Genomic DNA, 46032 nt, shown 5'->3' with positions numbered 1-46032 from the left:
CGCCGCGGGCAGTGCCGCCATCAGCTTGCCGGTGGTGCCCAGCGCTGCCGCCGGCAGGCAAAGCGCAGCCAGCAGCAGGCCCGCCAGCATTCCGGCGGGGCACGGGCGATTGAACCGCTTGGCGCTTGTCAATAGTGTGGGGCTTGCAAGCCTGTACAAACGCAGGTGCATGGCAAAAATGGCGCTTTAGCGCTTGGTGACGGTGGCGTTGGCCGCCGCCGCGATGTTGTTGCTGGTCGTGTCGTAAACATACCAGCTTTCACTGGCCGAGCCCACCTGGAAATTGCCGCTGTTCACCGGCGCAGCGGCGCCCACGGTCCAATCGACCTGCTTGTAAGCGTCGAAATTGAAAGTAAAGGTGTTGTTGCTGCCGTTGATGCCCAGCGCCAGCGCATCGCCGGCCTGCTGGGTGGCGATGTTGTAGGTGTTGGCGTTGCCGGTGTTGGTGATGCCCACCGTGCTGCCTGCTGCCGCATTCACGGCATAGCTGTTGTGGGTTCCCGTATTCGTGATGGTTAGCGTGCTCAAGGCCCCCAGGGTCATCGGGGTGCCAACGGTGCCGTAGGCGTTGCTGGCACCGCTGTTGGTGATGTTCAATAAACTGCCACTTCCTGCCGTGCCGTTCTGCACGAGGTAAGCGCTCAAGTCGCTGCCATCCGTCGATTGCAGGGTACCGACATCGGCTACCGACTGCGTCCAGTGGACTGTGGCACGGCTGCCGCTGTCGATCAGCAAGGTGGCGCGGCCGCCATCGCCTTGCTGTTTGAGTGTGATGTTCTGCGTGGTGCCCGCTGTGGTCGTGCCCAGGGCGATTTTTGCCCAGACATCGCTGACCGCTGCCTGCGCGGCCGTTTCCTGCTTCAGGATGACGGTGCTGCTCGCGGCGGAACCCACCACGCTGGCATTGATTTCGGAGGCACCGTGGCTTGCACCATAGGAACCGACCTGCACCACAGTCAGCGAGAGGTTTTCGGTGCCCGTTCCCGACAGCGAGACCGGGTTGGCGAGCGTTCCGAGCCGGGCTGGCCCCGTCTGCTCAATATCAATCGTTGCCGTGCCGCCCACATTCACCACAGGCCCCGACAGCACCGACTGCGCGTGCGCGCTCGATGCCACGGCCACCAGGGCCAAGGCGGCAAGGACAACAACTTGGGAAGAGGGGGTGGGTTTCATGACGCAAAGGCAGACAACCCGGATCAGGCGCACAAGACACCTGCCCCGGGTTTAGGCGGGGAGATTACTTCTGGGCCAGCGTGAAGGTTGAACCAGAGGCAGCGGCGAAGCTGATGCCGGTGGCTGAGTTACTGGTGGCGCCCGACTGGCTGACGTTGATAACGCCCGATGGTGTGGCGTTGGTCATCTCGAGTGTCATTGCACCAGCGCCCGATTGGGCCACAGTCCAGTTGGCAAGCGATCCGGTGTTGACCAGTGTCGCTGTTTTGATGCCAGCGTCCGATTGGGTGATGGCCCACGTGCCAGAACCGCCCGTGCCTGTGATGGTTGCCTGATGGGCGCCACCCGTCTGGAGGATGGACATGCCACCCGCAGTGACCGTGCCGCCTGTGACGCTGATGGAGGAGCCGCCCGTTGCGCTGAAGTAGCCATTGCCGTTAAAGGTCACGTCATTCACAGCGACCGTCGATCCGGTGTCTGCATAAGCCGCGAGCGTCAAGCCACCTCCTTCAACGGTAACCCCGTTTGTGCCACCCATGTTGATCAGACCACCTGCACCGTAAAGTGCCAATGTGTTGCTACCCTCCCCCAGCAGTTGCACGCTGACTTTGCTGTTTATATCTGCGGTAGCAAGATCTACTTGAACTTTGTTAGTGTTACCGATAGCCATCAGATTGAAGCCAGCGGTGCTGCCCAAATTGATACCGGCAAGGGTGGACCCGGCAACACCGTTGGCCGTGGTGCGGGCGTAAGTTGCTGCGTTGTTACCACCGACGGTGTCAGTTGCAGTTGGGTTAGACGTCGTCGTCAAGGCACCGAAATCAATACCACCGAAGTTGGCCGTGACATCGCCGCCCATATCAACAGCGGTCAGCCGCAAGGTGTTGGCATCACCACTCTGTCCAATGTTGAAGGTTTTGGATGTTGTTTGACCGCTGACGGTCACATTGGCAGTGTTTGAGCTGCCTTTTTGAACGACTTGCATCACGCCTTGAAATTCGGCAGAGCCCAAAGTCAAGGCCGCAACGTTGGCATTGCCTTGTTGGGAAACGAGAATTTCTGAGGCATCAGACTTGGTGCCGCTGGAGCCAAGCGTAATAGTCGCGGTGTTCCCCGTGCTAACACCATCAACCCCGATATCGATTGACCCCGACACACCATTACCAGTAGTGCCGCCAGGACCTGTGACGTCACCACCCTGGAAGACGCGAATTTTGGTCGCGGCATTGGCTGTGTAGGCAGCCAGAGCAAGTGTGTTGGCACCAGATGTTGCTGCTACACCGACCTGCTGAATCGTCAAATTGAGTGCTCCAGTTCCGGTATCGACAACAACCGCCCCACCACCAACTTCACCATTTGAGCTCACCACGTTGCCGATGCCCACCTGGTTGATATTGACGGTTGCCGCTCCGGACGTAATTGCCGGACCCTCCAACGTATTGCCTGCAGCAGCAAACGCCCCACCCGCTGCGGCCATAGAGACAGCCAAAACGATGGCTGACCTGCGAAATTGAATCTTGCTCATGACATACCCTTCAGTTAAAAAACACATAAAGACCTGAACGACAGCGTGTGTTTTTAGTGCCGCGTCAGGCCACCCTCTAAAAGATTCAAATCCAACGGGCGTTAAATTACTTGGTACTCACGCCGGGCCTGGGCGCCGCCTGAGTCGCCAGCATCGACACTTTGTATTCCTGGAGCAGCATGTGGCCCTGAACCGGATCGGCAAACTCCCACAGCCCGGTTTCGGCGCCTTCCATGACCAGCGCATACACCGCCTTCTGGATCGCCTGGCGCACGGCGAACTGCATCGGCTCGTTCTGGCTGACGCCGCCTTCGAGCTCCAGAATGCGGTTCTCGCTGGTGTAGCGGTACACATTGCCCTGCAGCCGGGTCGAGGCGACCGACTTGCGAATCGTCACGCTGCGCATTACCTGCCCGGTCTGCACCGACACCAGGCGCAGGTTAACCGTCACCTCGTCAATGCGCGCATCGGCATTGCCGCCGATGCCCAGGAAGCGCGCGCCAAAGCCCGAGGTGCTGGTGTTGGCGTCGTAGCTGATGATGCCGCCTTCAAGCATGGCGCCGGCAAACAGCAGCGGCGCCATGGGCGTTTCGTCCTTGTACTCGGCGCGGGTGGCGCGAATCAGCTGGCGTTCTTGCAGCAGGTTGGGCAAGCCTTCGCGTTCGGCGACGCGAAACCATTTGCCCTTGGCCACGCGCATCAAGGCATCGACCAGCAGGGCGCCGCCGCCCTGGGTGACGGCGGTGGACAGGTCGGCGATGGTGTCGCTGGGCTTGCGCTGGCCGGTCAGGTCCTTGAAACCATAAACCGCCACCACGAACTCGCTGCGCGGCGGCGGCAGTGATTCCAGGTCCTGGCTGATCGGGGTGACCGCCAGGGTGGGCGGCGTGACCAGCAACGGCTGACCCGCACAGCCCGCCAGGCCAGATGAAACCAGTGCGGCCAGCGCAAGGCGCTGAACCGCTGTGCGGCCCGTTGACCAGCAAGCGGCCGATGCCCAATGGGGTGCGAGCTTCATGGCGTTTATCACGGTACGAAGGTGTTGAGGGGATAGGTGACGGTTTTGGTCTCACCGGTTTTTGTGTCGGTCATGCCCACGATCACGGTGGTGCCTTCGCGCTGGTAGTCGATCTTCAGACTGCCCAGGCTCACGGTGCCGGCCTTGTCGGCTTGGCCCGACGCCGAGAACAGCTGGTTGCTGATGTATTGCGACAGGCCGGCGCTGATGCGCGCGTCCAGGTTGCTGGTGAAGGCGCTGATGGCGCTCTGCCCGGTCACATTCGACAAGGCTTTAAGGTCTTTTTGCGCGGTGGCCGACGCCATCAGGTCAGCGCCGTTGAACGGGCTGCCGCCGAAGTGCGGGTTGGTGGGCGTGTATTTCAGCGCCTGGGCCTGCGCCGTGCCAGCCGAAAGCAACACGCACGCTGTCAGGGCCATGAAAAACAGGCACCGGCCATGGGGCTTGGGGTGAAGGTGTCGCGCAATCGACTGATGTGGCATGGTGATACGGATCCGTGGGTTGAGTTAGAGGCAAACCGAATGCAACATTTCAATTTCGATGATTCTTTCACCTGAATTGAGGTGAAGTTTTGTTTGACGGACGGATTCCTTTGGCGTAAGGAATTTTGTGTACAGTTCGACACCTGAACGGGTGCGGTTGTGCCTGGTGCCGCGTCTTGGACCATGGAACGTTGGCAATATAGGGAATGGAACCTTAACGTCGTGGCTTCTGACGTCGACCCCACCATTCGAGGAAAAATTCTGGTGTCCACCCAGCTAATTGCCTTGGCGGACCGACGCCTTGGGCGACGGCCGGCATGTCTTGCACAAAGGATAAGTTTGCTGTCGGGCTTGTAATACTTTCTTAATAGGATGACTTTGGTGTTTCCGTGCTGACTGACTGTGCGAGCCACTTCACCAGGCGATGAGAGCAGGCGACTGCACAGGAAACGCTTGGGCTTCAGGCAGGTAGTGTTTTTTAGTATCAAATAAGCCGTTTGCGCATGTTGTGTCAATTCAAACTGCTATGAATTAAATAGCAAAAAGTTGCCGGGCATTTCGGGCACTGCCGCCACGGCATGGCCAATGTCCAGCTTGTCGGTTGGGCTGGCATGACCGTTGCGTCGTCATGGATTCCGTCAAATCAAGATAACTGACTTTTAAGTAAAAATTGCTTATGAATGCTTCTGATGTCCAGGGTCGACGGATCATGGTGGTGGATGACAACGCAGACGACCGGCGGCTGCAGACCGACTACCTGCGAGGCCAGGGCTATCGCCTGTACGCGGCCGTCGACGGGCTGGACGGGGTGGAAAAAGCCCGCATCGTGCTGCCCGACCTGATCCTGATGGATGTCCACATGCCGGCCTGCGACGGGATTGCCGCCTGCCGGCTGCTCAAGGCTGATCCGCTCACTGCGGCGATCCCGCTGATATTTCTGACTTCCGCCGCCCGGCCCGATGAAAGGGTGCTGGGCCTGCTGGCGGGGGCGGTGGACTACATCACCAAGCCGTTTGATTTTGACGAGGTGCGACTGCGCGTCAGCATCCATCTGCAGGCTTGGCGGCAGCCTGAAGCGCCGCAGCCCCAAGCGCCTGCCGTTGCCGGACAGGTGTCGAATCTCGACGCCATGGTGTTTCGCGCCGCACTGCGGATCTTGCATGAAGACCTGGCGCAGCCACCCGACCTGAAGAGCCTGGCGCGCGCCGTGGGCACCAACGCCCGGCGCCTCAATGAGGCCTTTCACCAGTGCGTGGGCGCGACGGTGTTTGACTATCTGCGAGAAGTCCGCATGGAACAGGCCAGGAAACTGTTGCGCGAGACCACCCTGTCCATTCAGGTGGTCGCCAGTGACCTGGGCTATGAAAACCCGGCTAATTTTGCGACTGCGTTCAAGGAGCGATTCGGGCTTTCCCCGCGCCAGTACCGCCAAGCGCCGTCCGACCCTTTTGCCAAGGCATGGCTGGATGTACCGGTAGCCTCATGAGATGCAGGTTCCGGCGCCTGCATTGTCGCCATGCAGTCCCAGGAGAGCCGTCGACCGGGCAAAACTTGAATAAGCTGCTTTCCATTTTCCGGATGGCTGCTGCTGCGCTTTTGCTGTGTGCAAGATCATTGTTTCAGCGCAGGCGGCTGGTGCTGCATTTCGGTGTGGCGCGCCCGCTGAAGGCGCGAGCCCCTGTGGGAATGACCGCACAGCATGCCCTGCTGCAGGCCACGCAGGCCCGGCAGTTGCACTTGGAAAAAGAGCTGGAATTGCGCAACCAGGCGCTGCTCCAGGCCACCATCGCTGCCGCAGAGGCGACGCGCGCCCGGCTTGAGTTGCTGACACGAATGGGCCACGACTTGCGCGCGCCCTTGACGGCGATCATGGGCTATGCCGATCTGGTCGCGCACCGCGAGGGCCGGTGTTTCACGCCGGCGTCAGGCGTTGAGCGCAGCGCCAGAAAAATGCTGGCACTGATCGACGGGTTCATGGACTGTGCACGCGGCAGCGTCCTGACCGAGCCGCTCAAGCCACAACCGGTTTACCTGCATGCTTTCTTGGCAAATGTCGCGGCACGCGCCGCGACCGCAGCGAAGAAGAACGGCAACCGTTTCGATTGCCGGGTGGCCACAGCATTGCCGGATGTCGTGGTGGTTGATGCCAGGCGACTGCGGCAAGTGCTGGCGCATCTGCTGGCGAACGCCGCCAGGTTCACCTCGGGTGGCCAGATTGAATTGTTGGCGGACCTTTTGCCGTCCACAAACGCATCCGGTGACCGGCTGCTGCCTGTCGTCTTCACCGTGCGGGACACCGGGCCGGGCATGCCGCAGGATCAGGCCGACACACTGTTCGATCCGTGGCAGCGGCTGGCAGCCGTCCCGAATCCTGCGAACCCGGGACATGGGCTGGGGTTGGTGGTCACCTACCAGTGGGTTTTGCGCATGGACGGACACATTGAGGTCTTGACCGCGCCAGGCCAAGGCACGACGGTGCGCGTCATCGTTCCTCTCAAGCCGTCCAGCGAGCAGGCCATGCCGGTGGCGCACCTGACAAGCGGCGAGGATGCAGACCAGCCCCTGCAGGGGGCGGGACGTTTACTATGGATCGTGGACGACAGCGCGGCAATTCGGAGCCTGCTGGGCAATCGCCTTGAATTCCAGGGTTTTACCTTGCTTTGCCTGCCTTGCGGCCAGGATGCAGTAAGCCGGATGGCGCAGCCTGCCGAGCAGGTGCCCGATCTCATCCTGACCGACCTGAAAATGCCAGGTGTTGATGGCTGGGCCGTGCTGGCCTGTGCCCGTGCCACGTGGCCCGATGTCCCCGTGGTGCTGATGACCTCCGCGCCGGAACTGGTGCCGGGCGATGGGCATGGCTTTTCAGCGGTTCTGGTCAAGCCCTTGAGCATGGCCTTGCTGCAGCGCACACTGGCCCGCTTGCTGGACAGGGTCCCCAGGCCCACAGTGGGCGCCAAGGCATGACCCCCACAGACAAGACACATGCTCCGGCCGGTTTTGGCCTGGTCTGGCTCAACTGCCTTGCCGCGCATGCCGGGGAACCGGGCAGGGAATCGGTGGGCGCGCAGGGCAAACTGCTGTGGCTTATTGAACCGGCGCCGTTCGGTGGGTGGCCTACCCTTCTTTTGGTCATGATGGCTGTTTTTTGTTGCACGCTGCCTTTTCTCTACCGGCGAATTTCTCGCCTGTTCTTTCGGGTGCCAGCTTTCGCAAGAAAGCAAGCCGACTTGCTGGTGCAGGCCCGGCAAGAGGTCGGGCAACTGGAGGCGCTGCTCGAACTTCGTGCCGATGCGCTGCAAACCGCCTGGCTTTCTGCTTACGAAGCTCACCGCGACCGGGTCGACCTGCTGGGTTGCATCAACAGCCAGTTGCAAGAGCAGGCAGATGAAATCCGCGCGGATGCCAGGGCCATGGTTCGCGCTGCCGCAGGCGTTGGGGCGCATGAAAACATCATTTTGCGCAGCGCAAACCGGCTGCACGGCCTCGCCGAGGCACTGCTCGCGTATTCCCTGGAAGGCACGCAGGCGCACGAACTGACCCCTGGCGCGACAAGTCTCGGTGCTTGGCTAAAAGGGTTGGCGGCCGAGGCCGAGGCCATGGCAAAAATCAACGGCAACTGCCTGGACTTCAGCTTGGAAACTCCGCTTGCGCCGGGGATTCACATTGACCGTTCACGGGTGCGGCAGGTGTTGCTCGAACTGTTTCACAACTCGGCGAAATTCACACGAAACGGACGGATAACTTTCAAAATCGAACTCCTTCGACGTTCGGATGGGGCGCTGGCGCTGGTATTCACGGTCCAGGACACGGGCCAGGGCATGGGTTCGAGCGACCTGCAAAAGATTTTCGAGCCCTTTGCCCGCTTCAGCCACACCGACGACGGCCATGCAGCGGGTCTGGTCATGGCGCTTCACTGGGCCCGGCTGATGGACGGTGAACTGGCTGCTGCCAGCGAAGCAGGCCAGGGCACGACCCTGAAGTTCACGGTTCCGGCAAAATATCCCGCAGTCGGGCCGGACGCTCATTGCGAGCCGCAGGAACCCGTCGCCAAACTGGACATGGAAAGTATGTCAGCAACGACAGTTTCTCCAGACGCCAAAACGTTGGCACATCTCGCGGGCCTGGTCAGCATAGGCGCTATCTCGGACCTGATGGACTGGGCTCATGGCCCGGAAGCCAGAACTGCCGCCTGGAGCCGCTTTGCCTGCGTCGTGGCTGAACTGGCGGAGCATGGAAATCTGCAGGGGCTGTCAGCCCTGCTGGCTGACGCAGAGCGGGTTGAACGCCCGGTGTTCATCGACCCTGGAGCGACATCTGTGGCCCCTGTCGGTGTCAGCACTTTCAGCGCTTGATGCCATTTCCCGTTTCACCAGGGGCAGGTCCCGCCTGGCACCGCAGGCGTGGACGACGTTCCTCAGAGCGGGGTGGTTTAGCCCTCATCCTGAGGCATATTTTCCAAGATCCATGTTTTCAGGGTGTTGGGACTGACAGGTTTGATGAAGTAGGCGTCAGCGCCCAGTGTCACACCCCTTTCAAGATCAGAAAACTGGCCACGACCGGTCATCATCACCACAAGAATATGCTTCATTTGCGGGTCGGATTTGATGGCGGCCAGTACCGCCAGGCCGTCGAGCCGGGGCAGCCTGCCATCTAGAATCAGCACGTCCGGCTGCTCCTGCAGCACTATCTTCAGGGCCGTGATGCCATCGGCGGCCTCGCGTACCAGGTAGTCGTACTTGAAGGCTTCCAGCAACAGCCGGCGTGTCATCGTGTCGTCATCGACAATCAATAGCTTTTTCATTTTTGTAACGGGAAAAATATTGAAAAAATTGAAAACCATACCCTGCCTTGCTTGACAGCCGCTGTGAGGCTGGCAACGCAACGGGCGCCAGTGGCCCGGTGCCGCCTGCAGGGTGAAAAACTTGCGGATGCCCCTGTCTGCATTCAGGACAGCGCCTTCAGCGGCAGGGCGTTGGCCATCTGCTGGAAGGACACCGGCTTGATCAGAACCTGGTCAAAACCGGCGGCCATGACGGGCAGCAGCGCGTCTTCCATGCAATGCGCGGTGTAGCCCACGATCCGGATGGCGTCTTGAGGAAACAGTGACCGGATCTGGCGCACCAGTTCATCGCCCGGCAGTCCCGGCATCCGAACGTCCAGCAGCATGGCGAGCGGGCGTGCCTGTTTCAGGCAGCGCAGCACGTCGTCGCTGTTGGCAAATTCCCGGACTTCCCAGCCCAGCCGCTCCAGGTAGGCGCGCGCCAGGATACGGTTGATCTCTTCATCGTCAACAACCCAGACCTCGGGGTGAAGCTGCCTCATGCGGTTTTCCTTTTTGCAGGGATTTGGTAAGGAATAAAAATTTCGACGGTGGTGCCCTGGCCGAACTCTGACACCAGGCTGATCGTGCCGCCCATCAGGCCCAGCAGTTCCCGGCACAGGGCCAGGCCCAGGCCGCTGCCATTGTTGCTGCTGTCATCCATGGGGGCTTCAATGGTGCTGAAGCGCTCGAAAACGTGGGGAATGTCGCTGGCCTTGATGCCGATGCCGGTGTCCATGACCGAGACCAGCACGCCGGCGTCACCTGCGGATTTCAGCACCACGAAGATGGCGCCCGATCGGGTGAACTTGATGGCGTTGTGAATCACGTTGTTCAACACTTGGACCAGCTTGGTGCGGTCCGACTCGACGGTGCCCGGCACGGCGTAATCCACCGACAGTGACAGGTCGAGCTGCTTCTGGTCGGCATTGACCTTGTGGATGGACACCAGGGTTTCGAGCAGATGCGGCAGGTCAATGCTTTCCGGCATCAAGCTCATCTTGCCCGACTCGATCTTGGCCAGGTCCAGGATGGTGTTGACCAGCGCATGCAGATGCGTGCCGCTTTTGTGGATCAGGCCGGCGTACTGGCTGATCTTGGGTTCGGTGCCGGTGTCGCGGATCAGCTCGGAAAAGCCCAGGATGGAATTGAGCGGCGTGCGCAGTTCGTGCGACACCGAGGCCAGGAAGTTGGACTTGATGATGTTGCTTTCCCGGTCCTTGGCGCGGCTTTGCTGCATCAGGTCGTAAGAGCGTTTTTGCTCCGTCGCCAGCCGGGCGATGGTGGCGGCGACCATGCCCAGCACCAGCACCAGCACCAGCGTCAGACTCCAGATCAGCCGCCAGCGCATGTCAAAATTGCGCAGCTGCTCCTGGATTCCCGTGGCCACCCCCACCACCAGCGGGTAGCCATCGACCCGGTGGTAGGCAATGCGGCGATAGACCCCGTCAATCAGGCTGTTTTGTGTATAAAGCCCTGACGACAGGGTGGCGATCTCCTTCCAATGCAGCGAAGTGCGGAAATTTTGGCCTGCGCTGAAACCTTGGCTGTCCAGCCGGAACCGGGCGATTCCGTCTTCCGCCCCTACGATGGTCAGTGTGCCCTGGTTCTCAAATGCCTTCAGGTCGGTGAAATAGGTTTTGAGCAGTTCCGGGTCAATGCTGCCGATGATTGCGCCATTGAACCGGCCTTCAGGCGTCAGGATGGGCCGCACCAGTTGCAGCGAAGGCTTTCCCGACAGCCGGCCTATCACCGGCTGGCTGATGTACAGCTGGTCTTGCGGATTGTTCTTCACAGCCAGGAAATGCGGCCGGTCGGCAATGCTGACAGCCGTCTTGGGGACGCCCAGCGAACTGTCCACGACCAGGCCGTCGGCATCGGCCACGGCCACTTGCAGCAGAAGGCCGTTAAGCACTTTCATACTGAGATTGATATTCGGTTGGGCGGGCAGCTTCAGGCCCTTGACATGGTTCTCGCGCAAATCGGCGAGTTCCTGGTCAACCAAGGAGATAGTGAGTGCCACGAATTTGGCATAACCCTTGGCATTCAGGGTGATGGTGTTGTCCATCGAGTCGGTCACCTGTGACAAATCGGCCTGGCGTGCCATGAGTGCACCTGCCGTCACCGCGAAAATGCTCAGGCCGCAAGTGATCCAGGCCAGGCGCGTGATCCCGGCGGCACGGATCCGGCGCCAGCCTGATGCAGGTTTCCGGTTGCCACTGGCGGCGTTGGCAGGGAGTTCAAGAAGCAATGAAGGCATGTGTGGCGTCTCGGCTAGGGGTCAATGTCGGGAACAGATCCGGAGGAAATTTCGGCAGACGGTGTGGAAACTGTCTATTTCAGGATGCGGTGTTGTGCGCTTGGCGGGTTTCAAGCGCCGATATCAGCTTTTGCAGCGTCGCCACCCGGGACAGTGGCTTGGTCAGGCTGTCGGTCATGCCGGCCTCCAGACAGCGGGCCACGTCCTCGCTGAAGGCATGGCCGCTGATGCCGATGACAGGAAGGGTGGCCAGGTAGTGCTGGCGCTCCTGCGTGTCCTGCGCCCGGGGCTGGCGAATGTGTCGGGTGGCTGTCAATCCGTCCATCACCGGCATGGAAACGTCCATGAACACGGCGTCAAAATGGCTTTGCATTGACAACTCATCGAGCGCTTTCTGGCCATTGGCGCGGCAAACCACCGTCGCACCGGCCTGTTCCAGCCAGACCTTCAGCAGGATCTGGTTGGTCAGGTCGTCTTCCACCACCAGAATGCGGGAGCCTGCCAGGGGCTCCAATCGGGCTGGAGGGACTGTATCCACTGCGTCCACCATTGAGTGGCTGGGCTGCAGATCGACCCAGAATTCAAAGACCGAGCCCTTGCCGGACTGGCTGGCCATGGAGATTTCGCCGCCCATCAGCTCGACCAGTTTTTTGCTGATGAACAGGCCCAGACCCGATCCGCCATGGTGGCGGCTGACCGATGCGCTGGCCTGATGAAACGAGTCGAAAAGCCGCGCCTGCTGTTCGGGGGCAATGCCCATGCCGGTGTCTGTCACTGAAATCGTCAGGCGGCACAGGTCCTGGTCTGTGAGCAGCATGCGGGAAGTCGCCGCAATTTTGACGCTGCCGTGCCGGGTGAACTTGAGCGCATTGCTCACCAGGTTGTTGAGCACTTGCGACAGGCGATGCGGATCGCCGACATAGCAACCATGCGCCAAGGTTTCCTCAATCTCCAGGGCAACGCCCTTGGCGTTGGCCACCGGCGCAAAGGCCTGCACCACGGCGTCCAAGGTCTCACGCAGGTCGAAAGGCACGGATTCGGTTTCCACCATGCCCGCCTCGATTTTTGAAAAGTCCAGTACATCGTCTATCAGTGCACGCAGGGCGCGCGAGCTTTTTTTCAGGATGGACAGGTAGATGCGCTGCTCGGTATCAAGGGTTGAGGAAGCCAGCAGGTCGATCATGCCCAACACGCTGTTCAGGGGCGTCCTGATTTCGTGGCTCATGTCGGCCAGGAAACGGCTTTTGTTGTCATTGGCCTGCTTGAACTCAAGCGTCTGCTCCTGGGCCAGACGCAGTTCCAGGTCTTCAATCAAGGCCAGGCGCAGTGACAGGCAGGTGAGTCGCTCACCCTGCCAGGCAATGTGACCCGCCAATGCCTTGGCCTTTTTGACTTGCAGATTTTTGTTGAGAACCCACAGGGCAATTTCCTGCGTCGCCGGATCCGGGGCTGTGACGTTGCCCTGCAGGCTCAAAAGCGTGGAAAGTTTCTGCTGTTCGCCGGACGGGAATAACCGGGCAAGGGGGCTGCCCAGCAGGGAGTTGACAGGCCATCCAAGCAGTCGGGTGGCGGCTTGGCTGGCATGCACAATATCGCCATTGGCATTGGCCACCACGGTCACGCCTGGCAGCACATCGAGCACATCCCGCAGGTAGCCGGCCGGGCCATCGCGGTCTGTGGCGGGTGCGGCCGCAGGAGCTGAAGGCTTTGGAAAAAACAACTTGAACAACAGCTTCATGACGCGAGTTGGAAATTTTTTAAGAAAGGCTTTTGTGAATTAAATATTTGTCAATGTAGAATTCGCAAAATTCGTTTTATTGTATGTTGAATAAAAGAATTACTTACATAATTTAACTAATATTTAGAGGTTTTGTGATTTTGAGATGTTTTGCACTTTCTTCTTTTTGGCAAATACAGGGACAACTGGCCGGTGGATACAGTTGGTGTTGTTTGTTTTCAAGAAAGTTGCTCTAAAGTGAGTGAAGACTTTGTAGGCATTGGCGAGGCGTCAAGAATTCTGGGATTGTCCAGAACCTCGCTGCAAAAGCTGGTGGATTCCGGCAAAATTGCAGCGGTCAAAACCGAAGGCGGCCACCGCCGGCTGACACGTGCCGCAGTCGATGCAGCGAATCGGAAAATCGGCCCCCATGCATTGCTGAGACTGGTGCAAGGGCCTGACGCTGAAGCCAGTCCGCTGTTGGCAGATGGTCGGCCGCATGCGCTGACGGCGATGGTGGTCGAGGACGATGCCGTGACGGCAGCGCTCGTTGCCAGCCTCTTTGAAGACGGCTACCCCGGTGTGAACCTCGTGCTGGCCGCCGATGGCCTGGAGGCTGTGTTGATGCTGGAGCGCAACCGCCCCCAGATCCTGATCACCGACCTGAACATGCAGCCATTTGATGGCTTCAGGCTGCTGCGGCTGGTGGCTGGGCGGCCCGAATACCATTCCATCGCGCTGGTGGTCATCTCGAGCATGAGCGATCAGGAGATTGAGCGGCGCGGCGGACTGTCGCCGCAGGTTCTGTTTTTGCGCAAGCCGATCGAGCTGCAGCGGCTGCGGGGCTTTGTCGATGCGCATGTCCAAATTTTTTTTCGCCAACGCATAGCGTGCCCTGATGCGCAATAAGGCATGAGCCCCGCCTGCCGGGCAAGTTCATGAAAGCCGAAATCGACTTGTTGAAATTTGAGCAGTCCTCGGGCCACCTGAAGTACTTGCAGCTGGTGGGTGCTGAATTTCTTCGGCAGTTGCCCCAGTGGCGCACGGATTTTGCTGCCGCCCTGGCCCAAAACAATCTGAGCCATCAGCTCGACCTGCTGCACAAGATCAAGGGATCGTGCTATGCCGTGGCTGCGTACAACACCATCGAGGTGATCACTCAGTCCGAAGCGGCGCATGCGCTGGACAAGCCGCAGGGGTATTCCCGCCTGCTTCATCGGCTGGAATGGGTCGAGGCCGAACTGCACGCCATCGTCGCCAACGCGCCGGCGAAAAAGTAAACGGTGCGGGCCGGCCGGAGCCTGTGTACCAGCCGTTTCAGCGGCTGGTGCGGGCCAGATACTGCTTGCGCCAGAACACCGACACGACGACCACGACCAGCAGCAGCATCAGGCCGAACGTCCACCAGAAACCGGCCGAGCTGTGGATGGCGGGCAAAAACTCGAAGTTCATGCCGAAAAATCCGGTGATCAGGTTGAGCGGCAAAAACACCGCCGTCAGCGCCGTGAGGGTGCGCATGATGTCGTTGGTGCGGTTGCTCTGCGCCGAAAAATGCATCTGCACCGCCGTTTCGGCGCTTTGCTCCATGCGCCGCACATGGTGGACGACGCGCTCGATATGCTCCAGCACGTCGCGCGAACGCACCTTGAGCAGTTCGCGCTCGCGCTTGCCCGCCGGCGTGTCGGCATCGGGCCAGGTTTCAATCGAATCGATCCAGTCCTGCAGGGCGGCGCGCTGGTCTTCACAAATCTCGTCGAGCAGATGCAGCGCCAGCCGGGCATCGAGCACCGAGTTCCAGTTGGTAAAGCGTGTGCCGGGCTTGAGCAGCTCGGATTGCCAGTGGTCCATCTGGCGCGTCAGTTCGCGGCGCAGTGCCAGGTAGCCATCGACCATCTGGTTGACGACGCGCAGCATCAGGTCGGCCGGGCTGGCCGGCAGCCTGACGCCGTTGGCGCGTGCTTCGGGCGAGGTGGCATTGAGCAGCTTGAGTGCATACGCGTCGCGCACCGTGCAGCTGGCCGGATGCACCGTCAGCAGCACCCGGTCGAACACGGCAAAGCCCACCGGGCTGGTGTCGATGCGCTTGAGCACCGGCGGCCCGCTGCGCTTGGTGGGCTGGTGCAGCGGCTCGCCGGGCTGGCTCAGGTCGGTTTCCGTCAGGCCGGCTGCCAGCCGCCGAAACACCAGCATGTCGTACTGCGAGGTGTAGTCGTAGTGCGATGGCAGCTGGTTGTTCAGCAGGTCGGAGACGTGCAGATCAACCAGCTGGGTGCCGCACAACTGCTGCAGCGTCGCCTGGATGGGCGCGAGCATCACCTCGAACTCGCGCCGGGCACAGGCAATCCAGACAAAGCCCTGCGCCGGCAGTTCGGTCGGCAGGGCATCGCTTTCGGTGACGCCGTGCTGGCCGGAGAGGATGGTGAACACGCGCATGAAGGCTCAAGTCTCTGGGTTAAGCATCAAATTGGCTGCCTGCGCAGGGTGGACGGGCACAGGCAGCTATTTTTTTGATAGTGTAGGGCGGTGAGTCCGGTGAACCTGCTTCAGCCCTGGCGCAGCTTGCGGGCCGCGTCGATGGCGAAGTAGGTCAGCACGCCATCGGCGCCGGCGCGCTTGAAGGCCAGCAGGCTTTCCATCATGACCGCGTCGCCATCGAGCCAGCCGTTCAGCGCGGCGGCCTTGAGCATGGCGTATTCGCCACTGACCTGGTAGGCGAAGGTTGGCACCTGGAATTCGTCCTTGACGCGGCGCACCACGTCCAGGTAGGGCATGCCGGGCTTGACCATCACCATGTCGGCGCCCTCGGCAATGTCCATGGCGACTTCGCGCAGCGCTTCGTTGGAGTTGCCCGGGTCCATCTGGTAGACCTTCTTGTCGGCCTTGCCCAGGTTGCCGGACGAGCCGACCGCATCGCGGAAAGGGCCGTAAAAGGCGCTGGCGTACTTGGCGCTGTAGGCCATGATGCGCGTGTGGACCAGGTCCTGGCTTTCCAGCGCGGCGCGGATGGCGCCGATGCGGCCGTCCATCATGTCGCTGGGCGCGACGATGTCCACGCCGGCTTCGGCCTGCGTCAGCGCCTGCTGCACCAGCACTTCGAGCGTCTCGTCGTTCATGATGTAGCCGTTGGCGTCGGGCAGGCCGTCCTGGCCGTGGGTGGTGAACGGATCCAGCGCCACGTCGGTCATGATGCCGAGTTCGGGGAAGCGCCGCTTGAGTTCGCGCACCACATGCGGCACCAGGCCTTCGGGGTTGGTGGCTTCGTCGCCGTTTTCGGATTTGAGCGACGCGTCGATCACGGGGAACAGCGCCATCACCGGAATACCCAGCTTCACGCATTCCTCGGCCACCGGCAGCAGCAGATCCAGGCTGAGGCGCTCGACGCCGGGCATGGAGCCCACCGGCTCGCGCCGGTGCTGGCCGGCAAGCACGAACACCGGGTAGATCAGGTCATGCGGCGTGAGGGCGTTTTCACGCACCAGGTTGCGCGTGAAGCTGTCACGGCGCAGGCGACGGGGGCGACCCATCGGGAAAGAAGCGAAGTTTGAAGCGTGAAAGGTCATGGGCAAATTGTGCCAAAGCTTTGTGTCCGGACCCGAATGTTTTGCTTGGTTCCCTTGTGCACCATGAATGTGCCAGTCTTTACAAGCCCTTACGGCCGTTCGTCTCAGCGCTGCATGGCGATTTGCAGCTTCGGGGAATAGAATGAAAATGTGTGGTTACCAGCGATGGCAATTGCATCCCGCTTTTCCTCCCTGAGCGGGGCCTTTGCGTGTGACAGCAAAGAGGCGTTTCAATCCCGGCAGGCCATCAGGTCGCCGGGATTTTTTTTGACCATTGATTTCGCCGTGACGCACTCGCAAGGCTGCGTGGTGCGTCGCCTGGCCCGGGGCGACACCATTTTTCGCTATGGTGAACCGTGCGAGGAATTGCATGCGGTGATCCGCGGTTTTCCCTGCGCATGCTGGCCGGTATTTCGCGGCGCATGCATGGGCTGGTCAAGGACATCGGGGCCGATGCGCTGCACAGCGGCCTGCAGCGCGTCATCGGCAGCCTGCTGCGCGAAAATGAAGTCCAGGGCTGTGATACCGGAGAGGTGTTCACCGTGTCGCTGCCTGTCAGCAAGGCGACCCTGGCCTCGCGCGTGTCGCTCACGCCGGAGTATTTTTCCAGGGTGCTGCACGAGCTGGAAGCGCATCAGCTGATCAGCATCGACAGGCGTGAAATCCACATCATCGACGCGGCGCGCCTGAAGCATTACGGCGTGCGCTGAAGGCCGCGCCGCGATCAGCTCCAGCGTCGCTCAGTGCGAGGTGCCTTCGGAGCGGCTGATCTTGTTCCAGACGTTGTACTTGCCGATGGGCTTGCTCATGGGCAGGCGCTTGACTTCCTTCAATGTCAAGGCGTCATAGACGATGAGGGCTCCCTCGTTTTCCATCAGGCTGGCCAGTGCATAGCGTCCGTCACGCGTGAACTCGATGTGCGACAGCGTATGGCCTGGCTCGCGCACCTGGGCCACCGGCTCGAGCGTGCGCTTGTCGATGATGGTCAGCGTGTCCCTGGCCTGCGGGCTCATCATGGAGTCCACCCAGGCGTAGGGCGAGTTTTCGTGGCTGCGCATGAAGAAGCCGGGTCCGGGCGTGGCAATGGTCTTGACCACCTGCCAGGTCTTCATGTCGACCACGGTCACGGCACCGTCCTTCAGGTTGGGCGAGGCCAGCACCGTCGTGCCGTTCCAGGCAAAGGTGATGCCCGAGCCCAGGTGCGGCATGCCGGGCAGCGGGAAACTGGCGATGCGCCGCCGCACATCGAGGTTGACGACCTGCGCCTCCGGCACACGGCCCTCGCGGGGCCGGGGCGTGCCGATGGCGTGGCGGTAGCTCTGGTCGAAGAAAAAGTCATCCAGCGGCTCTTCCAGCGGGGTGCGACGCACGCCCAGAAAACCGGGCGTTGCAATGGCCTCGCCCATTTTGTAGTCATGCACCAGGCCATCGAAGATTGGCTTGGCCTGGGGGTCGTAGGAGATTTCCCAGAGTTCGGCAATGTCCTTGAGCGCCACGACAAAGCTCTGGCGCGGCGCGGCGTCATAGACCGCCGAAACGCGCGAACTGCTCTTGCCGTCCAGTGTGCTCGCAGGGTAGGTGCGCCTGAGGTTCAGGTCGGCATCGAACAACACCACCGTGTGCGGCAGGAAATTTGCGGCCATGACCCAGCGGCCGTCGCCCGAGACCGCCACGTTGCGCATGTTCAGGCCGGCGCGCACCTCGGCCACCACGGTCAGGTTCCACAGGTCGTATTTGGTGATCCAGCCGTCGCGCGAGCCAAAAAACACAAAGCGCCCGTCGGGCGTGAACTTCGGGCCGCCATGCAGGGCAAAGCGCGAGGTGAAGCGGTGGATGGGCTCGAAGCGGTCGCCATCGACCAGCGACACATGGTGGTCGCCGCCCTCCACCACGACAAACAGGTTCATCGGGTCGGCGCGCCAGGCCGGTTTGGCTGGCAGGTCGCGGGTGCCGGGGGTTTCGGTGCGTGATGCCTTGCTATCGGCTTCGCTCCACGCCGGCGCCGGGCTGACCGGTGTATAGATCCACTGCGCCAGCGCTGCGATGGCCTCGGGCGGGAGCTTGTCGCCAAAGCCCGGCATCTGCGTGGCCACCCGGCCCTGTGCGATGACTTTTTGCGCCTCGGGCTTGCGCAGGCGCTCCAGGCTTTCGGGCAACAGCGCCGGACCCATGCCGCCAATGCGCTGCGCGCCGTGGCAGGCAACGCAATGCTCGCCATAAAGCGCGGCCGGGTTGATTTCCTGCGCCAGCGCCAGGCCGGCGCCCAGCGTCAAGAGACCGAGTACCAGCGCCGCGCGGGATGCACGCCATGCCGGCGACAAAAGGGTGATCCGTGCGTGCATGGTCAGTGGGCGCGGTGCGCGAAGGGGGTGACGGCAACGCGTTCGCCGACTGTCGTGACGCCGATCTCGGCATCGTCCAGGTAGCAGCCCGGGTCTTCGGCCCAGGCGCTGCCGGTGACCTGCTGCGCGCGCACGCGGGTATTGCCGCCGCAGATGGGCAGGTGGATGCAGGCTGCGCAGCGCCCCTTGACCGGCCGGGGGCGTGCCTTCAGGCCGGCCATCAGCGGCTCGCTGGTGTCGGACCAGATGTCGGAGAACGGCCGCTCGCGGACATTGCCCAGCGTGTGGTGCCACCACATGGTGTCGGGGTGGACGTTGCCCAGGTTGTCAATATTGGCGACGTTCACGCCGCTGGAGTTGCCGCCCCACGCCACCAGGTGTTCGCGCAGCGCATCGTGCCATTGCGGAAAACGCTGCTGGACCCATTGCAGCAGGTACGGTCCGTCGGCGTCGTTATTGCCGGTGACATATTCCTCATCGAGGCCATCGCGGGCTGCGGCCCAGGCGGTTTCAAACAGCAGGTCGAGCGCATCGCGGGTGGCCTGGAATTGCGCGTCACGGGCACGGTGGATGTTGCCGCGACCGGCATAGTTCAGGTGCGAGAAATAGAACTTGTTGGCGCCTTCGGCACGCATCAGGCCGAGCAGCGGCACCAGGTCGTGGGCATTGAGCGCCGTCATGGTGAAGCGCAGCCCGACCTTCACGCCGCGCGCGCCCAGCAGGCGCACGGCGGCCAGGCTCTTGTCGAACGCGCCCGTCATGCGGCGAAAGCGGTCATGCGTTTCGGCCAGGCCGTCCAGGCTGATGCCGACGTAGTTGAAACCGGCTGCATCGACGCGTTCGGCCATGGCCTCGTCGATCAGTGTGCCGTTGGTGGACAGGCCGACATAAAAGCGCTGCGCCTTGGCGCGCGCCGCAATCTCGAACAGGTCGGGCCGCAGCAGCGGCTCGCCGCCCGAGAGGATCAGCACCGGCACGCGGTAGGCCTTCAGGTCGTCCATGACGGTGAACACCTCGTCCGTGCTCAGTTCGCCGGCGTAATCATGGTCGGCCGACAGCGCATAGCAGTGCTTGCAGGTCAGGTTGCAGCGGCGGATCAGGTTCCAGATGACGACCGGGCCGGGTTGCCGGGCCGGTTTGGCCCCGGGCATGGCGCCGCTACGCTCGGCATCGGCAATCAGGCGCATGAAGTGGGAAATACGGAACATGTCAGTGGTCTTTCAGTCTTAAGCCGGTCTTTTTGAGGATCGCGCTTGAATACAGGATGTCGTCGGTACGGCAGGCGTCGCCCAGCAGTGCGCGCACCTGCACCCGCTGGCGCTCGACTTCTTCGCGCGAGCGGCCATGCAGCATCGCAAACAGGTTGTAGGGCCAGCGCGGCAGCTCGCGCGGGCGGCGGTAGCAGTGGCTGACGCCGGGCAGGGCGCCGACCTGCTCGCCGAGCTGATCCACCCGTGCGTCGTCGATATCCCAGACCGTCATGCCGTTGGCGGTCCAGCCCAGCCGGTAATGGTTGGGCACGGCGCCAATGCGGCGGATCAGGCCGCTTTCCAGCATCTGCGCCAGGCGCTCGCGCACCATCGTTCCGCTGATGCCCAGCAGGGCGCCCACGGCTTCGTAGGGCTGCGGGACCAGCGGCAGGCCGCCCTGGGTGGCGGCGATCAGGCGGCGGTCGAGTTCATCGAGCGTCATGGCGCGCTCCGGTCATGGTCAGGTCGGGCTTCATCGTCAGGCTGCATCGGCAGGCGCAGCTCGACAAAGAACTCGCGCTCTTTCGGAAAGGCATGCACCTGCAGGCCGGTCTGCGCCTCGATGCGCGCCAGGGCCGCGCTGGCGGCTGCGGGTGAATCGGTGGCGGTCACGAACCACATGTTGAAGTCATGCTCGCGCCGGTAGTTGTGCGCCACTTCGGGCATGGCGTTGACAATCGCCGCAACCTCGCTGAAACGCGCTTCGGGCACCTCCAGCGCGGCCAGCACGAAACGCCCGCCGGCGCGCTCGATATGGTAGAGCGGGCCAAAGCGCGTCAGCACGCCTTCCTTGAGCAGGCGCTGCAGTCGATCAATCACCTCGTCCTCGGGCATGCCCAGCGCCACGCCTGCATCGGCAAACGGGCGGTCGCTCAGCGGCAGGCCGCCATGCAGGTGGTCGATCAGCCGCAGGTCGGCCGATTCCAGGCGGCGGCCGGACTCAGGCCGGGGCATGCTCGGCTCCGGCGGGAAGTTGCCTGAAGTAGCGCGCCCCGGCCTGCTTGAAGCGGCGCCGGCTGAACAGCACGGTGTGCGGGTGGTCTTGCAGGCCGCTGCCGGCGATGGCCGTGGCCAGCGCCGCCTGCACGGCGTCGCGGTTGCGGCCATGCACCATGCAGTACAGGTTGTAGCGCCAGCCCGGCGCACGTTCGCGGCGGTAGGCCAGGGTGATGCCGTGCTGCGCGGCCAGCGCCGCGCCATAGCCGTCCACCTGCGCATCGGGCACATCGAAGACCGTCATGGCGTTGTGCAAGAAACCGGCCTCGTGGTGGCGGACCACCACGCCAAAGCGTCGCAGCGTGCCGCCCTGCAACCAGTGCTGCAGGGTAGCCAGCACTTCTTCCAGCGGCTGGCCAAGTGCCTGCGCCCAGGCCTCGAAAGGCCGGGGCAGCAGCGGCAGGCCGCCTTCCACCAGTCCGGCCAGGGCCGCGTCGGCCTTGGCCACTGGCACGGCAGCGCACTGCACGGTGCCGCCGTGGGCAAGTTCCTTGCGCAGGTCGAAGCCGAGGTCGATGCGATAGGCGCGGCGCATCGGCAGGCGCAGCGCGGGCAGACCGGTTTGCGCTTCAAGCTGGTCGATGCCGGCTCGCACCGCCGTGATGTTGCATCCGGTGATGACGAACCACAGGTTGTGATGGTTTTCGCGTTCGTAGTTGTGGTTGACGCCCGGGTGCGCCGACACCAGCGCGGCCACGGCTTCAAGCTGCGCCGGCGCTACCGCAAAAGCGCACAGCAGGGCCGCGCCGCCTGCGCCGGCGCCCCAGACGCCGCCGATCCGGCTGATGGCGCCTTCTGACTGCAGCGCGGCATAGCCGTCAAGCACGTCGCCTTCGCTGCAGCCGCACGCATCGGCCAGCAATGCGAAGGGCGTGGCCACCAGCGGGAAGTCGCGCTGCCAGTCGTTCAGCAGGCGAAAGGGAAGTGTGCCCATGGTCAAAATCCCATGCGCGCGGCGCGCGACGTGAAGAACACGCCGCTGGGCGCATCCATGGACAAAGTGGCCAGCGTCGTGAAATTCTGCGTGTCGATGACCGACACGCGGTTGTCGTCACGGGCGCTGATCCACACCGCCTCGCCGCGCGGCGTGAACTCCATGTGCAGCACCGCCTTGCCGGGCTGCAGCGTACGCACGACCTGGCGTGTCTTCGTGTCGATGACCTGCACCTGGTGGTAATCAGGCACGGCGAAATTGACCCATACCTGGCGACCGTCCGGGCGCGCGATCACGAACACCGGCTGGCCGGCGACGGCAATGCGGCCGGTTTCCTGCCAGGTTGCGGTGTCCACCACCAGCACCTCGTGCCGGCCGATGGCCGGCAGGTAGGCTTGGCGACCGGCCACGGCCCAGCCGCGCAGGTGCGGCATCTTGTATACCGGCAGCGGGGCTTCGCCGCGCCCGTAGCCACCCAGGATGCGGCGCGCCCGGGGCTTGTCGTCCCACAGGTCGACCAGCGCCAGACCGTCTTCGCCGAACAGGCCGGCGATGTAGTGCCGGCCGTCGGGGGTGACCAGCCCGTCGTAAGGCTGGTGCCCGATGTTTTCTATCTTGGTGATGACGGGCCGGCTGCGCTCCGACAGGTCGGCGATCCAGATGGCGTCGGCGTCAAACAGCGAAAAGATGAAACGGTTGCCCGGCAGGTCGGCCAGTCCCACGACGCGCGAAGCCTTGCCATTGACCACGGCGGGAATGTCGGCCACCAGCGCGAGCGTGGTGGCGTCAAACACCTTGACGCCGCCGGGCGTGTAGTTTTGCGCGGCCACCAGCGTGCCGTCCTGCGAGATGGCGCCGCCAATCGAGTTGCCAGCCTGCAGCACGCGCGCGGTGATGCGGCGCGACAGCAGGTTCACGCGCGTGAGCGCGCCGTCGCGGCCAAACACAAAAGCGCTGGCGCCGCCGCGCGAGAACACCACCGAGGCATGCGACAGGTCGCCCAGGCCGCCGATTTCGGCAAGCAGCGTGCGCGAGCTGGTGTTGACCAGCGCCAGCGTGCCGCGCGCACGTTCGACCACAAGGCCCAGGTCGCCAGTGCCGACCGGGGCATCGTTTGACGACAGTGCGGCGCAGCCGGGCAGCAGGGCCAGTGCCGGCACGGCAGCCAGACCAGAAAGCAGGTGGCGGCGTTTCATGGGGTGATTTTCTTTTCTTCCGGAAAACCGGCAACGAGTTGGCTGGCGATCCACTGCGCATCGTCAGCGCTCAGCATGGCGCGCCACGGCGGCATGGGGGTGCCGGGCCGGCCGTGGTAGATCGTCGCGGCCAGGGCTTCGACCGGCTTGCCCGCCAGCGCCTGGCGCGTCAGCGCCGGGCCCAGGCCGCCGGTCAGGCGCATGCCGTGGCATGAGCCGCAGTCCTGTCGCACCATGCGGATCAGCGACTGCTCATGGTCGGCATCCAGCGCAAAGGCCGGCGTCGTCATGAGCAGTGCAGCAGCCAGGGCCGTGAAGCGTGTCAAGGCAGGCTTTCAGGTCTTGAGGATGTATTCGATCGTTGCTTTGAGGTCTGCGTCGTTGATTTTCTCGGGTGGGTTTGGCGGCATCGGAATCGGGCCATACACTCCAGAGCCGCCCTTGCGGACCTTTTCCATCAACGCGGCCGTCGCGTCCTGGCCCTTGTATTTGGCCGCAATGTCCTTGAAGGCAGGGCCCAGGATTTTCTTGTCCTTGGCGTGGCAGGCCACGCAGCCCCCATTGTTCAGCGCTTCTTCGGGGGTAGCTGCATGCGCGCCAAAGGCCATCAAGGCTGCGCCGGCAAACAGTAATGCTTTCATATCGCTCTCCAGTTATGCCGGGGGCCGCAAAGGCCCCCGTCTCAGCGTGCGCTGAGGTTGATGATGTTCAGTAAATGTCGTTCTGCGTGTTGTTCACGTTGAAGTGACCGGTCGGCGTGATGATGCGCGGGTCCTTGATCACCGCTTTCAGCTTGAGCGTCTTGTCATCGACCACGACCAGTGCCGACTGCTTGTCCTTGGCCGACCACACCGAAAACCACACCTCATCGCCCGCCACGTTGAATTCAGGCTGCACCACGCGCTTGGCGCCGCCGTCTGCTGCAAGCCCCGCCCATTCGGCGATCGGCAGCACGGTGAAACCCTTCTCCAGGTTCTTGATGTCGTACACCGCAACCGACTGCGAGATCTTGGGATCAGGGTTCAGCGGCGTGTCCGAATACAAATGCTGTGATTTCGGATGGCTCTTGATGAACAGCGCACCGCCGCCCTGGCCCTTGAGCGTCTGCACCACCTTGAAGGCCTGGGCCTTGTGCTTGACCGGGTCGGTGCCGATCAGGGAAATGGTTTCATCGCCCAGGTGGCCGGTGGCCCAGACAGGTCCGAACTTGGGATGCACAAAGTTGGCGCCACGGCCGGGATGCGGGATCTTGCCCACATCGACAATCGCCGCCACCTTGTCTTCCTTGGCATCGATCACGCCGATCTTGTTGCTGTTGTTGGCCGCCACCATGAAGTAGCGCTTGGTGGAGTCCCAGCCGCCGTCGTGCAGGAAGCGGGCAGAGCCGAGTTCGGTGATTTTCAGCGAGTCGAGGTCGGCATAGTTGACCATCAGCGTCTTGCCGGTTTCCTTGACGTTGACGATGAACTCGGGCTTGTAGTGCGAAGCCACGATGGACGCCACGCGAGGCTCGGGATGGTATTCCTGGGTATCGACCGTCATGCCGCGCGTGGAAACGATCTTCAGCGGCTCCAGCGTGTCGCCGTTCATCAGCACGAACTGAGGCGGCCAGTAGGCGCCTGCAATCACCAGCTTGTCGGTAAAGTCGCCTTCCTTGCCCTTGTACTTGGAAGAGTCCACGGAACGCGCTTCCAGGCCAATGCGGACTTCAGCCACGTTGTCGGGCTTGGGCATCCACAGGTCGATCATGTTCACGCGGCCATCGCGGCCAATCACGAACAGGTAGCGGCCCGACGCCGAGGTGCGGGAAATATGTACCGCGTAGCCGGTCTTGATGATGTTGATGATCTGCTTGGTGTCACCGTCAATCAGCGCCACTTCTCCGGTGTCGCGCAGCGTGGTGGAGAAGATGTTGCCAATGTTGAAATTGTTCATCTTCCGGGTGGGCCGGTCTTTCGGCTGCACCGTGACTTTCCAGGTGTTTTTCATGTCCGCCATGCCCCACTCGGGCGGCTGCGGTGCATCGTGCTGGATGTAGCGCGCCATCAGGTCCACCTGCGCTTCGGTCAGCTCGCCGGAGGTTTGCCAGTTGGGCATGCCGGCGGGCGAGCCGTAGGCAATGAACACCTTGAGGTAGTCGGTGCCCTTGCCGACCGTGATGTCCGGCGTCAGGGGCTTGCCGGTGGCACCCTTGCGCAGCACGCCGTGGCAGCCCGCGCAACGCTCAAAATAGATTTTTCGTGCCACGTCGAATTCGGCCACGGTCATGGGCGGGGCCTTGGGGTTGAGGCTGTTGACCATGGGCTCCTTGCCCACCGGCGAAGCGCCGGCGTTCTCGTAAGCCTTTTCCACCGGGTTCACGTGAGCTTCCGGTACTTGCGCCGTAGCTTTGACCGGGGCCTGCGCCTGAGCGGCCAGTGCCATGCTGGTCAGCAGGACGGCGGCAACTGCAGACAGTCTTAAATTCTTCATGATTTTCACTCCGTGTTATTTCGCAACAGCAAATAAGAAACCCGGTCGAGTCACCAGATTAACTGCCGATGGCTGCAAAACTTCGACGCGAGCATGGCGATTTTGGGTTCGGACATAAAACATGTCCTTAATCTACATCAATTAAAAAGCATAAAAAAACGCCTGCGTTGCGCCGTTGGGGAAACGCTGTTTTTTACCTGAGGCCATGCCGTGTGTGTAGCGAAATCGCCAGACTAAACTACATGCATGCTCTGGATCAAATCCTTTCACATCGTTTTCATCGCCAGCTGGTTCGCCGGACTTTTTTACCTGCCGCGCATTTTTGTCAACCTGGCCATGGTGCCGCCGCAAAGCATGGCCGAGCGTGAGCGACTGTTGCTGATGGCGCGCAAGCTGATGCGCTTCACCACCATCCTGGCGGTGCCGGCCATCGCCCTGGGCCTGTGGCTGTGGCTGGGTTACGGCATCGGGCGCGGCAGTGGCTGGATGCATGCCAAGCTGGCCGTGGTGGTGCTGGTGATCGGTTACCACCATGCCTGCGGCCGCATGCTGGCGAAGTTCGCTGCCAACCGCAACACCCGCAGCCATGTCTGGATGCGCTGGTTCAATGAAGTTCCCGTGCTGTTGCTGGTGGCCGCCGTCATCCTGGTGGTCGTCAAGCCGTTCTGACGGCCAACCACTTCGACAAGGCGTGGCAAACCCTTCTTCCCCAGCAGACGCAGGCAGCCCGGCTTCGCCGGATGCCCAGCGTCGCCCCCTGCAAGGGGGAAAGGAAGTACACGAAGCGAAGCGAAGTGACGACGATGGGGGTGTGCCAAAGACTACCGCCTGGCCGCTGGCGCTGGCGCTGGTCTGCCTGATCATTTACGCCAGCCTGTATCCGTTTTCAGAGTGGCGCAACCAGGGTATTTCGCCGCTGCGCTTCCTGGCCTCGCCCCTGCCGAAATACTGGACCGGCTTTGATGTCGGCATCAATTTGATGGGTTATGCGCCGCTCGGCTTCTTGCTGGCCGTGTCGGCGCTGCGCAGCCGGCGTGTAGCCTGGGCGGCCAGTGTTGCAGTCCTGAGCGCCGGACTGCTGTCGCTGGCGATGGAAACGCTGCAAAACTACCTGCCGTCGCGTATTCCTTCGAATGTCGACCTGGCGCTGAACACGCTGGGCGCCTGGCTCGGGGCCTGCTGCGCGCTGGCGCTGGAGCGGTCCGGGCTGATCGACCGCTGGAGCCGGTTGCGGGCGCGCTGGTTTTCAGCCGATGCGCGCAGTGTGCTGGTGCTGCTGCTGCTCTGGCCGCTGGCCCTGCTGTTTCCGGCGTCGGTCCCCATGGGGCTGGGGCAGGTCTTCGAACGGCTGGAGTCGGCGCTGGCCGATGCGCTGGCCGACACGCCCTTTCTTGAATGGCTGCCGGTGCGCGAGGTCGAACTCCAGCCCCTCGTGCCACTGGCCGAACTGGTCTGCGTGGCGCTGGGCGCGCTGATTCCCTGCCTGCTGGGCTATTGCGTGATCCGTGCACTGCGCCAGCGCGCCGTGTTTGCCGCCGCTGCCCTGGCCGTTGGCCTGGCGGCGTCGGCACTGTCCGCCGCCCTCAGCTACGGACCCGAACATGCCTGGGCCTGGCTGGATGTGCCGGTCCAGGCCGGCATCGGCCTGGCCGTGGTGCTGGCCGCGCTGATGCTGGCCGCGCCGCCCCGCGCCGCTGCCGCGCTCACACTGCTGGCGCTGGCGATTCACCTGGGCCTGCTCAACCAGGCGCCCGCCGACCCCTACTTTGCCCAGACATTGCAGATATGGGAGCAGGGCCGCTTCATCCAGTTTTACGGTCTGGTGCAGTGGCTGGGCTGGCTCTGGCCCTATGCCGCGCTGGCCGGCGTGCTGGCGCGGCTTTCCAGCCCGGAGCCGAAGGCGCCGGCCGGTGAAAAGTAAAATTGCCGCATGACTCATTCCACTGCCCCGAACCCTTCGCCGGATGGCGTCCAACCCGCCCCGGCGGCTTCCTACTATGAACGGCACATCTTCTTTTGCCTGAACCAGCGCGGCAAGGGCGAAGAATGCTGCGCCGACCAGGGCGCCGAGAAGGCTTTTGACCGCTGCAAGAAGCTGGTCAAGGCCGCCGGGCTGTCCGGGCCGGGCCAGGTGCGGGTCAACAAGGCCGGTTGCCTGGACCGCTGCGCCGCCGGGCCGGTGGCGGTGGTGTACCCGGAAGGCGTCTGGTACAGCTATGTGGACGTCAGCGACATTGACGAGATTGTCGAGTCGCACCTGAAAAACGGCCAGGTGGTCGAACGCCTGCTGACGCCACCGCACCTGGGGCGCTAAGGGCCAGCCAGGCGGCTGAATCTGTAAAAATGACATGATTCAAGCCTTTTCCGCAATAAGGATGGGCATAAGCAGCTATTATTTATATAGCAACTGACTGCCACAAAAAAGAAAGAGAGAAAGCGGTTTCCATGAACTCAAAAACCCAGAAGTCCAGCATTGCCGGTCCGGCCGGCGCGCTGGACATTGCCCTGGACCTGCCGGCGGGCGCATCGCGCGGCATCGCCGTCATTGCCCATCCGCATCCGCTGTTTGGCGGTACGCTGGACAACAAGGTGGTGCAGACGCTGGCGCGTGCCTTCGTGCAGTCTGGCTGGACCGCCGTGCGCTTCAACTTTCGCGGCGTCGGCGGCAGTGCCGGCAGCCATGACGAAGGTCGGGGCGAACTGGAAGACCTGCTGGCGGTGGTGCAGCATGCGGCGCCCGCCGGTGAAGGACAGTCGGCGCTGGCGCTGGCCGGTTTCTCGTTCGGCGCTTTTGTCACCACGCATGCGTTTGCCCGCCTGCAGGCCAGCCGGCCGATTGAAAAACTGGTGCTGGTCGGCACCAGCGTCAGCCGCGCGCCCGCCGCACCGGTCGATGCGGCCGCGCACCAGCGCACGCTGGTGGTGCATGGCGAGCAGGACGACACCGTGCTGCTGTCGGCGGTGATGGACTGGGCGCGTCCGCAGGCACTGCCTGTTACGGTTGTCCCCGGGGTGGGGCATTTCTTTCATGGACAATTGCCGCTGCTGAAAAACCTGGTGATCCGCCATCTGGCGTCGCCCGTGCATTGAATCTTTTGGGGCGAGCGCGGTCCATCGCCTCTGCCCTGCGTTTTCCCGCTTTTTTCTTCCTTGTTTTCTACCGGTTTTTTTGATATGCAATGCTTCTTCAAGGCCCCTGCCGGCCTGCGCTCTCTTGCCTCTTCCCTGGTCCTGTTCGTCTCGGTGGCGCTTCCGGCAGCGCATGCCCAGGCACCGCAAGTGCCTGAAATCGCTGCCCGTTCGTATCTGCTGCTCGATGTGACGGCCAACCAGATCCTCGCCGCCAAGGACATCGACTCGCCGGTCGAGCCCGCGTCGCTGACCAAGCTGATGACCGAATACCTGGTGTTCGACGCGCTCAAGTCGAAAAAAATCACCTTGACGCAAACCTTCGGCGTCAGCCCGCGTGCCTGGAAAATGCCGGGTTCGCGCATGTTCATCGACCCCAAGATGCAGGTGCCGGTCGAAGACCTGATCAAGGGCATGATCGTGCAGTCGGGCAACGACGCCACCATGGCGCTGGCCGAGGGCGTGGGCGGCACGGCCGAGCATTTCGTCGAGCTGATGAACCAGCAGGCCAAGGCGCTGGGCATGAAGTCAACCAGCTACAAGAACCCCGAAGGCCTGACCGAAGCCGGCCACACCACCACGGCGCGCGACCTGAGCATCCTGTCCACGCGCCTGATGACCGATTTTCCCGACTACATCGGCTACTCGGCGATCAAGAAATACCGCTATCCCGGAACGCCGGCGACCAACGACACGAACCGCAACACATTGCTGTTCCGCGATCCGACCGTTGACGGCCTGAAAACCGGCCATACGAATGCCGCTGGCTACTGCATGATTGCCACGGCCAAGCGCGAATTTCCCAACCTGGGCGCGGCCGGCAAGGCCGGCGAACGGCGCCTGGTGGCCATCGTGCTGGGCGCTTCGAGCGACAGTGCCCGCGCCAATGAAACACAAAAGCTGCTGAACTGGGGCTATACCGCGTTTGAGGCGGTCAAGCTGTTCGACGCGGGCCAGGCGGTGGTCACGCCGGCGGTCTGGAAGGGCAAGGACGCCGTCGTCAAGCTCGGCCGGCCTGAAGCCATCGTGGTGGCAGTGCCCGCCGGCACGGCGTCCCGGCTCAAGACCCAGGTGGCCCGTCCCGAACCGCTGGTCGCGCCTTTCAAGAAGGGCCAGCTGGTCGGCAGCCTGAAGATCATGAACGGCGACGACCCCGCCCCCATGGCCGAGGTGCCGCTGGTGGCGCTGGACGCTGTGGAAGAGGCCGGCATCATCGGTCGGGCATGGGATTCGATCCGGCTCTGGATCAAGTGATTTTTTGTAGCTGCAAAGACGATTTTTCGGGTTGATTCGCGCCTGAGACTTTGCTGGGGGCCGGCTGGCCGGGAGTGGCCCGGCGGCCAGTAACTTTCTTTTGCTTCGCCAAAAGAAAGTCACCAAAGAAAAGGCGACCCGGCTGTCTGGGTCCCTGCGCTTCGCTACGGGCAACCTGTGATGAGGGGCAAAAGCGGGGGTCCGCGCAAACTCGCTTCACTGCGTTTCGCTCAAACAGCGCGCGGCCCTGATCCCGCTTTTGCCCCTCATCACAGGCCCAGCCAGAACGGGACTGACGGGAGCGGATTCGGATTCGGATTCGAGGCGAAGCCCATCCGCACCTCCCCCAACGCCGGAAAGCACCCATCGGGAAGGCCTTGTAGTTACAGTTTTTATGTAAAAAAGGCATTTTGCGCACGCAGAGCATTCGATGGTAGCTATGAATTAAGTAGCATCAAGCTGCTGGACACCCTGAATGCCAGCGCTACGTACCAGCGTTTGCCTCAGGCACTGGCTGGCGCATGGCTGCCGCCCAGCCCGAGGTAGGTGTCGATGATGCGGCGGTCGTGCAGCAGCTCATGCGCCGGGCCGCTAAGCGCGACGGCACCGGTTTCCAGCACATAGGCCTGGTCGGCCACCTGCAGGGCGGCGCGCGCATTCTGCTCGACCAGCAGCACCGACACGCCATGGCTTCGCAGCGACGACACCACCTGCAGCACTTCGCGCACGATCAGCGGCGCCAGTCCGAGCGACGGCTCGTCGAGCATCAGGAGGCGCGGCCGTGCCATCAGCGCCCGGCCGATGGCCAGCATCTGGCGCTCCCCGCCCGACAGCGTGGCGGCCAGTTGCGCCCGGCGTTCCTGCAGGCGCGGAAAGATTTCAAACACCTCCTGCATGCGGCTTTTCTGGTCGCGCTGGCCCCGGCGCCAGCGCGAAAAGCCGCCCAGCAGCAGGTTGTCCTCGACCGACATGCCGGCGAACAGCTCGCGCTTTTCCGGCACCAGCGCCACGCCGCGCGCCACCATCGCCTCGACGGTGGGCCGCGCGATGCGCTCGCCTGCCAGGGTGAGGCTGCCCTGCGAAGGCAGCAGCCCCATGGCCGCGCCCAGCAGCGTGGTCTTGCCTGCGCCGTTGGGGCCGATGACGGTGACGATCTCGCCCTCGCCAACGCGCAGCCCGACCTGGTGCACGGCCTGCACCGCGCCGTAGGACACACAGAAACCGTCCAGTTCCAGCAGCGGCGCGCTCATGCGGCCATGCCTCCGAAGTCATCGGCGCCACCTAAGTAAGCCTCCAGCACTCGCGGGTTGGCCTGCACCTGGGCCGGCGTGCCCTCGGCAATCACGGCCCCGAACTCCAGCACGGTGATGCGGTCAGCCAGTTTCATGACGAACTCCATGTCGTGTTCCACCACCAGAATGCCCAGCCCTTCGGCGCGCAACTGGCCGAGCAGCGTGGCCAGTGCCTGCTTTTCAAGGTGCCGCAGCCCGGCGGCCGGCTCGTCGAGCAGCAGCACGCTGGGCTGGCCCGCCAGCGCGCGGGCAATTTCAATGATGCGCTGCTGGCCCAGCGCCAGCGACGCGGCGGGCTGGTCAGCCAGCGCGGCCAGGCCGCAGCGTTCCAGCTGCCGGCGCGCCTCCAGCATCAGCGCCGCCTCTTCGGCGCGGTCCAGGCGCAGCATGCACGCCAGCCAGCCGCTGCGGCCGCGCCGGTGCGCGCCCAGAGCCACGTTTTCCAGCACGCTGCGCTGGCCAAGCAGCCGGACATGCTGGAAGGTCCGGCCCATGCCGAGCGCGGCAAAGTGGCGCGACGGCTGGCCCTGCATCGGCTTGCCGGCCAGCAGCACCTCGCCCGAACTCGGGTCGTCCACGCCCGAGATCATGTTGAAGAAGGTGCTTTTGCCGGCGCCGTTCGGGCCGATCAGCGCATGCACCTCGCCGGCCTTCACGTTCATGTGGATGTCGTTGTTAGCGACCAGGCCGCCAAAGCGCTTGCTGACATGGCTGGCCTGCAGCACGACCTGTCCGGCCGGGGGCAGGGCACGCGTGGCCAGCGGGACGGCGGGGGTACGGGCTGACGGCGTACCGGCGCTTGCAGCGTTGGCAGGCCGTACCCAGCGCTGCGTCCAGCCTGCCAGGCGCGGCCACAGGCCATCGGCAAAGCGTTGCAGCACCAGCAGCATCAGCAGGCCGAAGACCACGATCTCGAAATTCCCGCTGGTGCCCAGCAGCCTGGGCAGGATGTCCTGCAACTGCTCTTTCAGCAGCGTGATCAGCGCTGCGCCCAGCACCGCGCCCCACAGGTGGCCGGCGCCGCCGACCACCGCCATGAACAGGTACTCGATGCCGATGTTGATGTTGAACGGCGTCGGGTTCACAAAGCGCTGCAAATGCGCATACAGCCAGCCCGAGATGGCCGCCAGCAGGGCCGCCAGCACAAACAGCTTGATGCGGTAATGCGCCGTGTCAATGCCCATGGATTCGGCCATCACCCGGCCGCCCTTGAGCGCGCGAATTGCCCGGCCCTCGCGCGAATCGAGCAGGTTGTGCAGCGCCCACAGCGCCAGCAGCAGCACGCCCCAAATGAGCGGCCCGAGCCGCATCGGCGTTGCCAGCGAGAACCCGCCCAGCACCAACGGCGGCAGGCCGGACAGGCCGGTGAAGCCGCCCAGTCCTTCAATGTTGCCGAACAGGTAGTACAGGCTCAGGCCCCAGGCCAGCGTGCCCAGCGGCAGGTAGTGCCCCGACAGCCGCAGCGTGATCGCGCCCAGCATCCAGGCCAGCGCAAAGGTCGTCGCCAGCCCCAGCGCCAGTCCGACCCACGGCAGCCAGGCACTGCCCGCCAGCGCCGCTGGCAAATACTGCGCCGCCAGTGGCGAGGTGCAGACCCACGCCGTGGCATAGGCGCCCATGCCGACAAAGGCGGCCTGGCCGAACGAGGTCATGCCGCCGACGCCGGTCAGCATCACCAGGCCGGCGGCGACGAGCGCATACAGGGCGATGTAGCTGAGCAGGGTCAGCGTGAAGTCGGGCAGCAGGCCCCAGCTGAGCGCCAGCGCGGCCACGGCGGCCAGGGTCAGGTGGCGGGTGTTCATTCCTCATCCTCCACATGGCGGCTTTGCAGCGAACGCCACCACAGCACCGGAATGATCAGGGTGAAGACCAGCACTTCCTTGAAGGCGCTGGCCCAGAACGAGGAAAACGATTCCAGCTGGCCGACGATCAGGGCGCCGGCCAATGCCAGCGGATAGCTTGCCAGCCCGCCGACAATCGCCGCGACGAAGCCTTTGAGGCCGATCAGGAAGCCGGTGTCGTAATACACCGTGGTCAGCGGCGCGATCAGCAGCCCCGACACCGCGCCGATCAAGGCGGCCAGCGCAAAGCTCACGTCGCCCGACAATTCGGTCGGAATGCCCATCAGCCGCGCACCGACCCGGTTCATGGCGGTCGCGCGCAATGCCTTGCCGACGATGGAGCGGCCAAAAAACAGGAACATGGCCACCACCAGCAGGGCAGTAACGGCGACCACCACCAGCGACTGTCCGGTGACCGGAATGCCACCCAGCTCGAACCGGGCTTCCGAGAACGCCGGCGTGCGCGAGCCCTCGGCTCCGAAAAACAGCAGTCCCAGCCCGACCAGCACGCCATGCAGCGCCACCGAAACAATCAACAGCACCAGCACCGTCCCGTCCGCCAGCGGCCGGTACACCAGCCGATACAGCAGTGGCCCGAGCGGCGTGATCAGCACCAGCGTGGTCAGCGCCTGCAGGTAGATCGACGCTGGCCGAATCAACAGCACCAGCGTGCAGGCGGCAGCCGGCATGGCCACCGCCCACACCGCCGTGGACGCCCAGTCCACAGTCGTGCCGCGATGGTGGCGCCAGGCCTCGGCCACCAGCGTCATCAGCGCCAAGGCCAGCAGCAGCCACAGCGTGGCAGGCACCTTTCCGGCCTGCAGCATGGCCATCGACAGCGCGCCGAAGGCCACGAACTCGCCCTGCGGAATGAAAATGACGCGGGTGACCGAGAACACCAGCACCAGCGCCAGCGCGATCAGTCCGTAAATGGCGCCGTTCACGAGGCCGTCCTGCCCCAGCATCAGGGCAATTTGCAGGTCCATGATGAAATCCGGTTCGGGCCGCCAGCGGCCCGTGGAGGGTTGCAAGCCGCGCGCAATAGGCGCGGGTCAGCTTTTATCGAAGGCGAAGGCTCAGGGCTGGTATTTCCAGGCGCCGTTTTCGATCTTGACCATGACACGGCCGCGCTGGTCGAGGCCCAGGTGGTCGGTGGGCGACATGCTGAAAATACCGTGGGCGCCCGGCATGTCGCGCACGTTTTCCAGCGCATCGCGCAAGGCTGCGCGGAACTCGGGCGTTCCGGGCTTGGCTTTTTTCAGCGCCTGCGGCACGGCGGCGCTCATCAGCAGGCCGGCATCCCAGGCATGGGCGCCGAAGGTGGACACGCTGCCCTTGCCGTAGGCTGCTTCATACGCATCGACATAGGCCATCGCGGACTTGCGCACCGGATGCGTGGCGGGAAGCTGCGTGGCGACGAGCACCGGGCCGGACGGCAGGAAGGTGCCTTCGACGTCCTTGCCGCCGACGCGCAGGAAGTCGGCATTGGCCACGCCATGCGTCTGGTACATCTTGCCGGCGTAGCCGCGTTCCTTCAGGGTTTTCTGCGGCAGCGCAGCAGGGGTTCCCGAGCCGGCGACCAGCACGGCGTCTGGCTTGGTGGACATGATCTTGAGCACCTGGCCGGTCACCGAGGTGTCGTTGCGCGCATAACGCTCGTTGCCGACGATGCGCAGCTTTTTCAATTCGGCTGCCTTGGAAAACTCGTTGAACCAGCCTTCGCCGTAGGCATCGGAAAAGCCGATGAAGGCGACGGTCTTGACGCCCGCATTGGCCATGTGCTCTGCAATGGCCAGCGACATCATGATGTCATTTTGCGGGGTCTTGAAGACCCAGCGCTTCTTGGCATCCTGCGGCTCGACGATGCGCGCCGACGCGGCAATCGAGATCATCGGCGTCTGCGCCTCGGCGGCGACGTCGATCATCGCCAGCGACGCCGGGGTGGTGGTCGAGCCCAGGATGATGTCCACCTTGTTCTCGCTGATCAGCTTGCGGGTGTTGCTGACCGCCGCCGTCGTGTCGGAGGCATCGTCGAGCACGATGTAGTTGATTTTTTCACCGCCGATGGTCTTGGGCATCAGCGCAATGGTGTTTTTCTCGGGAATGCCGAGCGAAGCGGCCGGGCCGGTGGCCGACAGCGTCACGCCGACATTGATGTCGGCCTGTGCCAGCGCACTGGCCAGCAGCGCTGCAGCCAGTGCCAGGGGTTTGAGAATGTTCATGCTTGTCTCCTTCTTATGGTTGAAAAACTGGTTGCCAGGTCAAGCCTGGCCAGGCGCTAGGGGCGCCTGAAGCGAACAGGCTACACATCGTAATGAGATCGTCCTGTGCTGCACAGCGGGTTTACAGGGAGTGCGAACCCCAGCCGGGTGAGCGGAAATAAAAGGGCTGGCGACATCATTCGGCCAGCAGTTCGGTCGTGAGGGGAGGCTTGACTGCAGCCAACCCTCCCACGAACAAGTCGGCCACCACGACGGCCATGGCGTCATGGTCGAGCTTGCCGTCGGGTTTCATCCACATGAACATCCAGTTGACCATGCCGAACAGCAGCATGGTCAGCGGCTTGCTCAAGGCGACCTGCTCCAGTTCGGGCCGCAGCGCGGCCACGGTGCGGGCAAAACCGGCCACCACCTCGCGTTCCTTGCCGAGCACCCGCTCCCGGTCGTCGGGTTCGAGAAATTTCACGTCTTCGGTCAGCACCCGGTGCGCATCCTGGGCGTCGGCGTACTCCTCGACGATGCGGCGAATCAGTTCGCGCAGCTGCAGATCGGGCGCCGCTGCCTCGCGCACCACGTCGGCGACCAGCACCTGCAGCCGGGACACATGGCCGTCGGCAATGCTGACGAGCAAGGCGTACTTGTCGCGGAAGTAGTGGTAGATCGTGGCCTTGGACAGGCCGCAGGCCTCGGCCACCTGGTTCATCGAGGTCGCCGGGTAGCCGCGCCGCGCAAACAGGCGTGCCGCATGCGCCAGGATCATCTCGCGCTGGTCGTCGTAGCCGGAGGCACGTCCGCGAGCCATCAGGTTAGGCCTTCAGCGTTCGTCAAAAGACAGCACCACGCGTTCGGTCAGGGGGTGCGACTGGCAGGCCAGCACGAAGCCGGCCTCGACATCGCGCTTGTCCAGCGCATAGTTGCGCGCCATGCGCACTTCGCCCTCGACCAGCTTGGCGCGACAGGTGCCGCAAACGCCCGAGGTGCAGGAAAACGGCACTTCCAGGCCTGCGGCCGAGGCGCAATCGAGGATGCTCGGCTGGCCCTTGCTGAATTCAATTTCCCGGCTGACGCCATCGAGGATGATCACGACGCGCGCCTTTTCCGCATCGCCCGCCTGCGCTTCATGAACGATGGCGCCGACTTCGCCGGCTGCTTTTTGTGCCACCGCAAAACGTTCGATGTGGATGCGTTCTTCGGGCACGCCGGCCGCCAGCAGCGCCGCCTCGGCTTCGTCGTTCATCTGGAACGGTCCGCAAACAAACACGTGGTCGATATCGTCCGGCGTCAAAAGGGTTGCCAGAAAAACGCCGAGCTTTTGCTGGTCGATGCGGCCGCTGAACAGCGGGGAGTCGCCCTGTTCCTGCGTGAACACATGGTGGATTGACAACCGCGCCATGTAGCGGTTCTTCAGGTCTTCGAGTTCTTCCTTGAACATCGTCGAGGCGGGCGAGCGGTTGCTGTAGATCAGGGTGAAACGGCTGTGGGGCTCTCGTGCCAGCACGGTCTTCATGATGGACAAAATGGGCGTGATGCCGCTGCCGCCGGCAATCGCCACATGGTGGTGATGTGCCGCAGGGTCCAGCGCGACGAAGAAGCGGCCCTGGGGCGCCATGACTTCAAGCGTCTGGCCGGGCTGCAGGCTGGAATGGATCCAGCTTGAAAAAGCGCCGCCCCGGACCTTGCGCACGCCGACGCGCAATTCGCCATCGTCAATGCCGGCGCATATCGAGTAGGAACGGCGCATTTCCTGGCCGTCCAGCTGGGTGCGCAGCGTCAGGTACTGGCCCTGGGTGAAGCCGAACACGCTGCGCAGGGCGTCGGGCACGTCAAACGACACGATCACCGCCTCGGCGGTGTCCGGTGCAATGGAACGCACGCGCAAGGGATGAAAGGTGACGCTCATGGTGCTGCTTTGGCTGGAGGTTAGAGGGGCTTGAAATGCTCGAACGGTTCCTTGCAGTCCAGGCAGCGGTGCAAGGCCTTGCAGGCGGTGCTGCCAAAGGCCGACAGCAGGGCGGTGTGCAGGCTGCCGCAGCGCGGGCAGGCCAGCGGCGCATCATCCACCGCGCGCCGGCCGGCAAAGCGGATGGGCATGGCGCCGCCCTGCGCGACCGGGCCGGGCGGGGCAATGCCGTGGTCGCGCAGCTTGTCGCGGCCTTCCTGGCTCATCCAGTCGGTGGTCCAGGCCGGCGCCCGCTGCATGCGCACCCGCGTCGGCCCGAGCCCTGCGGAGTCCAGCGCTTCAATGATGCTGTTTGCTATGTATTCAGTAGCAGGGCATCCAGAGTAGGTGGGCGTAACCACCACTTCCAGTTCATTTTCGACGAGTAAAACATTGCGCACCAGCCCCAGGTCGCACACCGACACCACCGGCACCTCCGGGTCGGGAACGCTTTGAAGTACGTCCCAGGCACGGGCCATGCGCGCTTCTGCGGCCATGACCGCCAGCGTGGTCACCACACGCCCCCGGGATAGGCGCGCTGCAGGTACTGCATTTCGGTCAGGATGTAGCCCATGTGTTCGCTGTGGATGCCGCGCTTGCCGCTGCTGCGAAACGCGCTGTCTTTCGGCACGGCCAGCGTGGCTTCCTCCAGCAGCTGGGTCATTTCCGCCAGCCATGGCGCGTGCAGGCTGCTCCAGTCGGGACCGATGCCGCTCTGCTGCGCCTGCACGTCGATCGCATCGCCCTCGAACAGCTCGGGAACGTAGCGCCACAGCTCTTCCAGTGCGCTTTCCATGCGCTGGCGCGACTCGGCCGTGCCGTCGCCCAGCCGCACCACCCAGTCGCCGGCATGGCGCTGGTGGTAGCGCGCTTCCTTCACCGCCTTGCCGGCAATCGCTGCCAGTTCGCCGTCGCCGGAACTGGCCAGGCGTTCCCAGACCAGCTTGAGAAAGGTGGACATCATCGCGTTGCGCAGCGAGGTGAAAGCAAAGTCGCCACGCGGCAGCTCGACCAGCGTCACATTGACGTAGTCGCGCTCCTCGCGCAGGAAGGCCAGCTGGTCCTCGTCATGGCCTGTTCCGCTGACTTGACCAATGTGGGCAAACAGCGCGCGTGCCTGGCCGATCAGGTCGAGCGCCGTGTTGGTCAGCGCGATGTCTTCTTCCAGGATGGGCGCATGGCCGCACCATTCGCCCAGGCGCTGGCCCAGGATCAGGCAGGTGTCGGCCAGGCGCAGCATGTACTGCACCTCAGGATCGCGGCTCGGTTGGATCGATGGATTCATCATCATGCTTACATGTGGTTCACGGCTTCGGGCAGCTTGTAGAAGGTCGGGTGTCGATACACCTTGTCTTCCATCGGGTCGAAATACATGCCCTTGTCGCCCGGGTCGCTGGCCGTGATCTGGTCGGAGCGCATGACCCAGATGCTGGTGCCTTCCTGGCGCCGGGTGTACACGTCGCGGGCGAGTTGTATCGCCATCTTCGCGTCGGCCGCATGCAGGCTGCCGCTGTGCTTGTGGTCCAGGCCCGCGCGGCTGCGCACGAAAACTTCCCACAAAGGCCATTCGGTTGCTTGTGTCATGTCAGGTTCCTTTGGGTTGGGATTCAGGCCGCCTGGGCCACTGGCATATGTTTGGCCGAATGCGCCAGCGCCGCCTCGCGCACCCAGGCGCCGTCTTCCCAGGCCTTGACGCGGGCGCTCAGGCGTTCACGGTTGCACGGGCCGTCGCCGCCGATCACGCGCCAGAATTCGCTCCAGTCGATCGCGCCGAAGTCGTAATGCTGGCGCTCCTCGTTCCATTTCAGGTCCGGGTCGGGCAGGGTGATGCCCAGCACCTTGGCCTGCTCTGCCGTGGCGTCAATGAACTTTTGCCGCAGCTCGTCGTTGCTCATGCGCTTGATGCCCCAGCGCATCGACTGCGCGGTGTTGGGCGACTGGTCATCGGGCGGGCCGAACATCATGATCGACGGCCACCACCAGCGATTCACCGAATCCTGCACCATGGCGCGCTGGGCGTCGGTGCCTTGCTGCATCATGGTCAGCAGGGCTTCGTAGCCCTGGCGCTGGTGAAAGCTCTCCTCGCGGCAGATGCGGATCATGGCGCGCGAATACGGTGCATACGAGCAGCGGCACAGCGGCACCTGGTTCATGATCGCCGCGCCATCGACCAGCCAGCCGACCGTGCCCATGTCGGCCCAGCTCAGTGTCGGGTAGTTGAAGATCGAGCTGTACTTGGCCTTGCCGGTGTGCAGGGCATCGAGCAGTTCGTCGCGCGTCTTGCCCAGCGTTTCGGCAGCGGCGTAGAGGTACAGGCCGTGGCCGCCTTCGTCCTGCACCTTGGCCAGCAGGATGAGCTTGCGCTTGAGCGTGGGCGCCCGCGAGATCCAGTTGCCCTCGGGCAGCATGCCGACGATCTCGCTGTGCGCATGCTGGCTGATCTGGCGGATCAGCGTCTTGCGGTAATGCTCGGGCATCCAGTCTTTGGCTTCAATGAAGTCGCCGGCGTCGATGCGTGCCTCGAAGCGCTCCTCCCGCTGCATTTCCTCGGTTGAACGGACGGCTTTCCTGTCGTCGCCCGGCTCGGGGTTCATCGTGTCCATGGCTTGCGTGTACATGTAGTGATTCCTTTCCTGTGGTGGATGGACTGGCTGCGGCTAGCGCGGCCGCGAGTCGATGACCCGCCTGGCCTTGCCCGTCAGCGTGCGCTCGATGGATTCCGGGGCCATGACCGACACCTGGGTGGAAATGCCCACCAGCGTCTTGATGCGGTGCTGCAGCCAGGCGGCGACCTCGTCGATGTCATTCTGGCTGAATCCCGTGTCCGAATGCCGCCATTCGCAATGCACATTCACCTGGTCGAGCGGCCCCTGGCGGTTGACATGGATCTGGTACATGCCCGAGAGCCTCGGATGCTGCAGCACGACTTCCTCGATCTGCGTCGGGAACACGTTGACGCCGCGAATGATCAGCATGTCGTCGCTGCGTCCGACGATCTTGCCCATGCGCCGGAACGACCGCGCCGTGGGCGGCAGCAGCCGCGTCAGGTCTCGCGTGCGGTAACGGATGATGGGCAGCGCTTCCTTGGTCAGCGAGGTGAACACCAGTTCGCCTTCCTCGCCGTCGGGCAGCACCTCGCCAGTGTCGGGATTCACGATTTCAGGATAGAAATGGTCTTCCCAGATGACCGGGCCATCCTTGGCTTCGATGCATTCGCTGGCCACGCCGGGCCCCATGACCTCGGACAGGCCATAGATATCGACCGCATCCATTGCGGTCTTGCCTTCAATGTCCCGGCGCATGGCCTCGGTCCAGGGTTCGGCGCCGAATATGCCGACCTTGAGCGAACTTCCCCGGGGATCCAGGCCCTGCCGCGCAAACTCCTCGATGATCACCTGCATGTAGCTCGGCGTGACCATGATGATGTCCGGCTGGAAGTCGTGGATCAGCTGCACCTGCCGCTCGGTCTGGCCGCCCGACATCGGGATGACCATGCAGCCCGCCAGTTCGGCGCCGTAATGCGCGCCCAGTCCGCCGGTGAACAGTCCGTAGCCGTAGGCAATGTGGATGCTGTCGCCCGCCCGTCCACCTGCGGCGCGGATCGAGCGTGCCACCAGCCGCGCCCAGGTATCGATGTCATTTCGGGTGTAGCCGACGACTGTCGGCTTGCCGGTGGTGCCTGACGACGCATGAATACGCGCCACCTGGCTGCGCGGCACGGCAAACATGCCGAACGGGTAGTTCTGGCGCAGGTCGTTCTTGACGGTGAACGGGAATTTCGACAGGTCGCCGAGCTGCTTCAGGTCGCCAGGATGAATTCCCCTGGCATCGAATGCCTTGCGGTAATGCGGCACATGGTCATACGCCTGCTGCAGCGTGGCCTGCAGGCGCTGCAGTTGCAAGGCGGTGATCTCGTCGCGGCTGGCCTGCTCGATGGGTTCAAGGTCGCCAGGGGCAGGGCGTTTGACGGTCATCCGTTCTCCCGGGGGTTTGAGTCAGGGGCCACGGCCGGCTTGCCTTTGAAGGTGTGGGAGCGGCCGCGAAACAAGGCGATGCGTTCACCCCGCTGGTTGCTGACGCTTGTGTCATAAATGCCGGTGCGGCCGGCCCTCGACACTTCGACGCATCGGGCGGTCAGCAGGTCGCCCAGATGCGCCGGGGCTGTGAAGTCGATGCTGAAGCCCGATGCCACGGTCATTTCGTTGTAGGAGTTGCAGGCAAACGCGAAAGCCGAATCGGCGAGTGCCGAAATCAACCCGCCATGGCAGGTCTGATGGCCGTTGAGCATGTCTTCGCGCACCGTCATCGACAGCAGCGCCGTCCCCGGCATGGTTTCCAGCAATTGCATCCCCAGCGCCTGTGAGGCCCGGTCACTGGCAAACATGCGCTCACCCACCCGCTGGGCGGTTTCTTGCTGCAAATGCTCTGTCATGGGCGCTTCCTTATGTTGTGTCAACATCAAAGCCAGCTGTCTTTTGACCGACCGGTCGGTAGATAGTAATCTTTGCGCATGACTGACTCAAGTCAAATATCGTAGGAATAAACCCTTAGCGGCGGTCATGATCACCGTGTGAAGGCAGCAGTTTTTGGCTGGACCTCAAGACCCGCACGGCCTTGGCCAGGACAACTGCTTGAGCTTTTTTGGCAACCCGCATATACTCGAAGGCTTTTCCGCTTTTGGTGCGGGGAAGTTTTTCGCAGTTTTATACCGTTTTCAGACGTTTAGGGACGTTTTCAATGCCAACCATCAATCAGTTAGTCCGTCAGGGGCGCGAGGTCGAAAAGATCAAGTCAAAAAGCCCTGCGATGGAAAATTCTCCACAGCGCCGTGGCGTATGCACCCGTGTGTACACCACCACGCCTAAAAAGCCAAACTCCGCTTTGCGTAAAGTCGCCAAGGTGCGCCTGACCAACGGATTCGAGATCATTTCCTACATCGGCGGCGAAGGCCACAACCTGCAGGAACACAGCGTCGTGCTGGTTCGCGGCGGTCGTGTCAAGGACTTGCCGGGTGTGCGTTACCACATCGTTCGTGGCTCGCTCGACTTGCAAGGCGTGAAAGACCGCAAGCAGTCGCGTTCCAAGTACGGCGCGAAGCGTCCAAAAGCCAAGTAATTGGCCTATCGGTTCGAACTTCACTGTTCGCACCCGAAAAAGCTGTCAAGGTTTTTTCAAAAAACAGGTGCTTGACTCACCCTGGCCGGTGTTTTGAGCGAAGTGACCCAAGTGCAAGTTTTTTGCGCCGGTCGAGTAAGTGAGAGTTTGCTAACTCTCGCGGTGTTGCCGAAAGCAGCGCCAACTGAAGCAAAGAGGTGAAAAAATGCCACGTGTCGCGAAGTCCCTAAACGTGAAATTCTTCCTGATCCAAAATTTGGCGATGTCGATCTTGCCAAATTCATGAACGTGATCATGCAAGGCGGCAAGAAAGCCGTCGCAGAGCGCATCATTTATGGCGCCCTGGAGCAAATCGAGAAAAAGAACCCTGGCAAAGATCCGCTGGAGGCTTTTCACATGGCCATCGGCAACATCAAGCCCATGGTTGAAGTGAAGTCCCGCCGCGTCGGTGGTGCCAATTACCAGGTACCGGTTGAAGTGCGTCCTGTCCGCCGTATGGCCCTGGCTATGCGCTGGTTGAAAGAAGCCGCCAAGAAGCGTGGCGAAAAATCAATGTCATTGCGCCTCGCCAATGAATTGATGGAAGCCACCGAAGGCCGTGGCGGCGCCATGAAAAAGCGTGACGAAGTTCACCGCATGGCCGAAGCCAACAAGGCGTTCAGCCACTTCCGCTTCTGATCGATGGTTTGCAGTGTTGACTGCGCTTCATTGACGGGTTGCCGCCGGTCGTTCAAGGTGACCAAAACACCTTGATTCCTGGCGGTTCAACCCCAACTCCTGCCGGCTTGGTGCCAAAAGCGCCCTGCCGGCAGACGCGTAGAAAAACAAGAGAAATATCTTGGCACCACGTGTCATTGTTCGTAACACCGAACTGAAAGTAATTTATGTCCCGCGCTACCCCCATTAAAAACTACCGCAATATCGGTATTTCCGCGCACATCGATGCCGGCAAGACCACCACCACCGAGCGGATTCTTTTCTACACCGGCGTGAGCCACAAGATTGGTGAAGTCCATGACGGCGCCGCAACCATGGACTGGATGGAGCAGGAGCAGGAGCGTGGCATCACGATCACTTCCGCCGCCACCACCTGTTTCTGGAAAGGCATGGACAAGTCCTTTCCCGAGCACCGTATCAACATCATCGACACGCCTGGCCACGTTGACTTCACGATTGAAGTCGAGCGGTCCATGCGCGTGCTTGACGGCGCCTGCATGGTTTACTGCGCCGTGGGTGGCGTGCAACCCCAGTCCGAGACGGTCTGGCGTCAGGCCAACAAGTACAAGGTGCCACGTCTGGCTTTCGTCAACAAGATGGACCGCACCGGCGCGAACTTCTTCAAGGTGGTCGAGGGCATGAAGCTGCGCCTGAAAGCCAACCCTGTGCCCATGGTGATCCCCATCGGTGCTGAAGAAAACTTCACTGGCGTCGTGGACCTGATCATGATGAAAGCCATCATCTGGGATGAAGCTTCACAAGGCATGAAGTTCGAATACCGCGAGATTCCAGCTGATTTGCTGCAGTCCGCCAAGGAATGGCGCGAAAAAATGGTCGAGGCTGCTGCCGAAGCCAACGAAGATCTCATGAACAAATACCTTGAAGAAGGTGACTTGTCTGAAGAAGAGATCAAGTTAGGCATTCGCACGCGCACCATTGCCAGCGAAATCCAGCCAATGTATTGCGGCTCTGCTTTCAAGAACAAGGGCGTGCAGCGCATGCTGGACGCCGTGATTGACTTCATGCCTTCACCGATCGACATCCCGCCAGTCAAGGGCACCGATGATGATGAAGAGCCTGTTACCCGCAAGGCAGACGACTCGGAGAAATTCTCGGCGCTGGCCTTCAAACTGATGACCGACCCTTTCGTGGGCCAGTTGACCTTTGTGCGCGTCTATTCCGGTGTGCTGAAAAAGGGCGATACCGTCTACAACCCCATCAAGGGCAAGAAAGAGCGTATTGGCCGTATCGTGCAGATGCACGCCAACGAACGTCAGGAAGTCAGCGAAATCGTCGCTGGTGACATCGCCGCCTGCGTGGGCCTGAAAGACGTGACCACCGGCGAAACCCTGTGCGATCCGGATGCCATCATCATGCTGGAGCGCATGGTCTTCCCCGAGCCTGTGATTGCACAGGCGGTCGAGCCAAAAACCAAGGCTGACCAGGAAAAAATGGGCATTGCCCTGCAGCGCCTGGCCGCAGAAGATCCATCGTTCCGCGTCAAGACCGACGAAGAATCTGGCCAGACCATCATTGCCGGCATGGGCGAGCTGCACCTGGAAATCATCGTTGACCGCATGAAGCGCGAATTCGGTGTGGAAGCCAACGTCGGCAAGCCGCAGGTGGCTTACCGCGAAACCATCCGCAAGACCATCGAAGATGCCGAAGGCAAGTTCGTCCGTCAATCCGGCGGCAAGGGGCAGTACGGTCACGTGGTGCTCAAGATCGAGCCGAATGAACCCGGCAAGGGCATCGAATTCGTCGATGCCATCAAGGGTGGCGTGGTGCCGCGCGAGTACATTCCTGCGGTTGAAAAAGGCATCAACGAAGCTGTGACGGCTGGCGTGCTTGCCGGCTACCCGGTGGTCGATGTCAAGGTGACGCTGCATTTCGGCTCTTACCACGACGTGGACTCGAACGAACTCGCGTTCAAGATGGCTGCCATCTTCGGTTTCAAGGAAGGCTGCCGCAAGGCCAGCCCGGTCATTCTGGAGCCCATGATGGCTGTGGAAGTCGAGACGCCTGAAGACTATGCCGGCAACGTGATGGGCGATCTGGCCTCACGCCGCGGCATGGTCCAAGGTATGGAGGACATGCTCGGTGGCGGCAAGGTCATCAAGGCAGAAGTGCCTTTGTCCGAGATGTTCGGCTACTCGACCACGCTGCGCTCTGCAACGCAAGGCCGTGCGACTTACTCGATGGAGTTCAAGCACTACACCGAAGCACCACGCAATGTGTCCGAAGCCATCATGGCTGCGAGAGCCAAGTAAAGAAATTGCGGGGCAGACCGAAGGACGCGCGAAGCGCCCTTTCGCTCTGTCCCCAAACTGATCAGTCCCCGAATTAGATTCCCTGTCTGCGATTACGCGCCTTTCACTGCCCGTGGTGAGAAATAAAGCAGCGTAGTGCAAACATTAAACCGTACACGGGCATGTTCTTTTATTGGAGTTGGAAATGGGTAAAGAGAAATTTTCGCGGACCAAACCGCACGTCAACGTCGGCACGATCGGTCACGTTGACCATGGCAAGACCACGCTGACGGCGGCAATCGCCACCGTGCTGGCCGCCAAGTTCGGCGGCGAAGCCAAGGCCTACGACCAGATCGACGCGGCACCGGAAGAAAAAGCGCGCGGCATCACCATCAATACCGCCCACGTAGAGTACGAAACGGCTGCCCGCCACTACGCGCACGTTGACTGCCCGGGCCACGCTGACTATGTGAAGAACATGATCACGGGCGCTGCACAAATGGACGGCGCCATTTTGGTCTGCTCGGCCGCTG

The 46032-nt window shown here is 62.6% G+C and carries 45 protein-coding genes and 1 pseudogene; 15 read left to right on the top strand and 31 right to left on the bottom strand.

Features of this window, described 5'->3' with window-relative positions; all coding sequences use genetic code 11:
* Positions 1-186 precede the first annotated feature (186 nt).
* From GZ092_RS16385 to GZ092_RS16370, 4 genes are all read right to left on the bottom strand, one after another.
* A complete protein-coding gene (locus tag GZ092_RS16385) occupies positions 187-1173 on the bottom strand; it encodes a hypothetical protein (RefSeq protein WP_293637966.1) in 987 nt (328 codons plus the stop codon).
* A 64-nt stretch (positions 1174-1237) separates the two neighbouring features.
* A complete protein-coding gene (locus GZ092_RS16380; protein WP_293637965.1) occupies positions 1238-2698 on the bottom strand; it encodes a hypothetical protein in 1461 nt (486 codons plus the stop codon).
* 106 nt (positions 2699-2804) lie between these two features.
* Positions 2805-3716: a CsgG/HfaB family protein gene (locus tag GZ092_RS16375; RefSeq protein ID WP_293637963.1), complete on the bottom strand. Its 912-nt coding sequence runs from the start codon at positions 3714-3716 to the stop codon at positions 2805-2807.
* An 8-nt stretch (positions 3717-3724) separates the two neighbouring features.
* Complete coding sequence (locus GZ092_RS16370) at positions 3725-4198, bottom strand: curli assembly protein CsgF (protein ID WP_293637962.1); 474 nt, start codon at positions 4196-4198, stop codon at positions 3725-3727.
* A 676-nt stretch (positions 4199-4874) separates the two neighbouring features.
* Here GZ092_RS16370 and GZ092_RS16365 point away from each other — a divergent pair.
* The 3 genes from GZ092_RS16365 to GZ092_RS16355 all read left to right on the top strand — a co-directional run bounded on the left by GZ092_RS16365 (position 4875) and on the right by GZ092_RS16355 (position 8550).
* Entirely contained in the window at positions 4875-5684 is an 810-nt protein-coding gene (locus tag GZ092_RS16365; protein ID WP_293637961.1) for a DNA-binding response regulator, read from the top strand.
* Positions 5685-5884: 200 nt separating this feature from the next.
* Positions 5885-7162 (top strand): hybrid sensor histidine kinase/response regulator, encoded by a 1278-nt coding sequence (locus GZ092_RS16360; RefSeq protein ID WP_293637968.1) that lies wholly within the window; start codon positions 5885-5887, stop codon positions 7160-7162.
* A complete protein-coding gene (locus tag GZ092_RS16355) occupies positions 7159-8550 on the top strand; it encodes a HAMP domain-containing sensor histidine kinase (protein WP_293637960.1) in 1392 nt (463 codons plus the stop codon). The genes GZ092_RS16360 and GZ092_RS16355 overlap by 4 nt, the downstream gene beginning before the upstream one ends.
* 77 nt (positions 8551-8627) lie before the next feature.
* Here the strand turns inward: GZ092_RS16355 and GZ092_RS16350 are convergent, their stop codons facing one another.
* The 4 genes from GZ092_RS16350 to GZ092_RS16335 all read right to left on the bottom strand — a co-directional run bounded on the left by GZ092_RS16350 (position 8628) and on the right by GZ092_RS16335 (position 13015).
* Positions 8628-9038 (bottom strand): response regulator, encoded by a 411-nt coding sequence (locus GZ092_RS16350; RefSeq protein WP_293637959.1) that lies wholly within the window; start codon positions 9036-9038, stop codon positions 8628-8630.
* 104 nt (positions 9039-9142) lie between these two features.
* A complete protein-coding gene (locus GZ092_RS16345; RefSeq protein WP_293637958.1) occupies positions 9143-9520 on the bottom strand; it encodes a response regulator in 378 nt (125 codons plus the stop codon).
* The gene (locus GZ092_RS16340) at positions 9517-11277 is read right to left on the bottom strand and encodes an ATP-binding protein (RefSeq protein ID WP_293637957.1); all 1761 of its coding nucleotides are present in this window, start codon (positions 11275-11277) and stop codon (positions 9517-9519) included. The genes GZ092_RS16345 and GZ092_RS16340 overlap by 4 nt, the downstream gene beginning before the upstream one ends.
* A gap of 79 nt (positions 11278-11356) precedes the next feature.
* Complete coding sequence (locus GZ092_RS16335) at positions 11357-13015, bottom strand: ATP-binding protein (RefSeq protein WP_293637956.1); 1659 nt, start codon at positions 13013-13015, stop codon at positions 11357-11359.
* 237 nt (positions 13016-13252) lie between these two features.
* Between GZ092_RS16335 and GZ092_RS16330 the strand changes: the two genes are divergently transcribed.
* Together GZ092_RS16330 and GZ092_RS16325 are read left to right on the top strand one after the other, a co-directional pair.
* Positions 13253-13903: a response regulator gene (locus GZ092_RS16330; protein ID WP_293637955.1), complete on the top strand. Its 651-nt coding sequence runs from the start codon at positions 13253-13255 to the stop codon at positions 13901-13903.
* Between the two features lie 29 nt (positions 13904-13932).
* A complete protein-coding gene (locus tag GZ092_RS16325) occupies positions 13933-14274 on the top strand; it encodes a hypothetical protein (protein WP_293637954.1) in 342 nt (113 codons plus the stop codon).
* Positions 14275-14311: 37 nt separating this feature from the next.
* On the opposite strand, the gene GZ092_RS16320 is transcribed toward GZ092_RS16325, so the two are convergent.
* Positions 14312-15427 carry a magnesium transporter CorA family protein gene (locus tag GZ092_RS16320; protein ID WP_293637953.1) on the bottom strand — a complete coding sequence of 372 codons (1116 nt, stop codon included), beginning with the start codon at positions 15425-15427 and terminating at the stop codon, positions 14312-14314.
* A gap of 110 nt (positions 15428-15537) precedes the next feature.
* On the bottom strand, positions 15538-16554 hold the full coding sequence (gene hemB, locus GZ092_RS16315) for a porphobilinogen synthase (protein ID WP_293637952.1): 1017 nt from the start codon (positions 16552-16554) through the stop codon (positions 15538-15540).
* 356 nt (positions 16555-16910) lie between these two features.
* On the opposite strand from hemB, the gene GZ092_RS16310 reads away from it, so the two are divergent.
* Positions 16911-17264 (top strand): Crp/Fnr family transcriptional regulator, encoded by a 354-nt coding sequence (locus GZ092_RS16310; RefSeq protein ID WP_363254583.1) that lies wholly within the window; start codon positions 16911-16913, stop codon positions 17262-17264.
* Positions 17265-17294: 30 nt separating this feature from the next.
* On the opposite strand, the gene GZ092_RS16305 is transcribed toward GZ092_RS16310, so the two are convergent.
* The 9 genes from GZ092_RS16305 to GZ092_RS16265 all read right to left on the bottom strand — a co-directional run bounded on the left by GZ092_RS16305 (position 17295) and on the right by GZ092_RS16265 (position 25744).
* Positions 17295-18896: a nitrite reductase gene (locus GZ092_RS16305; RefSeq protein ID WP_293637951.1), complete on the bottom strand. Its 1602-nt coding sequence runs from the start codon at positions 18894-18896 to the stop codon at positions 17295-17297.
* A gap of 2 nt (positions 18897-18898) precedes the next feature.
* Complete coding sequence (gene nirJ / locus GZ092_RS16300) at positions 18899-20104, bottom strand: heme d1 biosynthesis radical SAM protein NirJ (RefSeq protein WP_293637950.1); 1206 nt, start codon at positions 20102-20104, stop codon at positions 18899-18901.
* Between the two features lies 1 nt (position 20105).
* Complete coding sequence (locus GZ092_RS16295; protein ID WP_293637949.1) at positions 20106-20588, bottom strand: AsnC family transcriptional regulator; 483 nt, start codon at positions 20586-20588, stop codon at positions 20106-20108.
* A complete protein-coding gene (locus GZ092_RS16290) occupies positions 20585-21100 on the bottom strand; it encodes an Lrp/AsnC family transcriptional regulator (protein ID WP_293637948.1) in 516 nt (171 codons plus the stop codon). Before GZ092_RS16290 ends, GZ092_RS16295 begins: the two co-directional genes overlap by 4 nt.
* Positions 21087-22076, bottom strand: coding sequence for an Lrp/AsnC family transcriptional regulator (locus tag GZ092_RS16285; RefSeq protein ID WP_293637947.1), 990 nt, complete (start codon positions 22074-22076; stop codon positions 21087-21089). The genes GZ092_RS16290 and GZ092_RS16285 overlap by 14 nt, the downstream gene beginning before the upstream one ends.
* A 2-nt stretch (positions 22077-22078) precedes the next feature.
* Entirely contained in the window at positions 22079-23272 is a 1194-nt protein-coding gene (locus GZ092_RS16280; RefSeq protein ID WP_293637946.1) for a cytochrome D1 domain-containing protein, read from the bottom strand.
* Positions 23269-23562: a cytochrome c gene (locus GZ092_RS16275; protein WP_293637967.1), complete on the bottom strand. Its 294-nt coding sequence runs from the start codon at positions 23560-23562 to the stop codon at positions 23269-23271. Before GZ092_RS16275 ends, GZ092_RS16280 begins: the two co-directional genes overlap by 4 nt.
* A 45-nt stretch (positions 23563-23607) precedes the next feature.
* Positions 23608-23913 carry a c-type cytochrome gene (locus GZ092_RS16270; protein ID WP_293637945.1) on the bottom strand — a complete coding sequence of 102 codons (306 nt, stop codon included), beginning with the start codon at positions 23911-23913 and terminating at the stop codon, positions 23608-23610.
* Between the two features lie 67 nt (positions 23914-23980).
* A complete protein-coding gene (locus GZ092_RS16265) occupies positions 23981-25744 on the bottom strand; it encodes a nitrite reductase (protein ID WP_293637944.1) in 1764 nt (587 codons plus the stop codon).
* Between the two features lie 246 nt (positions 25745-25990).
* Here GZ092_RS16265 and GZ092_RS16260 point away from each other — a divergent pair, with 246 nt between their 5' ends.
* The 5 genes from GZ092_RS16260 (at position 25991) to GZ092_RS16240 (ending at position 30127) form a co-directional block, all read left to right on the top strand.
* Positions 25991-26413: a CopD family protein gene (locus GZ092_RS16260; protein WP_293637943.1), complete on the top strand. Its 423-nt coding sequence runs from the start codon at positions 25991-25993 to the stop codon at positions 26411-26413.
* 142 nt (positions 26414-26555) lie between these two features.
* On the top strand, positions 26556-27665 hold the full coding sequence (locus GZ092_RS16255) for a VanZ family protein (protein ID WP_293637942.1): 1110 nt from the start codon (positions 26556-26558) through the stop codon (positions 27663-27665).
* A 9-nt stretch (positions 27666-27674) separates the two neighbouring features.
* The gene (locus GZ092_RS16250; RefSeq protein ID WP_293637941.1) at positions 27675-28058 is read left to right on the top strand and encodes a (2Fe-2S) ferredoxin domain-containing protein; all 384 of its coding nucleotides are present in this window, start codon (positions 27675-27677) and stop codon (positions 28056-28058) included.
* 131 nt (positions 28059-28189) lie between these two features.
* Positions 28190-28834, top strand: coding sequence for an alpha/beta fold hydrolase (locus tag GZ092_RS16245; protein WP_293637940.1), 645 nt, complete (start codon positions 28190-28192; stop codon positions 28832-28834).
* A gap of 84 nt (positions 28835-28918) precedes the next feature.
* Positions 28919-30127, top strand: coding sequence for a D-alanyl-D-alanine carboxypeptidase family protein (locus GZ092_RS16240; protein ID WP_293637939.1), 1209 nt, complete (start codon positions 28919-28921; stop codon positions 30125-30127).
* A gap of 503 nt (positions 30128-30630) precedes the next feature.
* Here the strand turns inward: GZ092_RS16240 and GZ092_RS16235 are convergent.
* From GZ092_RS16235 to paaI, 12 genes are all read right to left on the bottom strand, one after another.
* Positions 30631-31377: an ABC transporter ATP-binding protein gene (locus tag GZ092_RS16235; protein ID WP_293637938.1), complete on the bottom strand. Its 747-nt coding sequence runs from the start codon at positions 31375-31377 to the stop codon at positions 30631-30633.
* Positions 31374-33221 (bottom strand): branched-chain amino acid ABC transporter ATP-binding protein/permease, encoded by a 1848-nt coding sequence (locus GZ092_RS16230; RefSeq protein ID WP_293637937.1) that lies wholly within the window; start codon positions 33219-33221, stop codon positions 31374-31376. The genes GZ092_RS16235 and GZ092_RS16230 overlap by 4 nt, the downstream gene beginning before the upstream one ends.
* Positions 33218-34246, bottom strand: coding sequence for a branched-chain amino acid ABC transporter permease (locus GZ092_RS16225; RefSeq protein ID WP_293637936.1), 1029 nt, complete (start codon positions 34244-34246; stop codon positions 33218-33220). Before GZ092_RS16225 ends, GZ092_RS16230 begins: the two co-directional genes overlap by 4 nt.
* Positions 34247-34336: 90 nt before the next feature.
* A complete protein-coding gene (locus GZ092_RS16220; RefSeq protein WP_293637935.1) occupies positions 34337-35482 on the bottom strand; it encodes an ABC transporter substrate-binding protein in 1146 nt (381 codons plus the stop codon).
* Positions 35483-35657: 175 nt separating this feature from the next.
* The gene (locus GZ092_RS16215; protein WP_293637934.1) at positions 35658-36281 is read right to left on the bottom strand and encodes a TetR/AcrR family transcriptional regulator; all 624 of its coding nucleotides are present in this window, start codon (positions 36279-36281) and stop codon (positions 35658-35660) included.
* A gap of 12 nt (positions 36282-36293) precedes the next feature.
* Positions 36294-37379, bottom strand: a complete 1086-nt coding sequence (gene paaE / locus GZ092_RS16210; protein ID WP_293637933.1) for a 1,2-phenylacetyl-CoA epoxidase subunit PaaE — start codon at positions 37377-37379, stop codon at positions 36294-36296.
* A 20-nt stretch (positions 37380-37399) separates the two neighbouring features.
* Positions 37400-37915: a 1,2-phenylacetyl-CoA epoxidase subunit PaaD gene (paaD, locus tag GZ092_RS16205; RefSeq protein WP_293637931.1), complete on the bottom strand. Its 516-nt coding sequence runs from the start codon at positions 37913-37915 to the stop codon at positions 37400-37402.
* Positions 37916-37929: 14 nt separating this feature from the next.
* Positions 37930-38703 carry a 1,2-phenylacetyl-CoA epoxidase subunit PaaC gene (gene paaC / locus GZ092_RS16200; RefSeq protein ID WP_293637929.1) on the bottom strand — a complete coding sequence of 258 codons (774 nt, stop codon included), beginning with the start codon at positions 38701-38703 and terminating at the stop codon, positions 37930-37932.
* Positions 38704-38711: 8 nt separating this feature from the next.
* A complete protein-coding gene (gene paaB / locus GZ092_RS16195) occupies positions 38712-39002 on the bottom strand; it encodes a 1,2-phenylacetyl-CoA epoxidase subunit PaaB (protein ID WP_293637928.1) in 291 nt (96 codons plus the stop codon).
* A 23-nt stretch (positions 39003-39025) separates the two neighbouring features.
* On the bottom strand, positions 39026-40036 hold the full coding sequence (paaA, locus tag GZ092_RS16190; protein WP_293637927.1) for a 1,2-phenylacetyl-CoA epoxidase subunit PaaA: 1011 nt from the start codon (positions 40034-40036) through the stop codon (positions 39026-39028).
* A gap of 39 nt (positions 40037-40075) precedes the next feature.
* Entirely contained in the window at positions 40076-41392 is a 1317-nt protein-coding gene (gene paaK / locus GZ092_RS16185; protein ID WP_293637926.1) for a phenylacetate--CoA ligase PaaK, read from the bottom strand.
* Positions 41389-41850, bottom strand: coding sequence for a hydroxyphenylacetyl-CoA thioesterase PaaI (gene paaI / locus GZ092_RS16180; protein WP_293637924.1), 462 nt, complete (start codon positions 41848-41850; stop codon positions 41389-41391). The genes paaK and paaI overlap by 4 nt, the downstream gene beginning before the upstream one ends.
* 305 nt (positions 41851-42155) lie before the next feature.
* Between paaI and rpsL the strand changes: the two genes are divergently transcribed.
* The 4 genes and pseudogenes from rpsL to GZ092_RS16160 all read left to right on the top strand — a co-directional run.
* A complete protein-coding gene (gene rpsL, locus GZ092_RS16175) occupies positions 42156-42533 on the top strand; it encodes a 30S ribosomal protein S12 (RefSeq protein ID WP_011799633.1) in 378 nt (125 codons plus the stop codon).
* A gap of 216 nt (positions 42534-42749) precedes the next feature.
* Positions 42750-43211: pseudogene (rpsG, locus tag GZ092_RS16170) on the top strand (30S ribosomal protein S7); the annotation flags it as partial.
* A gap of 206 nt (positions 43212-43417) precedes the next feature.
* Positions 43418-45520: an elongation factor G gene (fusA, locus tag GZ092_RS16165; RefSeq protein WP_293637922.1), complete on the top strand. Its 2103-nt coding sequence runs from the start codon at positions 43418-43420 to the stop codon at positions 45518-45520.
* Between the two features lie 184 nt (positions 45521-45704).
* Positions 45705-46032: GTP-binding protein (locus tag GZ092_RS16160; RefSeq protein ID WP_293637920.1), on the top strand; the 328-nt coding region annotated here is incomplete at its 3' end.

The sequence above is a fragment of the Polaromonas sp. genome, from assembly GCF_010365105.1.
GTDB lineage: Bacteria > Pseudomonadota > Gammaproteobacteria > Burkholderiales > Burkholderiaceae_C > Polaromonas.
The sequence above is the reverse complement of the archived record's forward strand: the minus strand, read 5'-3'. Positions and strand labels throughout refer to the sequence as shown.

Bases quoted from the DNA above. Each gene is read 5' to 3' on its own strand.
- GZ092_RS16225 (WP_293637936.1), bottom strand. From the start codon at position 34,246: ATGGACCTGCAAATTGCCCTGATGCTGGGGCAGGACGGCCTCGTGAAC.
- GZ092_RS16245 (WP_293637940.1), top strand. From the start codon at position 28,190: ATGAACTCAAAAACCCAGAAGTCCAGCATTGCCGGTCCGGCCGGCGCG.
- fusA (WP_293637922.1), top strand. From the start codon at position 43,418: ATGTCCCGCGCTACCCCCATTAAAAACTACCGCAATATCGGTATTTCC.
- GZ092_RS16385 (WP_293637966.1), bottom strand. From the start codon at position 1,173: ATGAAACCCACCCCCTCTTCCCAAGTTGTTGTCCTTGCCGCCTTGGCC.
- paaK (WP_293637926.1), bottom strand. From the start codon at position 41,392: ATGACCGTCAAACGCCCTGCCCCTGGCGACCTTGAACCCATCGAGCAG.
- GZ092_RS16250 (WP_293637941.1), top strand. From the start codon at position 27,675: ATGACTCATTCCACTGCCCCGAACCCTTCGCCGGATGGCGTCCAACCC.
- GZ092_RS16360 (WP_293637968.1), top strand. From the start codon at position 5,885: ATGACCGCACAGCATGCCCTGCTGCAGGCCACGCAGGCCCGGCAGTTG.
- paaA (WP_293637927.1), bottom strand. From the start codon at position 40,036: ATGTACACGCAAGCCATGGACACGATGAACCCCGAGCCGGGCGACGAC.
- GZ092_RS16335 (WP_293637956.1), bottom strand. From the start codon at position 13,015: ATGAAGCTGTTGTTCAAGTTGTTTTTTCCAAAGCCTTCAGCTCCTGCG.
- GZ092_RS16280 (WP_293637946.1), bottom strand. From the start codon at position 23,272: ATGAAACGCCGCCACCTGCTTTCTGGTCTGGCTGCCGTGCCGGCACTG.
- GZ092_RS16365 (WP_293637961.1), top strand. From the start codon at position 4,875: ATGAATGCTTCTGATGTCCAGGGTCGACGGATCATGGTGGTGGATGAC.
- GZ092_RS16325 (WP_293637954.1), top strand. From the start codon at position 13,933: ATGAAAGCCGAAATCGACTTGTTGAAATTTGAGCAGTCCTCGGGCCAC.
- nirJ (WP_293637950.1), bottom strand. From the start codon at position 20,104: ATGTTCCGTATTTCCCACTTCATGCGCCTGATTGCCGATGCCGAGCGT.
- GZ092_RS16370 (WP_293637962.1), bottom strand. From the start codon at position 4,198: ATGCCACATCAGTCGATTGCGCGACACCTTCACCCCAAGCCCCATGGC.
- GZ092_RS16380 (WP_293637965.1), bottom strand. From the start codon at position 2,698: ATGAGCAAGATTCAATTTCGCAGGTCAGCCATCGTTTTGGCTGTCTCT.
- GZ092_RS16270 (WP_293637945.1), bottom strand. From the start codon at position 23,913: ATGAAAGCATTACTGTTTGCCGGCGCAGCCTTGATGGCCTTTGGCGCG.
- GZ092_RS16285 (WP_293637947.1), bottom strand. From the start codon at position 22,076: ATGGGCACACTTCCCTTTCGCCTGCTGAACGACTGGCAGCGCGACTTC.
- hemB (WP_293637952.1), bottom strand. From the start codon at position 16,554: ATGACCTTTCACGCTTCAAACTTCGCTTCTTTCCCGATGGGTCGCCCC.
- GZ092_RS16230 (WP_293637937.1), bottom strand. From the start codon at position 33,221: ATGAACACCCGCCACCTGACCCTGGCCGCCGTGGCCGCGCTGGCGCTC.
- GZ092_RS16295 (WP_293637949.1), bottom strand. From the start codon at position 20,588: ATGACGCTCGATGAACTCGACCGCCGCCTGATCGCCGCCACCCAGGGC.
- GZ092_RS16305 (WP_293637951.1), bottom strand. From the start codon at position 18,896: ATGCACGCACGGATCACCCTTTTGTCGCCGGCATGGCGTGCATCCCGC.
- paaE (WP_293637933.1), bottom strand. From the start codon at position 37,379: ATGAGCGTCACCTTTCATCCCTTGCGCGTGCGTTCCATTGCACCGGAC.
- GZ092_RS16290 (WP_293637948.1), bottom strand. From the start codon at position 21,100: ATGCCCCGGCCTGAGTCCGGCCGCCGCCTGGAATCGGCCGACCTGCGG.
- GZ092_RS16265 (WP_293637944.1), bottom strand. From the start codon at position 25,744: ATGAAGAATTTAAGACTGTCTGCAGTTGCCGCCGTCCTGCTGACCAGC.
- GZ092_RS16260 (WP_293637943.1), top strand. From the start codon at position 25,991: ATGCTCTGGATCAAATCCTTTCACATCGTTTTCATCGCCAGCTGGTTC.
- GZ092_RS16320 (WP_293637953.1), bottom strand. From the start codon at position 15,427: ATGCGCGTGTTCACCATCCTCTCCGGCCAGCACGGCGTCACCGAAAGC.
- paaC (WP_293637929.1), bottom strand. From the start codon at position 38,703: ATGAATCCATCGATCCAACCGAGCCGCGATCCTGAGGTGCAGTACATG.
- GZ092_RS16240 (WP_293637939.1), top strand. From the start codon at position 28,919: ATGCAATGCTTCTTCAAGGCCCCTGCCGGCCTGCGCTCTCTTGCCTCT.
- GZ092_RS16345 (WP_293637958.1), bottom strand. From the start codon at position 9,520: ATGAGGCAGCTTCACCCCGAGGTCTGGGTTGTTGACGATGAAGAGATC.
- GZ092_RS16215 (WP_293637934.1), bottom strand. From the start codon at position 36,281: ATGGCTCGCGGACGTGCCTCCGGCTACGACGACCAGCGCGAGATGATC.
- paaB (WP_293637928.1), bottom strand. From the start codon at position 39,002: ATGACACAAGCAACCGAATGGCCTTTGTGGGAAGTTTTCGTGCGCAGC.
- GZ092_RS16235 (WP_293637938.1), bottom strand. From the start codon at position 31,377: ATGAGCGCGCCGCTGCTGGAACTGGACGGTTTCTGTGTGTCCTACGGC.
- GZ092_RS16275 (WP_293637967.1), bottom strand. From the start codon at position 23,562: ATGACGACGCCGGCCTTTGCGCTGGATGCCGACCATGAGCAGTCGCTG.
- GZ092_RS16350 (WP_293637959.1), bottom strand. From the start codon at position 9,038: ATGGTTTTCAATTTTTTCAATATTTTTCCCGTTACAAAAATGAAAAAG.
- paaD (WP_293637931.1), bottom strand. From the start codon at position 37,915: ATGGCCGCAGAAGCGCGCATGGCCCGTGCCTGGGACGTACTTCAAAGC.
- paaI (WP_293637924.1), bottom strand. From the start codon at position 41,850: ATGACAGAGCATTTGCAGCAAGAAACCGCCCAGCGGGTGGGTGAGCGC.
- GZ092_RS16340 (WP_293637957.1), bottom strand. From the start codon at position 11,277: ATGCCTTCATTGCTTCTTGAACTCCCTGCCAACGCCGCCAGTGGCAAC.
- rpsL (WP_011799633.1), top strand. From the start codon at position 42,156: ATGCCAACCATCAATCAGTTAGTCCGTCAGGGGCGCGAGGTCGAAAAG.
- GZ092_RS16220 (WP_293637935.1), bottom strand. From the start codon at position 35,482: ATGAACATTCTCAAACCCCTGGCACTGGCTGCAGCGCTGCTGGCCAGT.
- GZ092_RS16375 (WP_293637963.1), bottom strand. From the start codon at position 3,716: ATGAAGCTCGCACCCCATTGGGCATCGGCCGCTTGCTGGTCAACGGGC.
- GZ092_RS16355 (WP_293637960.1), top strand. From the start codon at position 7,159: ATGACCCCCACAGACAAGACACATGCTCCGGCCGGTTTTGGCCTGGTC.